Annotated in this window: 58 protein-coding genes and 1 tRNA gene (2 of these 59 cut by a window edge); 36 read left to right on the top strand and 23 right to left on the bottom strand. The window is 44.5% G+C overall.

Features of this window, described 5'->3' with window-relative positions; all coding sequences use genetic code 11:
- Nucleotides 1-272: the beginning of a redox-sensing transcriptional repressor Rex gene (locus B3K42_RS02365; RefSeq protein ID WP_292596555.1), read on the bottom strand. Its footprint begins 382 nt before the window's first position; the window shows 272 of its 654 coding nt (coding positions 1-272); the start codon lies at nucleotides 270-272; the stop codon falls past the left edge of the window.
- A 149-nt stretch (nucleotides 273-421) separates the two neighbouring features.
- Here B3K42_RS02365 and B3K42_RS02360 point away from each other — a divergent pair, with 149 nt between their 5' ends.
- The 25 genes from B3K42_RS02360 (at nucleotide 422) to B3K42_RS02240 (ending at nucleotide 25,460) form a co-directional block, all read left to right on the top strand.
- Entirely contained in the window at nucleotides 422-757 is a 336-nt protein-coding gene (locus B3K42_RS02360; protein ID WP_292596553.1) for a hypothetical protein, read from the top strand.
- Complete coding sequence (locus B3K42_RS02355; protein WP_292596573.1) at nucleotides 757-1,293, top strand: DUF4416 family protein; 537 nt, start codon at nucleotides 757-759, stop codon at nucleotides 1,291-1,293. The genes B3K42_RS02360 and B3K42_RS02355 overlap by 1 nt, the downstream gene beginning before the upstream one ends.
- Entirely contained in the window at nucleotides 1,290-2,591 is a 1,302-nt protein-coding gene (gene rimO / locus B3K42_RS02350) for a 30S ribosomal protein S12 methylthiotransferase RimO (RefSeq protein WP_292596552.1), read from the top strand. The genes B3K42_RS02355 and rimO overlap by 4 nt, the downstream gene beginning before the upstream one ends.
- A complete protein-coding gene (gene pgsA / locus B3K42_RS02345; RefSeq protein WP_292596551.1) occupies nucleotides 2,578-3,117 on the top strand; it encodes a CDP-diacylglycerol--glycerol-3-phosphate 3-phosphatidyltransferase in 540 nt (179 codons plus the stop codon). The genes rimO and pgsA overlap by 14 nt, the downstream gene beginning before the upstream one ends.
- A 1-nt stretch (nucleotide 3,118) precedes the next feature.
- The gene (gene thpR, locus B3K42_RS02340; RefSeq protein WP_292596549.1) at nucleotides 3,119-3,691 is read left to right on the top strand and encodes an RNA 2',3'-cyclic phosphodiesterase; all 573 of its coding nucleotides are present in this window, start codon (nucleotides 3,119-3,121) and stop codon (nucleotides 3,689-3,691) included.
- Nucleotides 3,675-4,724, top strand: coding sequence for a recombinase RecA (recA, locus tag B3K42_RS02335; protein WP_292596572.1), 1,050 nt, complete (start codon nucleotides 3,675-3,677; stop codon nucleotides 4,722-4,724). Before thpR ends, recA begins: the two co-directional genes overlap by 17 nt.
- Nucleotides 4,724-5,161, top strand: coding sequence for a regulatory protein RecX (locus B3K42_RS02330; RefSeq protein WP_292596547.1), 438 nt, complete (start codon nucleotides 4,724-4,726; stop codon nucleotides 5,159-5,161). Before recA ends, B3K42_RS02330 begins: the two co-directional genes overlap by 1 nt.
- 54 nt (nucleotides 5,162-5,215) lie before the next feature.
- Nucleotides 5,216-6,751 carry a ribonuclease Y gene (gene rny / locus B3K42_RS02325; protein ID WP_414674488.1) on the top strand — a complete coding sequence of 512 codons (1,536 nt, stop codon included), beginning with the start codon at nucleotides 5,216-5,218 and terminating at the stop codon, nucleotides 6,749-6,751.
- A 44-nt stretch (nucleotides 6,752-6,795) separates the two neighbouring features.
- A tRNA-Thr gene (locus tag B3K42_RS02320) sits at nucleotides 6,796-6,871 on the top strand.
- Nucleotides 6,872-6,913: 42 nt separating this feature from the next.
- On the top strand, nucleotides 6,914-8,305 hold the full coding sequence (tilS, locus tag B3K42_RS02315; protein ID WP_110989862.1) for a tRNA lysidine(34) synthetase TilS: 1,392 nt from the start codon (nucleotides 6,914-6,916) through the stop codon (nucleotides 8,303-8,305).
- Between the two features lie 4 nt (nucleotides 8,306-8,309).
- On the top strand, nucleotides 8,310-10,211 hold the full coding sequence (ftsH, locus tag B3K42_RS02310) for an ATP-dependent zinc metalloprotease FtsH (protein WP_110989863.1): 1,902 nt from the start codon (nucleotides 8,310-8,312) through the stop codon (nucleotides 10,209-10,211).
- Between the two features lie 13 nt (nucleotides 10,212-10,224).
- The gene (locus tag B3K42_RS02305; protein ID WP_110989864.1) at nucleotides 10,225-10,632 is read left to right on the top strand and encodes a thioesterase family protein; all 408 of its coding nucleotides are present in this window, start codon (nucleotides 10,225-10,227) and stop codon (nucleotides 10,630-10,632) included.
- A complete protein-coding gene (locus tag B3K42_RS02300) occupies nucleotides 10,625-12,100 on the top strand; it encodes a B12-binding domain-containing radical SAM protein (protein ID WP_110989865.1) in 1,476 nt (491 codons plus the stop codon). Before B3K42_RS02305 ends, B3K42_RS02300 begins: the two co-directional genes overlap by 8 nt.
- Entirely contained in the window at nucleotides 12,072-12,791 is a 720-nt protein-coding gene (locus B3K42_RS02295; RefSeq protein WP_110989866.1) for a response regulator transcription factor, read from the top strand. Before B3K42_RS02300 ends, B3K42_RS02295 begins: the two co-directional genes overlap by 29 nt.
- A 4-nt stretch (nucleotides 12,792-12,795) precedes the next feature.
- Complete coding sequence (locus B3K42_RS02290; RefSeq protein ID WP_110989867.1) at nucleotides 12,796-14,046, top strand: sensor histidine kinase; 1,251 nt, start codon at nucleotides 12,796-12,798, stop codon at nucleotides 14,044-14,046.
- A complete protein-coding gene (locus B3K42_RS02285; RefSeq protein ID WP_110989868.1) occupies nucleotides 14,043-15,344 on the top strand; it encodes a thymidine phosphorylase in 1,302 nt (433 codons plus the stop codon). Before B3K42_RS02290 ends, B3K42_RS02285 begins: the two co-directional genes overlap by 4 nt.
- A gap of 12 nt (nucleotides 15,345-15,356) precedes the next feature.
- Nucleotides 15,357-17,030, top strand: coding sequence for a phosphodiester glycosidase family protein (locus B3K42_RS02280; RefSeq protein ID WP_110989869.1), 1,674 nt, complete (start codon nucleotides 15,357-15,359; stop codon nucleotides 17,028-17,030).
- 28 nt (nucleotides 17,031-17,058) lie between these two features.
- On the top strand, nucleotides 17,059-19,131 hold the full coding sequence (gene fusA, locus B3K42_RS02275) for an elongation factor G (RefSeq protein WP_110989870.1): 2,073 nt from the start codon (nucleotides 17,059-17,061) through the stop codon (nucleotides 19,129-19,131).
- A gap of 104 nt (nucleotides 19,132-19,235) precedes the next feature.
- Nucleotides 19,236-19,514, top strand: coding sequence for a DUF503 domain-containing protein (locus B3K42_RS02270; protein WP_110989871.1), 279 nt, complete (start codon nucleotides 19,236-19,238; stop codon nucleotides 19,512-19,514).
- Between the two features lie 16 nt (nucleotides 19,515-19,530).
- The gene (locus tag B3K42_RS02265; RefSeq protein ID WP_110989872.1) at nucleotides 19,531-20,754 is read left to right on the top strand and encodes a hypothetical protein; all 1,224 of its coding nucleotides are present in this window, start codon (nucleotides 19,531-19,533) and stop codon (nucleotides 20,752-20,754) included.
- Complete coding sequence (gene yqeK / locus B3K42_RS02260; protein WP_110989873.1) at nucleotides 20,726-21,319, top strand: bis(5'-nucleosyl)-tetraphosphatase (symmetrical) YqeK; 594 nt, start codon at nucleotides 20,726-20,728, stop codon at nucleotides 21,317-21,319. The genes B3K42_RS02265 and yqeK overlap by 29 nt, the downstream gene beginning before the upstream one ends.
- Complete coding sequence (locus B3K42_RS02255; protein ID WP_258367122.1) at nucleotides 21,306-22,016, top strand: hypothetical protein; 711 nt, start codon at nucleotides 21,306-21,308, stop codon at nucleotides 22,014-22,016. The genes yqeK and B3K42_RS02255 overlap by 14 nt, the downstream gene beginning before the upstream one ends.
- Nucleotides 22,016-23,218 (top strand): LCP family protein, encoded by a 1,203-nt coding sequence (locus B3K42_RS02250; RefSeq protein WP_110989875.1) that lies wholly within the window; start codon nucleotides 22,016-22,018, stop codon nucleotides 23,216-23,218. Before B3K42_RS02255 ends, B3K42_RS02250 begins: the two co-directional genes overlap by 1 nt.
- A 4-nt stretch (nucleotides 23,219-23,222) precedes the next feature.
- Entirely contained in the window at nucleotides 23,223-24,170 is a 948-nt protein-coding gene (locus B3K42_RS02245) for a GAF domain-containing protein (protein WP_110989876.1), read from the top strand.
- 126 nt (nucleotides 24,171-24,296) lie between these two features.
- Nucleotides 24,297-25,460 (top strand): type III PLP-dependent enzyme, encoded by a 1,164-nt coding sequence (locus B3K42_RS02240; RefSeq protein ID WP_110989877.1) that lies wholly within the window; start codon nucleotides 24,297-24,299, stop codon nucleotides 25,458-25,460.
- 29 nt (nucleotides 25,461-25,489) lie between these two features.
- On the opposite strand, the gene B3K42_RS02235 is transcribed toward B3K42_RS02240, so the two are convergent.
- From B3K42_RS02235 to B3K42_RS02185, 11 genes are read right to left on the bottom strand one after another with little or no spacing between them, the layout of a single operon-like run.
- A complete protein-coding gene (locus tag B3K42_RS02235; protein WP_110989878.1) occupies nucleotides 25,490-26,338 on the bottom strand; it encodes a rhomboid family intramembrane serine protease in 849 nt (282 codons plus the stop codon).
- A gap of 14 nt (nucleotides 26,339-26,352) precedes the next feature.
- Nucleotides 26,353-27,273 carry a hypothetical protein gene (locus B3K42_RS02230; RefSeq protein ID WP_110989879.1) on the bottom strand — a complete coding sequence of 307 codons (921 nt, stop codon included), beginning with the start codon at nucleotides 27,271-27,273 and terminating at the stop codon, nucleotides 26,353-26,355.
- Nucleotides 27,270-28,958, bottom strand: coding sequence for an Rqc2 family fibronectin-binding protein (locus B3K42_RS02225; RefSeq protein ID WP_110989880.1), 1,689 nt, complete (start codon nucleotides 28,956-28,958; stop codon nucleotides 27,270-27,272). The genes B3K42_RS02230 and B3K42_RS02225 overlap by 4 nt, the downstream gene beginning before the upstream one ends.
- Complete coding sequence (ispE, locus tag B3K42_RS02220; RefSeq protein WP_110989881.1) at nucleotides 28,940-29,809, bottom strand: 4-(cytidine 5'-diphospho)-2-C-methyl-D-erythritol kinase; 870 nt, start codon at nucleotides 29,807-29,809, stop codon at nucleotides 28,940-28,942. The genes B3K42_RS02225 and ispE overlap by 19 nt, the downstream gene beginning before the upstream one ends.
- Entirely contained in the window at nucleotides 29,776-30,348 is a 573-nt protein-coding gene (locus B3K42_RS02215; protein ID WP_110989882.1) for an NUDIX domain-containing protein, read from the bottom strand. Before B3K42_RS02215 ends, ispE begins: the two co-directional genes overlap by 34 nt.
- A gap of 15 nt (nucleotides 30,349-30,363) precedes the next feature.
- A complete protein-coding gene (locus B3K42_RS02210; protein ID WP_110989883.1) occupies nucleotides 30,364-31,434 on the bottom strand; it encodes a hypothetical protein in 1,071 nt (356 codons plus the stop codon).
- The gene (locus B3K42_RS02205) at nucleotides 31,431-34,031 is read right to left on the bottom strand and encodes a CBS domain-containing protein (RefSeq protein WP_258367124.1); all 2,601 of its coding nucleotides are present in this window, start codon (nucleotides 34,029-34,031) and stop codon (nucleotides 31,431-31,433) included. Before B3K42_RS02205 ends, B3K42_RS02210 begins: the two co-directional genes overlap by 4 nt.
- On the bottom strand, nucleotides 33,988-35,346 hold the full coding sequence (locus B3K42_RS02200; RefSeq protein WP_110989884.1) for a sigma-54-dependent transcriptional regulator: 1,359 nt from the start codon (nucleotides 35,344-35,346) through the stop codon (nucleotides 33,988-33,990). Before B3K42_RS02200 ends, B3K42_RS02205 begins: the two co-directional genes overlap by 44 nt.
- Nucleotides 35,336-36,568: a sensor histidine kinase gene (locus tag B3K42_RS02195; protein ID WP_292596529.1), complete on the bottom strand. Its 1,233-nt coding sequence runs from the start codon at nucleotides 36,566-36,568 to the stop codon at nucleotides 35,336-35,338. The genes B3K42_RS02200 and B3K42_RS02195 overlap by 11 nt, the downstream gene beginning before the upstream one ends.
- A gap of 49 nt (nucleotides 36,569-36,617) precedes the next feature.
- Complete coding sequence (locus tag B3K42_RS02190) at nucleotides 36,618-37,400, bottom strand: SAM hydrolase/SAM-dependent halogenase family protein (RefSeq protein ID WP_110989886.1); 783 nt, start codon at nucleotides 37,398-37,400, stop codon at nucleotides 36,618-36,620.
- Nucleotides 37,381-37,803 (bottom strand): GIY-YIG nuclease family protein, encoded by a 423-nt coding sequence (locus B3K42_RS02185; protein WP_258367125.1) that lies wholly within the window; start codon nucleotides 37,801-37,803, stop codon nucleotides 37,381-37,383. The genes B3K42_RS02190 and B3K42_RS02185 overlap by 20 nt, the downstream gene beginning before the upstream one ends.
- Before the next feature lie 92 nt (nucleotides 37,804-37,895).
- Here B3K42_RS02185 and B3K42_RS02180 point away from each other — a divergent pair, with 92 nt between their 5' ends.
- The 4 genes from B3K42_RS02180 to B3K42_RS02165 all read left to right on the top strand — a co-directional run bounded on the left by B3K42_RS02180 (nucleotide 37,896) and on the right by B3K42_RS02165 (nucleotide 41,108).
- Nucleotides 37,896-38,957 carry an alanine/ornithine racemase family PLP-dependent enzyme gene (locus tag B3K42_RS02180; protein WP_110989888.1) on the top strand — a complete coding sequence of 354 codons (1,062 nt, stop codon included), beginning with the start codon at nucleotides 37,896-37,898 and terminating at the stop codon, nucleotides 38,955-38,957.
- Nucleotides 38,954-39,769, top strand: coding sequence for a GNAT family N-acetyltransferase (locus B3K42_RS02175; protein ID WP_110989889.1), 816 nt, complete (start codon nucleotides 38,954-38,956; stop codon nucleotides 39,767-39,769). The genes B3K42_RS02180 and B3K42_RS02175 overlap by 4 nt, the downstream gene beginning before the upstream one ends.
- Before the next feature lie 337 nt (nucleotides 39,770-40,106).
- A complete protein-coding gene (locus tag B3K42_RS02170; protein ID WP_181419028.1) occupies nucleotides 40,107-40,277 on the top strand; it encodes a hypothetical protein in 171 nt (56 codons plus the stop codon).
- 618 nt (nucleotides 40,278-40,895) lie between these two features.
- Nucleotides 40,896-41,108, top strand: a complete 213-nt coding sequence (locus B3K42_RS02165; RefSeq protein ID WP_146227023.1) for a hypothetical protein — start codon at nucleotides 40,896-40,898, stop codon at nucleotides 41,106-41,108.
- Nucleotides 41,109-41,176: 68 nt separating this feature from the next.
- Here B3K42_RS02165 and B3K42_RS02160 read toward each other — a convergent pair whose 3' ends face one another.
- Genes B3K42_RS02160 through B3K42_RS02150 form a run of 3 tightly spaced genes read right to left on the bottom strand, consistent with a single transcriptional unit; the run spans nucleotide 41,177 to nucleotide 44,201 of the window.
- On the bottom strand, nucleotides 41,177-41,989 hold the full coding sequence (locus B3K42_RS02160) for a carbohydrate ABC transporter permease (RefSeq protein ID WP_110989893.1): 813 nt from the start codon (nucleotides 41,987-41,989) through the stop codon (nucleotides 41,177-41,179).
- Complete coding sequence (locus tag B3K42_RS02155; RefSeq protein WP_110989894.1) at nucleotides 41,986-42,915, bottom strand: carbohydrate ABC transporter permease; 930 nt, start codon at nucleotides 42,913-42,915, stop codon at nucleotides 41,986-41,988. Before B3K42_RS02155 ends, B3K42_RS02160 begins: the two co-directional genes overlap by 4 nt.
- Nucleotides 42,916-42,968: 53 nt before the next feature.
- Nucleotides 42,969-44,201, bottom strand: coding sequence for an ABC transporter substrate-binding protein (locus B3K42_RS02150; protein WP_110989895.1), 1,233 nt, complete (start codon nucleotides 44,199-44,201; stop codon nucleotides 42,969-42,971).
- Between the two features lie 293 nt (nucleotides 44,202-44,494).
- Here B3K42_RS02150 and aglA point away from each other — a divergent pair, with 293 nt between their 5' ends.
- The 3 genes from aglA to B3K42_RS02135 all read left to right on the top strand — a co-directional run bounded on the left by aglA (nucleotide 44,495) and on the right by B3K42_RS02135 (nucleotide 47,027).
- Nucleotides 44,495-45,913, top strand: a complete 1,419-nt coding sequence (gene aglA, locus B3K42_RS02145) for an alpha-glucosidase AglA (RefSeq protein ID WP_292596524.1) — start codon at nucleotides 44,495-44,497, stop codon at nucleotides 45,911-45,913.
- Nucleotides 45,914-46,067: 154 nt separating this feature from the next.
- A complete protein-coding gene (locus B3K42_RS02140; RefSeq protein ID WP_181419030.1) occupies nucleotides 46,068-46,622 on the top strand; it encodes a DNA-3-methyladenine glycosylase I in 555 nt (184 codons plus the stop codon).
- A 132-nt stretch (nucleotides 46,623-46,754) separates the two neighbouring features.
- Entirely contained in the window at nucleotides 46,755-47,027 is a 273-nt protein-coding gene (locus B3K42_RS02135; RefSeq protein WP_220026555.1) for a DUF5700 domain-containing putative Zn-dependent protease, read from the top strand.
- Between the two features lie 5 nt (nucleotides 47,028-47,032).
- On the opposite strand, the gene B3K42_RS02130 is transcribed toward B3K42_RS02135, so the two are convergent.
- The gene (locus B3K42_RS02130) at nucleotides 47,033-48,220 is read right to left on the bottom strand and encodes an anaerobic nitric oxide reductase flavorubredoxin (RefSeq protein WP_110989899.1); all 1,188 of its coding nucleotides are present in this window, start codon (nucleotides 48,218-48,220) and stop codon (nucleotides 47,033-47,035) included.
- 428 nt (nucleotides 48,221-48,648) lie between these two features.
- On the opposite strand from B3K42_RS02130, the gene B3K42_RS02125 reads away from it, so the two are divergent.
- Nucleotides 48,649-49,302, top strand: a complete 654-nt coding sequence (locus tag B3K42_RS02125) for an HAD family hydrolase (RefSeq protein ID WP_110989903.1) — start codon at nucleotides 48,649-48,651, stop codon at nucleotides 49,300-49,302.
- Here the strand turns inward: B3K42_RS02125 and B3K42_RS02120 are convergent.
- The 7 genes from B3K42_RS02120 to B3K42_RS02090 form a co-directional block, all read right to left on the bottom strand.
- Nucleotides 49,283-49,927 (bottom strand): deoxynucleoside kinase, encoded by a 645-nt coding sequence (locus tag B3K42_RS02120; protein WP_110989900.1) that lies wholly within the window; start codon nucleotides 49,925-49,927, stop codon nucleotides 49,283-49,285. The genes B3K42_RS02125 and B3K42_RS02120 overlap by 20 nt on opposite strands.
- Nucleotides 49,924-50,541 carry a deoxynucleoside kinase gene (locus tag B3K42_RS02115; protein ID WP_110989901.1) on the bottom strand — a complete coding sequence of 206 codons (618 nt, stop codon included), beginning with the start codon at nucleotides 50,539-50,541 and terminating at the stop codon, nucleotides 49,924-49,926. Before B3K42_RS02115 ends, B3K42_RS02120 begins: the two co-directional genes overlap by 4 nt.
- Before the next feature lie 112 nt (nucleotides 50,542-50,653).
- Entirely contained in the window at nucleotides 50,654-51,139 is a 486-nt protein-coding gene (locus B3K42_RS02110) for a molybdopterin-binding protein (protein WP_110989902.1), read from the bottom strand.
- Between the two features lie 15 nt (nucleotides 51,140-51,154).
- The gene (pulA, locus tag B3K42_RS02105; protein WP_349680943.1) at nucleotides 51,155-53,638 is read right to left on the bottom strand and encodes a type I pullulanase; all 2,484 of its coding nucleotides are present in this window, start codon (nucleotides 53,636-53,638) and stop codon (nucleotides 51,155-51,157) included.
- Nucleotides 53,639-53,720: 82 nt separating this feature from the next.
- The gene (locus B3K42_RS02100) at nucleotides 53,721-53,918 is read right to left on the bottom strand and encodes a hypothetical protein (RefSeq protein ID WP_292596516.1); all 198 of its coding nucleotides are present in this window, start codon (nucleotides 53,916-53,918) and stop codon (nucleotides 53,721-53,723) included.
- Between the two features lie 2 nt (nucleotides 53,919-53,920).
- Complete coding sequence (locus B3K42_RS02095) at nucleotides 53,921-54,463, bottom strand: hypothetical protein (protein ID WP_110991313.1); 543 nt, start codon at nucleotides 54,461-54,463, stop codon at nucleotides 53,921-53,923.
- Nucleotides 54,447-54,680 carry a hypothetical protein gene (locus B3K42_RS02090; protein ID WP_110991312.1) on the bottom strand — a complete coding sequence of 78 codons (234 nt, stop codon included), beginning with the start codon at nucleotides 54,678-54,680 and terminating at the stop codon, nucleotides 54,447-54,449. Before B3K42_RS02090 ends, B3K42_RS02095 begins: the two co-directional genes overlap by 17 nt.
- 613 nt (nucleotides 54,681-55,293) lie before the next feature.
- On the opposite strand from B3K42_RS02090, the gene rpmB reads away from it, so the two are divergent.
- The 3 genes in view from rpmB to B3K42_RS02075 are tightly spaced (at most 43 nt apart) and all read left to right on the top strand, a layout consistent with a single transcriptional unit that may run on beyond the window.
- Nucleotides 55,294-55,485 carry a 50S ribosomal protein L28 gene (gene rpmB / locus B3K42_RS02085; RefSeq protein ID WP_110989904.1) on the top strand — a complete coding sequence of 64 codons (192 nt, stop codon included), beginning with the start codon at nucleotides 55,294-55,296 and terminating at the stop codon, nucleotides 55,483-55,485.
- Nucleotides 55,486-55,528: 43 nt separating this feature from the next.
- Nucleotides 55,529-56,638, top strand: coding sequence for an alanine racemase (alr, locus tag B3K42_RS02080; RefSeq protein WP_292596512.1), 1,110 nt, complete (start codon nucleotides 55,529-55,531; stop codon nucleotides 56,636-56,638).
- A protein-coding gene (locus B3K42_RS02075) for a 3'-5' exoribonuclease YhaM family protein (RefSeq protein ID WP_110989906.1) crosses the window boundary here: on the top strand, nucleotides 56,638-57,671 show its 5' portion. It continues 19 nt past the right edge of the window; 1,034 of the gene's 1,053 nt are visible here — the first part of the coding sequence; its start codon is at nucleotides 56,638-56,640; its stop codon lies off the right edge, out of view. Before alr ends, B3K42_RS02075 begins: the two co-directional genes overlap by 1 nt.

The raw sequence follows: 57,671 nt of genomic DNA, 5'->3' as shown, positions 1-57,671 counted from the left end.
ATTCCAACGATGCAAGTATTCCATTTCTTCCTGATTCCAAGTATCTCGCTTATACTGTCAAGCAGAAGCTCGGTGCCATAACCTACGCCTCTCTTTCCGAATTCTCCGAAATATGACAGGTCTTTCCTGACCTGGCTGGCTTTGATTCCAAGTCTTTCCGCAAGGTCCTTTGAAGAGACGTTAGGCACACCAGAGATCACCAAATTCTCCAGACATCTGTGGTATACGGCAAGCCTTTTGATAGTAGGTTTGGGGATCCTCCTGCTGTCCATTGTTAATCAACCTCCCGGCCGGTTTCTTCCCGAAAATTATAACACGGGGAGGCATTAACTACCTTTGATCGAGTCACTCAAAAAATGTCATACATCAACGTGCTATAATTACTCTTGGAATGTTCATAATATAGACTGGAGCAGTTTTTATGGGAAAGAGAGTTGCATTGAATAGTCAATTTGCGTCGGTAATACTGCTGATTTTGTCTCTCTTCCTTTTCGTAGAAACTCTCTTTATTTGTAGGTATGTAAAAGAGGCGCAGTCTACCGAATTTGAAGTTGGTTTTTTTGATATCACTAGCCGATTGAGAGTGCTTTTTAATGATGAAGGATATGTGCTTCAACCCGGAGAAAACCTGGTACTGAAGATAAAACGAAACGATAGACTTTTCGTTGAACAAGAGCTGCCCGGAAGGTACTCAATAATGGGTGGCGGAAAGATTGTCAACGTGAGTATTCCACTGGCGGAAGTGAGTGTAAGGTGATGGGGAGTTATAGAAAGACAGAAATGGTGAATCTCGTTGTCTTTGTGTTCGGTTCATACATAGATTACAGGCTTCAGGAAATTCAGCCAGTTCTTGAGAGGAAGTTTGGACCGGCAGATTATATATCGAGGTCTCTGGACTTCGACAAGTACACATCTTACTATAACGATGAAATGGGATACAATCTCAAAGGCAAGCTGATCTCCTTCAAGAGGCTGGTTCATCCTCAGCAACTTTCATTGATAAAGAAGATTACCAATGGGATCGAAGAAGACTTCAGACTTGAAGGGAAGCGAAAAGTTAATCTTGATCCTGGTTATGTCCACCATGCGCAGTTCGTTCTTGCTTCCACAAAGCACTGGGCAAATCGAATCTATTTGTGGGACGGCATCTCTGCAGAAATTACTCTCATGTTTGTCAACGGTTCTTTCACACCGCTTCCATATACGTATCCTAACTACAGGGATAGAGAGTACATCGAAGAATTGATGAGAATAAGAGAGTTGTATCTCCTGAAGCGAAAGGAAAGACTATGAAATTTGGAGTCCTTTCACTTGGATGCTCTAAGAATATGGCCGATATGGATAATTTCATGGGCATTATGACAGGCAGGGGTCACGAGATAGTAAATGATGCCTTGATTGCTGACTTACTTGTCATCGATACTTGCGGATTTGTCGACGATGCGAAAAGGGAAAGCCTCGAAGAGATCTTCAAATCCCTTTCTTTCAAAGCAAAGAATCCGGGTCTCAAAATACTTGCTGTGGGTTGTCTTGTTCAAAGGTATTTTGAAGAGTTGAAGTCTGAGATCATTGAGATCGACGGTTTGATAGGGGTTACAAGCCCAATGACTCTTGCGGATTTGATTGAGAGGGGAGAGTTCTTCTATCTCAGAGAACCCGAGGTAGTCTATGATTATTCCAACAGAGTGGCAGGGAAGTATTCTGCATACGTGAAGATAGGAGACGGGTGCAATCGAGATTGCGCCTTCTGTTCAATCCCCAATTTCAAAGGCAAGTCGGTGAGTCGTGCTTCGGAAAGTGTGGTCAAGGAGACGCTTTCTCTTGTGAAAAAGGGTGTTAAGGAGGTAGTCTTGGTATCTCAAGACTCCACACAATACGGCAGAGATTTGAATGAGGGAATTGATCTTAAAGGACTTCTGAGGAAACTGAATGATCTCGAAGGTGATTTCTGGATACGCCTTCTGTACCTTCATCCCGATCATGTTGATGACGCTTTGGTGGATACTATCATCTCGTTGCCGAAAGTAGTAGATTACTTTGATGTACCTGTTCAGAGTGGTTCGGATAAAATACTAAAGAGAATGGGAAGATCTAAGAATTCTGTCGAGCTTCTTGAGATGCTTCTGGGTATACGGCAGAAGGCTCCTCACGCCACTTTGAGAACTACCGTCATGGTTGGATTTCCCGGTGAAAGCGAAGCCACTTTCGATGAGACTCTAGACTTTGTGAGAACCGTAGAATTCGATAGACTTGGAGGCTTTGTTTATTCCAGGGAAGAAGGAACAAAAGCGTTTGATCAGAAGCAGACGGTCGGAAAGGATTGTGCGAAACAAATGCTCGAAACATTACTGGAAGAACAGGATACCATTTCCGCTGAACGGCTTTCGCACTTCAAAGGAAAGGTAATGACTGTATTGCTTGAGGAAAGCGGTGCCAGCTATACTTTGGGAAGAGCTTACAATAGTGCTCCTGAAGTTGACGGAGTGGTCGTATTGAAGGGCCATAATGAGGAAGGAGTTTTCTTGAAGGCTAGAATTACGGAAACTTATGAACATGATATGGAAGGTGTTGTGCTAGATGAACTTGCCTAACACTCTAACGCTGTCCAGAATGGTTCTAACCTTGCCTGCTCTTGTACTCCTAATGACAGGGAACACAGTTGGTTACTATTTTTCATTTGTTGTCTTTTTGATTGCTTCTCTGACTGATTTTTTCGATGGTAGGATTGCCAGAAAACGTGGATTGGTTACTGATTTGGGAAAATTTCTCGACCAGATATCTGATAAGATTCTGGTCACTTCGATATTTCTGGGCTTCATGGCTCTTTCGAGAGTCAGTCTATGGTTCCTCTTTATACTTGTTACTAGAGATACGCTGGTTTCGGGAATCAGGATGGTCGCATCGAGCAAGGGAAAGGTGATCGCCGCCGACACTTTTGGAAAGATCAAGACGGTCTCTCAAATGACTCTTTTGATTTTGCTTTACTCCAGTTTGCTCTGGGGTATTCCTCCGAAAGGATTGATGTTGTGGCTAGAGATAGTAATTGCGGTAATCACGGCAATAAGCGGCGCCAACTACCTGCATAAGAATCTTGATATTTTCTGGGAGGGGAAGTGAAGTGCGTTCGTTTATTGCAGTAGATACAGGGGAGAAAGTTCCGGCGATGATAGATGGTATTTCGGAAAGGCTTAGGAGGATGGGATTTAAAGCTTCTTGGGTGCCGGGCACAAACGCACATCTAACACTAGCCTTTCTTGACAATATTGAACCGGAGAGGCTTTCTTTGATAGCATCAATGCTATCGCGCAGGTTAAGGGGTTTCCCTTCGTTTACTCTTGAAACTGGAAGGATAGGTTATTTCAAACATAAGGAGTTGCCAAAGGTGATCTGGGTGGCAATAGAGCGGAATCAGAGTCTCTTGAACCTTCAAAGAGAAACTAAAGTTGTTTTGGAGGCGATGAACCTACCGGTTGACGGCAATTTCAGACCGCATTTGACCGTTGGAAGAATGAAGTTCAGCCCGCCTATGTGGCGCAAATTTCTAAGCACTATTGAAGATGAGCGAATGATCTTTCCCGTAGGAGAGGTAACGGTATTCGAATCTATTCTCTCCAGGGAAGGAGCAAAGTACAGGAAGGTCTTCACATGCAGCTTTGAAGGAGGACTGATTGAACATGCTGTCGAAGGATAAGAAGAACGCACTTGAAAGAGCGATAAAAGATATCGAAAAGCAGTTTGGAAAGGGTTCGGTTATGTTGATGGGAGAAAAGGAAGACCGGAAAAACATTGAGGTAATCTCGACTGGGTCACTTGCAGTTGACATCGCACTCACGGTGGGAGGATATCCTAGAGGCAGAGTTGTAGAGGTCTACGGAGCGGAATCAAGCGGAAAAACAACAATAGCCTTACATGCCATTGCAGAAGTTCAGAAACGTGGCGGAATAGCTGCATTCATTGATGCAGAACATGCCCTTGATATTCATTACGCTCAGAATCTTGGCGTGGACGTTGACAATCTTCTGATTTCTCAACCCGACTACGGGGAACAGGCCCTTGATATTGTAGATGGTCTCATAAGATCAAATGCCGTAGACCTCATTGTAGTAGATTCGGTTGCCGCGCTGGTGCCTCGAACTGAAATAGAGGGTGCTATGGGTGAGTTGCAAGTAGGTTTGCAAGCTCGTTTGATGTCGCAGGCATTGAGGAAGATTTCGGGAAATGTGAGCAAGTCAAAATGCATAGTGATATTCATCAATCAAACGAGAATGAAAATCGGGGTAGTTTATGGTAACCCAGAAACTACTACCGGAGGTGTCGCCCTTAAGTTTTATGCTTCGGTCAGGCTAGAAGTCAGAAGAGGCAGTGCGATAAGAGAAGGAAATACAGTTTTGGGGAATGAAACAACCATTAAAGTTGTCAAGAACAAAGTTGCTCCCCCTTTCCGCGAAGCGAAGGTAGACATAATCTACGGACAGGGGATAGAACATGCGAATGAGCTTTTCAATCTTGCGGTCTCAGAAAACATGATAGAAAGAAAGGGTGCATGGTACGCATACATTACTGCCGATGGTAATGAAGTGAGCCTTGGCCAGGGAAAGGCCAACGGAGTGGAGTTCATGAAGGAGAATCCCGAGTTAATGCTGGAAATGGAAAACAGACTGAGAACGAAATTCAATCTGCCGCTCCTGGAAGTGAAGAAAGAGGAGAAGGACGAGGATAGCTGATGCTTTCCGATCCGTTGAAAGATGCTCTGAGATATTTGAGATACAGGTTGAGATCAAGAAAGGAAATCCAGGTTCATCTCCTCAAGAAGGGGTATTCTGAAAAAGAGATCGAAGAGGTCATTGAAAAATTGGAAGAGCAGAACATCCTTAACGACAGGGTCTTTGCCAGATTTTATATCAGTGATGGGTTGAGTGTTTACTATAAGGGACCTTTCAGACTGAAACAAGAACTTCTGAAGCTTGGAGTTTCGGAAGAGCTTATTGATGATTCGATGGAAAAAGAATTAGAAAATTGTGACTTGAAAGAGGTTGCAAAAAAGGCGGCAGGTAACACAGAACATGCTGATCCTGATAAGATTAGAAGAAAACTCTACAGAAAGGGTTTTTCGTCTTCGATAATCGACGAAATTATCGATGAGATCAAACAGAAATCATGAAGGGAGGGAGCTGGTTTCCTCGAAGGTTAGTTAAAGGACCAGCGACGAGAAACTATGATGCTATTGATTGGTATAATAGCCGGCCTGGCGGCAGGGATAGCGCTGGCTTATTTTATACTTACCCCCTTGGCCATAAAGAAGGCAAAGGAGGACCTGGAGCTTCAGCTAAAATCTGCAAAGCAAGATTCTGAATCGATCATCAAAAGGGCCCAGGAAGAGGCCGATCATATGAAGAAGAAGGCTCTAATCGAAGGCCGTGAAGAGCTTCACAGACTTCGCGAAGAGCAGGAGAAAGATTTCAAGAGAGATCGTGAAGAATTGAAGCAGTGGGAAGATAGGATTTCCAGAAGAGAAGACAACATCGACAAAAAGGAAGAAGCTATCGAGAAGACGCGTCAGCTACTCGATTCAGAAAGAGTTCGCGTTGAAGAAATGAAGGAAGAGGCGGAGAAAAAGCTATTCAGCCTGGCCAATCTTTCTATGGAAGAAGCCAGGGAGATTGTCCTGAATAGAGCTGAAGAGATCTATGAGCACGATCTTGCTCAGAGATTGAAGGAAATGAAGGATCATTTCGATGAAGAAGGAAATCGATATGCAAAATGGGTCATCGTGAACTCTGTGCAGCGTTACGCGGCAGACTATACAGGCGATGTGACTGTAAGCGCAGTAAGTCTTCCTTCCGATGAAATGAAGGGAAGAATTATCGGAAGAGAGGGAAGAAACATCAGGGCCTTCGAAAAGCTTACTGGTTCTGATCTTGTGATCGATGATACACCAGAGGTAGTCGTTGTATCTTGTTTCAATCCTCTTAGGAGAGCGATAGCGAAAATGACTCTAGATAAACTCGTTGAAGACGGAAGAATCCATCCGGCAAGAATCGAAGAGATGTACGAGAAGTCGAAGAAAGAAGTCTATAGCGAGATTAAGGAAGCAGGCCAGGAGGCCCTGATGAAAGTAGGGATTCCCTCTATGCATCCAGAGCTTGTCAAATTACTTGGGAGGCTGAAGTTCAGAACCAGTTACGGGCAGAACGTGTTGCAACACTCTGTTGAGGTGGCTCATCTGGCAGCTCTAATGGCTTCGGAACTGGGTTTGAATATTGACAAGGTGAAGAGGGGGGCGATTCTTCACGATATAGGTAAGGCGATCGACCACGAAGTTGAGGGATCACACGCAATTATTGGTGGTGAAATAGCAAAAAGATACGGCGAAAAGGCTCATGTAATTAATATGATACAGTACCATCATGGTGAAACCGAGGCGCTAACCCCTGAGGCTGTCCTCGTAGCTGCGGCGGACGCAGTCTCCGCTTCAAGGCCCGGAGCAAGAAGAGAATCTCTCGACATGTATATAAAGAGATTGGAAAACCTCGAAAACATTGCGACCGGATTCAAGCACATAGAAAAGGCCTACGCAATTCAAGCGGGGAGGGAGATTCGCGTGATTGTTGAACCTGAGAAGGTCGACGATCTTCTGGCTGAGAAGATGGCTGTCGATATTGCTAAGAAGATAGAAGAGGAACTTGAGTACCCTGGTGTCATCAAGGTAACTGTCATAAGAGAGAGAAGAAGCGTCTCTTATGCTTCCTGACGGATTGACATGTGAAAAGCAGTAATATAGAATTGAAGTCAGGTGCCAACGTAGCTCAACCGGTAGAGCGGCTCATTCGTAATGAGCAGGTTGGGGGTTCAAGTCCCTTCGTTGGCTCCAGATGCGCCCTTAGTGGGCGCATTATTATTGGTGGTGAAAGAAATGGATCAATTTGAGTTTGAAGTCCTAAATTTCATAGAGAAATGGCACTTAATCAAAAGGGATCAGAAGATACTGGTTGCTGTCTCGGGCGGGAAAGACTCGATGGCACTCCTAAATATCCTGATTAATCTGAAAACAGAGTTGGGGATAGAGCTTTTCGTAGCTAATCTAGATCATGGCCTTCGAAAAAAAGGTCCTGCTGAAGAGGCGAGGATGATTGAAGATTTTTGTCAAGAGAGATCTGTGCCTTTCTTCCACGAGAAACGTGATGTAAGGGATTTCATGAAGAAAAAACGCGGCCTATCTATTGAGTCGGCTGCGAGAGAGGTTAGATACGGTTTTTTAAGAGATGTGAAATCTGCGGTCGAAGCCGACCTGATAGCTATAGGTCATAATCGTGACGATCTAGTTGAGAATATTCTGCTGAGGTTAGCGAGGGGAACGGGTATGAAAGGCGTCATAGGACTGCGCCCATTCAGTGGTGATTTGATCAGACCTTTGCTGTTCAGCGACATGCAACGTATTATAGATTATGTTACAATTAACAGGGTAACATTCATGGAGGATCAAAGCAACTCTGAGGATGATTTTGAGCGCAATTACGTTCGTTTACGAGTCATCCCCGATTTGAAAAAGATGAATCCGGCCCTCAATGAAGCCATATGGCGGTTCTTTGAAAACATTTACGACGGATATGAACTCATCCATGCGAAGGTTGAAGTGATTCTCAACCAGTTTGAACTTGTAGACGATGTGCATTTCATAGAAAGTTCGAAGCTTATTAGCGTCGAAAAAGCCGTTGTTCTCGAGATGGCAAGAGAAATAGTTGCAGACTTGAGTTCCGACAGTTATCCGCCTTCTCGAGAACGTGTCATAGCTTTTTACAATCTTCTTATCTCTACCAAAGGAAGATGGACTATAGAGTTTAGGAAGGATGTGAAGGCTTCGAGAATTGGAAAGTATGTCTTCTTCCATGTGGGGGAACTGGTAATGCGTGGGTTGGAGGAAAAAGCCATTGAGTTTTTGCCTTTTGCCTGTTCGTATGAAAAATGGCAGATTACGCTGGAGCAACTTTCGAAGGAGCCGAGAGAGGAATTTAAGAAACTGGACGGAGCTTTTTACAGTGTATGTTCCGCTAACAGGGTCGTGTTACCGATGAGGTTGAGAACACTGAATGAGGGAGATACAGTCATTCCGTTCGGAATGAAGAGAAAGAAGAAAGCGGTTGATGTGCTTTCAGAGAAAGGTTTGAAGGGCTTCTCAAGTAAGATTCTGGTTCTTGAAAACGCTTCTGGAGAGATCCTTTGGATTCCAGGTGTTATCACGAGCGAGCTTTGTAGAGTTGGCCCCTCCAGTCTTGATATTGTGGCTTTTTGCCTTGAAAGGAGGTAGTTTTGTGGATCAGAAGCCCAGGATTGGAATGATCTTGTTTTACGTTGTTTTGGGCATTTTTCTGCTGATTGCTCTCAGGGGCCTATATCCTTCTGAGACAAGTGTTGTAGTTCCTTACACGAAGTTCCTAGATGACTTCAATAACATTATAGATATAGCTATTTATGACAACGGGAAGGTCATGTACATAACCGGAGATAATCCGAGAAGATCTCTTGAGACTTATGTCCCTTCTCAGACTCTTGTAACCCAGACGTTCCAGAATCACATAGACCGTCTAGCTGAAAGGGGAGTAAACATAACATTCGAACGAGGTAGTGACTCTCTCTTCTGGGTCAACCTGCTAGGTACTATAATTCCTTTGGGGATAATTATTTTCATCTGGTTCTTCCTTATGAGATCAATGTCAGGAAGAAACTCTCAGGCTTTCACCTTCACTAAGAGCCCTGCGAAGAAATACGTCGGCACAGACAAAAAAGTGACCTTCAAAGATGTCGCGGGAGTGGAAGAAGCACAGCAAGAACTGGCTGATATAGTGAGCTATCTGAAGGATCCGACTATTTTTGCAGATACAGGTGCAAGAATGCCGAAAGGACTGTTGCTTATCGGTCCTCCTGGAACTGGAAAGACGCTGCTTGCAAGGGCAGTTGCGGGCGAAGCAGGCGTTCCCTTTTTCTTCATAAGCGGTTCGGATTTTGTGGAGCTTTTTGTTGGAGTTGGAGCTGCAAGAGTTAGAGATCTGTTCACCCAGGCTAAGTCCGCGGCACCTGCTATTCTCTTTATCGATGAAATCGATGCCGTAGGAAGGCATAGAGGAGCCGGACTTGGTGGCGGCCACGACGAGAGGGAGCAAACACTGAATCAGATCCTTGTCGAAATGGACGGGTTTGATGCAAAGACTGATGTAATAGTAATCGCTGCAACAAATAGACCCGATATTCTTGACAAGGCTTTGTTAAGACCCGGAAGATTTGACAAGAAAATCTCCGTGGATCCGCCTGATTTGAAGGGAAGATCGGAGATTCTCAAAATTCACATGCGTGGAAAACCAATAGATCCCGAAGTAGATGTACAGCTTTTGGGCAGGAGGACGCCTGGATTTGTAGGAGCTGATCTTGAGAATCTGATTAACGAGGCAGCGATTCTATCGGCCAGAAAGAAGAAAAAGATGATAGGAATGACTGAACTCGAAGAAGCTATCGACAGAGTTCTCGCAGGTCCGGCGAAAAGGTCAAGAATAATAAGTGATAGAGAGAAAAAGATACTTGCCTATCATGAGCTTGGTCACGCTGTGGTTGGATTGATACTTCCAAAGGCATTTCCAGTCCACAAGGTGACGATTATTCCTCGTGGGACTTCAACGCTGGGCTTCACGGAGAGCCTTCCTTTGGAGGACAGGTACCTTATTACAAAGTCTGAACTCCTGGATAACATGGCTCAAGCACTGGGAGGCAGAGCCGCCGAGGATCTTGTATTTGGTGAAATAACGACTGGAGCTGCAAGTGATCTTGAAAGGGCAAGTGCCATGGCAAGAAGCATGGTCACCCAATTCGGAATGAGTGAGAGATTGGGACCAATTGCCTGGGGCAAGGAAGAAGAGGAGGTTTTTCTTGGAAGAGAACTAACCAGAATGAAGAATTACTCTGAGGAGATTGCCAGCGAAATCGATTCTGAGGTAAAGTCAATAGTTCTTACTTGTTATGAAAAGGCGAAGAGAGTTCTCTCCGATCACAGGAAAAAACTCGATGAAGCAGCTGATTTCCTTCTCCAGAAGGAGACTATCTCCGGTAGAGAACTTGCAGAGATTCTGGGGCTGAAAGCCGGCAACTATTATAAAGATGACCTTGAAGCGGTAGATATTGCACCTGGAGCAAATGCGGAAGAAACTGAGATCACCAAAAAATAGGGGTGGTTGCGGAATGCTAGATTTCGAGCAGTTGAAGTCTTTGATAGGCAAGGAACACACCGATACAGTGACTCTAACCGATGTATCGTTGAGATGGTCAGAGCGCTACGACTTCGAACTGCTGAACCTCCTCTCAACAAGCGGCCTTATGAAGATTGTTCATAATTGCGGTCACAAGATGATAGCCGACTTTGAATCAGAGTCACTTGTCTCGGTTGTATCTGAGAGTTTTATTAGGCATCATTCTCCTCTACTGATGGATGAGGAGCTGGTAATACATATAAAGATTGAATCCGTTTCTGACAATGCCGAGGTCCGATTTTCGGGGTCGGTAGACCAACTTGGTTCGGAAGCAGGTTTTTTTGAGTTCTCGCGGAAATTCATCTCTGCTGACTCTCTCAGGAGAGTGTTTGGTGCGTAGACCGAGAGACAAAAGAAGCTGGGACGAGTACGAATTAGTTTCTAATCTAAGATCTAAAGAACGATTTATTCAAGATATGGAGAGTTTCGGGGATGTGAGAGTAGCACTCATTTATCCAAACTCTTATGAAGTGGGAAGCGCAAGTTTGTCAACGCATGTGTTGTTAAAGAAGTTCAATGAAGTAGGCAGTGTGAGAGCGGAAAGATTTTTTTACAGTAGAGGTTTTTCAAAGTATTATTCTTTTGATTCACTTACGCCCCTCGATGAATTCAGGATATGGTCTTTTTCGGTGCATTATGAACTTGATTTGCTAAACGTCTTTGACATTCTTAATAGGTTCTCCATTCCCCTCAAGAAAGAGGAAAGGAACAGTTTTCACCCAGTCGTCGTTATTGGCGGAGCTATGACTTACTTCAGTAACGCCCTACTCGCCGAAGTTGGAGATGTTGTCCACAAAGGTGATTTGAGCGAAGAGTTCCTCAATTGTCTCTCTTCTGTTGACCATCGAATGAGCAGAGAAGAGACTGTCGCTACTTTGACTACAAAACGAGTGGAACCGGCCTTCTCCAATTCTCTTGGAGAAAGTGTCTTCATTAGTCCAAATTCTGTGTTTGGAGATCGTTACCTAATCGAAATCGGCAGAGGGTGCTACAGAAAGTGCAAGTTCTGTGTAGCAGGACACAGATTCGGTAGGCCAAGGTTTAGAGGATTGAAGGATACCATTGAGCTCATGGATTCCGTTTCTCCAATAACGAAGAGATTTGGCCTTGTGGCAGCGACGGTTACAGACTATCCGAATATTGAGGAAGTAGCCGAACACTGCATAGAAAAAGGTTATGAGCTGTCCGTTTCTTCACTCAGGCTGGATTCTCTTTCAAGCACTCTACTGAAGGCGCTTAGACTCTCTAAACAGAGCTCATTTACAATTGCCCCTGAAGGAGGTAGTCAGAGAATGAGGGATGCTTTTGCAAAGGGGATAAGCGACAGAGATATTCTGAAGGCACTTGAACTTGGAAGGGAGAACGGTTTCCGGAGGGTGAAGATGTACTACATTTTTGGTGCAGCATTTGAAGACCCTGAAGACAGGCGGGAGATAGTGAAAACAGCCAAAAAGGCTCTAGGCATGGGATATGCAAATGTTATTTTGAGTCTCAATCCTTTGATTCCGAAACCGGGAACTCCATTTGAAGGGATGCCAATGGAGCCAATAGGAAATCTTAGAAAGTATGAAAGGAAGATTAGATCGGAATTGGTATTAGAGGGAATAAAAATTGATTTCGAGAGCCTTAGAGAGTCGCAACTTCAATTTGCCCTCGCCAATATCGATAAAGAAAGATCTGGAGAATTACTTGGATACGTAGAACGTGGAGTTGATCCAACACCTATTCTGAACAAATATGCAGAGGAAGTGAATTCGAAACGGAAGGAGTGGAATAAGCATGGCAAAGAAGAGTATTCTGGTCGTTGACGATGAGCCTTCGATCGTGGAACTCCTTACTTTCAATCTTAAAAAGGAGGGCTACGATGTACTTAAAGCCTATGATGCCGAAGAAGCATTGAAGATCGCCGAAGATAACGAAACAGACATGTTTATCGTCGATATTATGCTTCCTGGAATGGATGGATTCGAACTCGTCAGAAATCTAAGAGCTACTGAAAAGTTCAGACAGACACCTGTAATATTTTTGAGTGCTAAGAGTGAAGAATTCGACAAGGTGTTGGGGCTTGAGCTTGGGGCAGATGATTACATCACTAAACCATTTAGTGTAAGAGAAGTGTTAGCCAGAATTAGAGCAGTCTTTAGAAGAATTCAGCAGAGCGCTCAGGCAAAAGAGGAAAGGCCAAAGAAGATACTTGCCAGGGATTTTGAGATCGATACCGAGAAGTATGAAGTGAGAGTCAGGAACAGAATGGTCAGTCTCACTCCCTTGGAATTCGAGCTTCTGAGGTTCTTAGCCGAAAACGAGGGAAAAGTATTCAGTCGGGATGTTCTTCTCGACAAGCTCTGGGGATACGATTACTACGGCGACACCAGGACTGTTGACGTACATATAAGAAGATTGAGAACGAAGATCGAAGAAGACGCTTCTAATCCGAAGTATATTATTACTGTTAGGGGCAAAGGTTACAAGTTTAGGGATCCCGGAAAGGAAGACTGATTCGTTGCTTTATGCTGTCCTCGCTACTGTTGCGGTGATAGCTTTTCTCTTTGCGATTCTGTTCAGACACGAAAGACAGAAAAATGAGAGATTAGAAGCCGCCAAAAGGCGCTTCGCGGACCTCGTTGAAGTTCCAAGAAGCGCCGAGTTTATCTTCATCTATAAGAAGGTTCAGCAGCTGGTCTCGAGAATCAAAGAGGACATGTCCTCTCTTAACGCCAGAATCGAGTATCTCGTCACGATTTTCGATAATCTGAGCGATGCTTTCTTGATAGTAGCAGAGGATGGAAAGATAGAATACGCAAATAAAGCCGCACAAGAGTTGTCAAGTAAGCAGATAGTTGGAAGAAAAATAAGCGAAGGGATAGACAACTACTACGTCGGTGATCTGTTTGAAGACTCGGTTAGAACTCAGGAAAGTCAGGAATCCGAGATAACTATCTACTATCCCAAGAGAACGATAAGAGAGTGCAAAATAATGAGAGTGCCTCTCAAGAACGACGTTAGATACCTCATACTTTTGCGAGACATAACTAAAGAAAAGGAAGTCGAGGCAATGAGAAGAGACTTTGTTGCCAACGTTTCTCACGAACTGAGGACACCACTGACATCAATTCATGGATATGCTGAAACACTTGCTGAAGATGATCTCGAAGACAAAGAGACGGTCTACAGGTTTCTCTCAATTATTGAAAACGAATCTGCCAGAATGACGAGATTGATCAACGACTTGCTTGATCTCGAGAAGCTTGAATCCGGTGAAGCCCCTTTCAGTAAGGAAGATGTCGAACTTGGAGAAGTCGTCAAATACGTTATGAGGATTGTTGAACCGCTCGCGAGCGAGAAAGATGTCTCTGTCAACGTTGACATGGAAGAGGGAATCTTTGTAGAGGGCGATTTTGACAGACTCGTACAGCTTCTTCTAAATCTGATTGACAACGCCGTTAAGTATACTTCTGCAAAGGAACACGGGCCGAGAGAAATCTGGCTGAGAGCTTATGCGCAGAACAACTATGCGATGATAGAAGTAGAAGACACTGGAGTCGGGATACCTGAAGATTCTTTGAAGCACATTTTCGAGCGCTTCTATAGAGTGGATAAGGCACGATCTAGAAAGATGGGTGGTACTGGCTTGGGACTGGCAATCACGCGGTTCATCGTCGAGAAGCATGGAGGCACAATTTCCATTGATAGTGAATATGGAACCGGAACAATTCTGAAAGTTAGGTTGCCACTTAAGAAGGTGTTTGAATGAGGACATATGACATAATCATGAAGAAGCGAAACGGTCTCCCGAACTCAAAGGAAGAGCTCTATTTCCTTATAAAAGGCTTTGTTAGGGGCGATGTGCCCGATTATCAGATGGCAGCATGGTTAATGGCAGTGTATTTCAACCACCTTAATTCAGAAGAGAGATTCTATTTGACAGATATAATGATTGATTCTGGAGAGAAGATTCGACTTTCATCAATTAATGGCACGAAAGTAGATAAACACTCTACTGGAGGTGTGGGAGACAAAGTCACGCTGGTTGTTGGACCCATTGTTGCAGCTGCAGGCCTAGTCTTCGCAAAATTATCTGGAAGGGGTCTGGGTCATACTGGGGGAACCATCGATAAACTTGAGTCGATTCCCGGGTTTGTGACCTCACTGAGTATTGAGGAGTTCATGCAACAGTCCGAGAGGATTGGAATAGCACTGGCCGGTCAGACTGCGCAGGTCGCGGTAGCGGATAAGAAACTGTACGCCTTGAGAGACGTAACTGCGACAGTTGATGAGATTTCACTTATCGCCTCAAGTATAATGAGCAAGAAACTCGCAGTTGATTCAGACGGAATACTACTCGATGTCAAGATTGGGACTGGCGCCTTCATGAAGGAACTTGAGGAAGCAAGAGAACTTGCAGTTGCTATGATCGATATTGGAAAGAGGAAGGGGAGGACGACAAAGGCTGTGATAAGCGACATGAATCAGCCTCTGGGAATTGCTGTCGGTAACGCTTTGGAAGTCGTTGAAGCCATAGAGACACTTAAGGGAACCGGTCCCGATGACTTCAGTTACCTTTGCAGAATTATTGCGAGTCAGATGTTAGTAATTGGGGGCGTAGCAAATGAAAAGGATGCCGAAGAGATTGTCGACAATCTAATAGTTTCTGGAGAAGCGATAAGCAAGTTCGATGAGTTTGTCAGTGCTCAAGGAGGGCCTGAAGGTTTTTCGGAGCAGTATGACACATATTTCGAAAGAGCCGCTTTTGTGAAGGAAGTCAGATCTAGTTCCAGTGGGTATGTGAGGTCTGTCGATGCTGAGTCAATAGGGCTTGTCTGTATGAGGCTGGGTGCAGGAAGAGAGAGAAAGGAAGATGTCGTGGATCCGGCCGTGGGGTTGGAGGTCTTGAAGAAGATTGGAGATAGAGTCCAAGAAGGTGAGCCTATCGCCATAATTCATGCTAATAATGAGAATAAGATTGAGAAGGAGATCGAAGCGATTAAAAAGAGCTTTGTGCTTTCAGAACAGAAGCCCGCACCTCCCCCGATAGTCTACGAAGTGCTTTAAGGAGTGCATTCCATGAGGCGAATTTTCGTTATTTGTTTCCTGTTTCTTTCGTTGGTTTCATCAGCAAAGAATCTGATTTATCTCGACGAAAGAGGACAGACGAGGGTATTTACTGATGCAGTAGTTACTGAGCGGTCTATGGATTTCGTAAAGCTGGAAATAATCGGAGAGCTAATAAGGGGTGTAGTTGTTTCTCAGTCTCTTCGTCAAGAAGAGACAATAATGATTCTTCCTTCAGGGATAATTGTTTCTCTCTCCCATGAGAATCAGAGGGCTACAGTTGAGTTCGGGAGCGAATTCGAAAACTCACTGATCATAAAAGACGACAAGGTCCACATCAACGCAGAATTGCTTGCAGCAATAACCGATAAGTCCTTTTTCAGCGAAAGCGAGGCGCTGATACTCTATGCTCAGCCTTTGACTATAAAGAGTATTGAGAATCGGCCGGATTCAATATCGGTAACACTAGACAGAGATGTACTTCCGGATTTCTTCACGATATGGTGGACCGGAAGCGGTTCGCTGGCCGTGACTTTAAGACCTGCGAGGATTGATCCATTTCTAGCATATGATGGGATGACTGTAACGACGGGAAGGGGTTTCGTGAAGATATCTGCTGAAAAGCCGTGGCCTGACGTCGAGTATGAGATAAAAGGCAGAACGTTGATTCTTAGGGGAAAGAGTGGAATGGGAAGGACTATACAGCAAGAAACCAGTTTTGATTTCGACCTAAACATATTCGAATCCTATGCAGGTGGTCAGAAGTTCACAATGTCCTTCCTCGAGATGAATAGTGCAAAATTCTCTTACGGAATTGAGCTTGCAAATGATGGAGTTTCAGGACTGGAAAAGGCAACTGACACTCTCAGAAAAAGCGGTGCGCAGATAATGATAAACGGAGGCTATTTCGATCAAAATCAGAATCTCCCTATCGGCCTTCTTGTGAGAGATGAAGAAGTCCTCGGACTCCCTACTCTTGACAGGCCCGCAGTCTACTTCACTGAAGATGGCAACGTCCATGTTTCCAGGATGGACATAATCTATATGGCAAGATTCGATGACCGTTTCGTTCAGATCACGGGAGTAAATTCTCCGTACAGAGGCGAAGCGGTTTTGTACACCGACGAATACCGTAACAGTATCCCCGAATTTGACGACTTCACTTACCTCGAAATAAAAGACGGTAAGATAATCAGCAAGGGTTATATCTCGAGAGTGGAGAAGGGTTCTGATGTGCTGGTTCTTTCGCCTTCATCGCTTCAGAAGATATCTGATTCAACCTCAGTGGGTGGATCAGTTGCGCTGGAACTTCTGAATTCCTATGGCGAGAAGATAACGGGAGCCGTCGAAGGTGGACCGATGATCATACATGACGGAAAACCGGTCACTGATTACGAGAGAAACTATTATTCTGCATCGCTCCTTGATGTCAGAGCTCCAAGAACACTTGTTGGTGTGAAAATGACAGAGGAAGTTGTTTTCATAGTGATCGATGGTTACCAGCAGACCAGCTATGGCTTAACTTTCAAAGAGATGATAGAATTTTTCAAAGACAAGGGATTCCGTTCCTTGATGTGTTTGGATGGTGGGAAGTCTTCTGTTATGTCTGTGAATGGTGAAATAATTAACTCACCTTCTTCAGGAGTGCCTTCTCTCCCCGTAATCATAACTGGGTCGCGTAAATAGACTGAAATAGATTTGGAGGTGGTCAGATATGGACAAGATTCCGATCGATGCCAAAAGAGACATTACACTCATTGGGCACCACGGGTCTGGTAAAACTCAAATTGTTGATGCGATGCTTTTCAACGCAAAGTTAATCGATCGAATAGGCATCCTGGCAACTGATTCTGAAGAAGTTGAAAAAGAGAAGAAAGCAAGCTTTTCCATGGGAGTCACAAGTTTACCCCATAACGACAGCAGAATCTATGTGATCGATACCCCTGGTATGTCGGATTTCTATGCTGAGACTGCAAACGGAATCTTTGCGTCAGAGAACATTGTTGCTGTCATAAACTCCACAGCCGGGCTAGAGATACAGACCGAGAGGTTTGGGACAATCGCAAAAGAGCTTGGAAAAGGAATAATCGCGTTCTTCAACATGATGGACAAGGAAAGATCCGGCTACGAAGAAACTCTTGCCGACATTGCAGACACTTTTGAAAGAACGCCTGTCCTTGTTCAGCTACCGATAGGACGGGAAAATGACTTCAGAGGTCTAGTAGATCTTGTGAAGATGAAGGCATTTGTTCTTGAAGACGGAGGAATATGCAGGGAAGAAGATATCCCCGCAGATCTGCAATCTTCTGCCGCAGAGGCAAGAACAAAGATGATTGAGGATATCGTACAGAATGACGAGGAACTGATGATGAAGTATCTCGAGGGAGAAGAACTCTCGATAGAAGAACTACTTTCAGCCTTCAGGAAGGCCTACCTGGCGAATGAAGTAATACCGGTCCTTCTAGGTTCGGCTGCCAAGAATATCGGGATACAGCAGCTTCTAGACTTCGTGATTGAAGTAGGCAAAAAACCTTCTGAGACTTCTCCGAAGCCAGCCAAACTTCTGTCTGGAGAAGAAATTGAAGTCAGACCCACCGAAGAGGAACCTCTTGTGGCTTACATCTTTAAGTCTGTCGTTGACCCATTCGTTGGGAAGCTGACTTTCATGAAGATACTCTCTGGAACTTTGAAGCAGGGGGATTCTTTCTATGTTGTCGATCAGGATTCCTCTGAAAAGGTTGGCCACGTTATGTTACCAGAGGGCACGAAGGAAATTGAGGTAGATGAAGCAACCATTGGAGATATAGTCAAGCTGAGCAAACTTAAAAAAAGCGCCGCAGGAAACACTGTGGCTCACAGGGATAGACAGCTGACGCTGGAGCTTCCTTTGATGCCTGAACCGATGATTTCAAAGTCGATTCAGCCGAAATCAAAGGGAGACATAGATAAGATAAGCGGAGGTCTAGCAAGACTGGCTGAATCCGACCCGACTTTTAAGTGGGAAAATGATCCTGAAACCAATGAAACGGTTATCAGCGGTCTTGGTTCTGTGCATCTTGAAATAATGATAGAGAGGCTTAAGAAACTATTCTCGGTAGATGTCGAAGTTGGAAAACCAAAGATTGCATACAGAGAGACTGTCAGGAAGGTTGTCGAAGCTGAATACAAGCACAAGAAACAGACCGGGGGACATGGCCAGTATGGACACGTTCAGATAAAGATTGAGCCAAATGAACGCGGCGGAGGCTTTGAGTTCATAGACAAAATCGTTGGGGGTGTCGTTCCAAAGAACTATATCCCAGCTGTCGAGAAGGGCGTTGTGGAAGCTATGAAGAAGGGTGTTCTCGCTTCCTACCCCGTTGTCGACGCAAAAGTAACCCTTTTCTACGGATCATACCACGACGTTGATTCTTCGGATATGTCATTTCAGATAGCTGCAAGACAGGCTTTCAAGAACGGAATGGCAGAAGCAAACCCGGTCATTCTTGAACCTTTGATGGACGTCGATGTCTTCGTTCCCGAAGAAGCAACAGGGGATATAATGGGCGAGATAACTTCTAGAAGGGGCAGACCGATGGGCATGGAGCCTCAAGGGAAGGGTACTTCAAAGGTAGTTGCCCAGGTTCCTCTCGCCGAAATGCTAGACTTTGCAAATAAGCTCAGCTCAATTACGAGCGGCCGTGGATACTTTACCATGAAATTCAATTCCTATCAGGAGACGCCGCCTGATGTACAGCAGAAGATCATTGTTGAAAGGCAGAGAGAACTGGAAGAGCAGCAGAAGTGAGATCTTGAACAGTAGTCAAGCGGGGGATTTTCCCCGCTTTTCTTTGAACAGTAGTTGAGCGATGAATGTCATAGATTTGAGACTTCAGAAACCTGGAGGAAGAAATGCATGTGGGCTATATGACTTATCTATTACGGCTATATGGGATCAGTTCTTTGAAGGAGAAGCGTGCGGTGATTAAACCTCTTATCAGCGATCTCAGAAAGAACTTCAACGCTTCCGTCGTCGAAACTGGGAAACATGATTCTAAGCAGGAGGCGGAAGTAACGGTAAGTATCGTTACAAAAGAGAGGGGTGAATTAGATTCACTCCTTCAGTCGGTTTGGCAGCGCATTATCTGGAATGGAATCGAGATCATCGGAGAGAATGGAGAGATTTGGTGAAAAGTGGAGGTGAAAAATGAGAAAGATAATCACTTTAACAATACTTGTTTTCTTGGGGGTTGTTTCGTTTTCTGAACATCTGTATATCTTCAACGGATTCTCGATTTTGACGGGGGAGCTGACATTCGAGGAAGGAGTAGCCGTCATGGAAGTGCCATTTGGGATCCAGGTTTCACCCGATACTCTTTCGGTGCTGGATGTGCCGAAAAGCACGCTCATCAACTTCATTCCCGGTGATAGTGTTCAGTCACTATATGAGAAGAACATCGGAAAGCAAATCAAGTATTTTTTTGACGATGGAAGAGTTGAAATGCTAGAGGTTGTCTCAGCGCTTCCTGTCTTCAGAAATTCTTACGGAGAGATTATTGTGAATCCAAAGGGTTCTCCCGTTTTTACCGGAGAATTCAATCCTAATGGTCGCTTTCTGTTAACCGCTCCCGAAAGTTTCAGCGGGCAGTCATCCTTTGCATACCAAATGAGAAACAACAGCTGGACGGTGAAGTACTCTCTATCACTTGAGAATTTCTTGATTACCGGTCTTATGGTTATCTACTTAGAGTTTGATACTGAAGGTAATGTAACGCTGGTTTCTTCTAATCCAAACTACGGCTACACGACGAGGGACATGGCATTTAAGTCGGCCAATGAATCTTACTCAGTGTCTCCTTCTACTTCCGATGCGGAAACGAGGCTCTACGAGATTTCCGTCCCTTTGAAACGTGGAACCAACCATATTGCCTTCCTGTCCGAGGTGTTCGCTGGTAAGAAGAGACTCGTCTTCAGAGCCAACAGAGGTGGAAGCGGCTTCTCCGGTGTCGATATAGACGTATCTTTGGATAAAGTCCCGATTGATCTCCCATCTGGAATCATAGAGATCTGGAATGATTCTGTATATATTGGATCTGCTGGAATAAGCAATATAGCTGCAGGGGAAAGCGTTACCCTGCAAAGCATCGCGAGATCGATCGAAATTACTGGCAGAAGGAGCTCTGTTACAACGAAGGTTGATTCAAATTACAGGTACTACAAGAACACTTATTGTTTGAGAAACCTTTCTGAGGAAGCAGTAGATGTGGAAATCGAGGACTATCTTGGTCAAAACGCTGATCAGCTTCTCACAAATTTCGAGGGAGAATTCGAGCACGTCAAGGAGTCAGGGATTTGGTCTGCCTCAATCTCAGTCAAACCAGGTGAGACAGCGGAGGTAGAGATTGAATATAGAGTACGATACGCTAACTGAAGTTGTTCGAGACGAAGCAAGAAAAATGTGCTCCGAAGAGAGACTGAAGCACGTTTTTGGAGTAGAAAGACTCGCAAGGAAGCTGAGCAGAATTCATGGTGTTGATTCTTCAAAGGCAGGTTTAGTTGCTGTTTCGCATGATATCTTTCGAGATCGTGATGAAGATGAGCTAATACGCTTGTCAATTTTCTTTGGAATAGAAACCACGGAGATCGAGAGAACTGCTCCGGTTCTTCTGCATGGCAAAATTGCTGCCTGTTACCTGAGAGAAGAGCACGGTATAGAAGAAGATATTTTCCAGGCTTTGTACTGGCATGTAAGTGGAATCCCGGGTATGACTCTTCTAGGAAAAATACTTATGATTTCGGATATTGGCGAGGAAGGTAGAGCCTTTCCAGAAGCCCTTCAGATTCGAAAAGCGGCTGAGCTGGATCTAGAAAAATCATTTGCTGACGTGATAAGATTGAAGATAGCATGGGCCGTTACTACGGGCAGTCTTTTGCTTCCCGAGACTGTATGGACGTGGAATGAATTGCTTGGAGGTGCCAATCATGTCTCTAATTAAACCAAAGAGACGACGTGGTCCAAAGTTGTTGTGGCTGATTCTTGTTATCATAGTAGTCGTTGCAGCTGGTGCAGGTTACGTATATTTCACAATCAACGGTGTGAAAAACAGTGATGAAATGAAGGCGGGAAATGTAGACTATCTCTTCTACTGGCAGGAGGGTGCCGATTCTCTTTACTACTACTTGAGAACTACTGCTGGAGGCAGAACTTCAGTGGTAACTTTCCCTGTCTATGCCACTATTGAGAATTCGCAAGAAGTTCTCGATCCCAAAACGGGAGCGTCAGCCATCGAGATAATTCATAGTTGGCTTGGCATTAAGGGCGATTTCTCGTATTTTGCCAGCCTATCTCCCGAGCTTATCGATACGCTTACCTCCAAACTCGGTGTTGATGCTTTGAATCCTGTTCAGCTCATAGATGGCATGGCACTGAGGGGCTTCAAAATATTAGATTACTGGAAGATAGCTGGCTATGCAGAGACCTTCAAGGAGTACGATGGTTCTTCTACTATGACTCCCAGGGCAATTGCTGTGCTTCTCGAGAGACTAGGAAACTCATCGAGAATGGCCTATCAACTGGAGACGTCGACTCAGTTTCCTTTGAAGATCTCTATAGGGGTTGGAGGAGAAAGCGTAAGCCGTCTCTATCTCAAACCTGATTCTCTGGATAGCGTCAAGAGAGCACTTTCAAACTGATGAAATCCGTTCACCTCTCTTTGGTTGTCCTGGTGATCTTTCAGGTTATTCTTTTCTTCTTCTTGATCTTTCTTATGTTCAAGGAAGCTTATGGTTCTATGTTGGGAAGGGATCTTGCGGGAGAGACTTTCCTGATAGTCGGGATTGATACCGGTGGAAGTTCGAAAGATGCTGTCGGTGGAAGAACTGATTACATTTCGGTTGCATACTTCGGATCTTCAGGTGTGCTATTGCTGAAAAGCATCCCAAGAGACACGATCATTACCTACAAGTCAGAAAGAAGAAAGATTAACTCTCTGTATAACTCTTTTGGAATGGAGGTACTCATTCAAGAAGTTGAGAAACTTGTAGAGAGAAAAATCACCGGTTCAGTTGTTATAGATTTCAACACAGTAACTGAAGCAACAAAGTTCTCCGGCCCCATTCGCGTGGAAGTTTCCTCTCTTATGCACCACGATGATTTTCAACAAGGACTTCACATTCACTTTGAACCCGGCATTCATTTTCTTGAAGGGGAGGATTTGCTCAAATTCCTTCGCTACAGGCAGGCGGATTCGGGAGACCTAGGTCGAATTGAAAGGCAGAAGCAAGTTGTCGAGCAATTTGTCCAAAACCTGATTAAGGCGGGACCATCGAAAATAATCGAGATGATAGACTTTGTGATTGAAAGAACTGATATCAGTATAGATAAAAAGTCTCTGACAGATTTGGCAGTTGGATTTTTCACCGGGCAAAGAGCTATAAGTTTCACACAAATAGACTACTATGTTGATGATGACGGCCGAATAATTCCTTCTGGACCGGGCGAGGATGAACCAGAACCTGTTAGGACTGGGGCCGCTTCTCCAAAGATCCTCGTAGTGAACAACATTCCCGACTTTAGCGTAAAATTCGGTGATTTTGCCGAGATAATAAAGGGTCAGTGGTCTTCGCTAGCTGGAGTAAAGGTTGAAGCAACGGGTCTCGTTCCTGATATCTCGGGGATTGAGAAGCGGGACACTTATCTCTTCATTAACTCGAGAGCATCTGAGATCAGAGAGCTTTTCTCGAAAGCCCATGCTTATCACAGACCTGTTGTCATGATTACTTCTAGCTTCGGAGGGCTTGAGTATTACTACTCGCTAATAGATTCCCTGTCGAAGAATAGATTCTATCAATCTAATTATGATGCATATGTATTGCTTGGTGTAGGAGGAAAGTAGCAAGATGAGGAGTATCTTCAGGGATTTTACACACGATTTCTTCGGTATTCTAAACTATCCGAAAGAGAAATGGAACGATTTCTGGGTGTTTTATAGAGAAAGACATCCAAGAGTTCTCGAAGAATACATGTTCAAAAACAACCTTGGCGAAACATTACTGGCTCAAGCATTGGATGGACTTGAAAGGAGAGAAGTAGACAGGCTTTCTCACTATTGGGAAATCAACGGTCCAATCGAAAAGACAAGGGTTCTCAAAGAACTGGGAAGGATGTCCTCACAACTTCACCTGGAAAGGGAAGACTTCGTGATCCACATACTGGGTGCTCTTGGAAGACAACAACATCTAATTATTCCAACGTCAAAGGGAAATGTAGTAATGATAGATCTTCTTTACTGCTGGAAAGAGAAAACTATAAGAGATTTCCTGAGTGTGGTTTTAAATGCTCTTGATGACTTTATCGAGTATTCAAGCATAAATGTTCGCCATTACATGCACGGTTCAGAAAAGGCAGAAAGGCTCGAGAGGATATTCGAGTGCATCGAGAAGAAGATACTTGGACATTCTCTGGAAGAAAAGCTAACGATTGTCTCGAAGCTGCTCCATAAATATGTCGATTATTATAACTGGACTGGATTCTATCTTGTTGAGAAAGACTCCCTGGTTCTTGGTCCTTATGTTGGCGAACCTACCGAACACGTTAAGATCGACTTCGGAAGTGGTATATGTGGCCAGGCGGCAGAGACTAAGAGGGTTTTCCTCGTTCCTGACGTCTCCAAAGAATCCAACTACCTGTCTTGCAGCGCGAGAACGAAATCAGAGATAGTTCTTCCCCTTTTTGCAGGAGAAACGGTAATAGGTGAACTGGATATTGACAGTCATTTTCAAAATAGTTTCGATGATCTCGATCGGGAATTTCTCGAAAAAACTTGCAGACTCCTCATCGAAAGCTGAAAGCGGCTAATATTGGGTGATATAGTTTTGTAACTTTATTAAACTATAAATGACATTTTGTCTTTGGCATTCCTTCATAGTATCGATGCTACAATAACTTGATTATTTTATAGGAGGGATGCCGTAGTGCACATTACCCCTGAGGTAAGAAAGGCCGCAAGAGAAGTGAAGACACCATTCTTGATAATGGATATGGATTACGTTAGAAGCAATTACTTCGACATTGTAAGCCATGTTAGGAATGTTCAGGTGTTTTACGCGGTTAAAGCGAACTCGCACCCCAGGATTATCGAGACTCTTCGGGACCTCGGCAGTAATTTCGACGTAGCTTCGCGCGGTGAGATTGAGAGACTCCTTTCGTTAGGAATTGGTCCAGAGAGAATGAGTTTTGGAAACACTATCAAGAAAGTTGAAGATATTGCATACGCTTATTCCGTTGGAATAGACTACTACGCTGTCGACTCGGAAATGGAAGTTGAGAAAATAGCCGCTCACGCTCCCGGAAGCAAAGTATACGGGAGAATTGCTACCAGCGGTGGCGATTGTGACTGGCCTCTCTCCAGAAAGTTTGGAACCGATGTAAATCATGTCATATCAATAATGGAATATGCAGATCAGCTTGGCCTTGACGCATACGGAGTAAGTTTCCATGTTGGTTCTCAGAATTACAACGTCAATAGCTGGGACGATGCGATAAGTGATGCCGCGGAGGTTTTCAAGATTCTGCGCTCCAGGGGTATCAACCTTAGGATGCTGAACCTTGGTGGAGGTATGCCGGTTAAACACGTCAGAGAAATCAAGTCTGTCAAGGCATATGGTGATACTATTAACAAAGCACTGGACAAGTATTTGTCTTCGGTTCCAAATCTGGAGCTTTTCATAGAGCCAGGAAGATCAATGGTTGGTAATTCAGCAATTCTCGTGAGCCAGGTAATTCTCAGAAGCAAGAAGGGCAACGAAAACTGGGTCTACATAGATGCAGGCGTCTTTCACGGCCTCACTGAGACAATCGAAGGGTTCAGATACGAGGTCCTTACCGAAGGAAAGGTAGATGACACAAAGATCTCTTTTCATCTTGCGGGGCCCACATGTGATTCTGTTGACACGATCTACCATGAAATTGACTTGCCGAAAAATTTAGGCTACGGAGATATCATGTATTTTATCAATGCGGGTGCTTATACGACCGAATACGCAACCAACTTCAACGGGATCGATGCTCCCAGAGTGCTCTTTGTAGAAGACTTCATAGATGCAAAAATGCCAGTTGACGGTGATTTCATAGAATAATTAGAGCCCCGAAAGGGGCTCTAATTGTATCATAAGAATTTTCTAAGCCTCTCAAATTCTTCCTGCGAAATCAGATCTCGTTTATATAGTTCCCATAGTACTTTCGAGGCTATCTCTTGATCTCTTAAGCTGCTCAGTTCGCTTCTGAGCTGAGCTACTCTTACTGTTCTTTCCTCCGATCTGTCGTCCTTTAGGGCGTTCAGTACAGGAATGTACTTCACCAGAATATCTCTAGAGGTTTCTTCAGGGCTCTTTTCCTTCACCTTAGTAAAGACTTTCCTGGAGCGAGCAACCCTGGCATAAGCAGGCTTTGCAAACCAACCGATGATTGCACCGGCCACAAGACCCCCAATGTGAGCTGCATTGCTTATTCCTGGAATGCTAAAACCGAGAAACAAGTTGATCAATATGATCGGAAGCAGAGAGTACCCAGTGATCGATCGTAGCGCCACAGGAGTATCATTCTTGAGTCCTAGGGTGAAAAGGATACCAACGAGTCCGAAGATAGCGCTGCTTGAGCCGATAGTGAATGCGTTAGAAAATGCTGCCGCACTGAGGCTTCCGCTAATTCCTGTGGCAAAGTAGAAGAAAAGATACCACTTCATACCGTACACTCCTTCGACCACATGACCTAGCTGGAAAAGAGCCCACATATTGAAAAGAATATGCATGAGATTCCCATGGAGAAAGAGGGCCGTAAGCGGCGTATATATCAAGCCGTTTGAAAGGGCGAACCTGCTCACGCCGCCGTAGACCGTTATCAGATCGCGATAACTTATGCCCTGTGGGCCTCTGAAAAGCCCCATGATCATAACAAAGAGATATACTATAACGTTTATGATTATCAAAGTTATGGTTGCACTTCTAAATCGGATCAATTTCCTTCCTCCTGCTAAACCAAAAGTCTTGTGAGTCTGTTGAACTCATTTTCCGTAAGTAGCTGTCTCGAAAGTAAATTATTGAGCAGAGATAAAGCCTGATCGGATTTCAGATCGCCAAGATCTCTGAATAGAGAAGCGATAATCTCCTTTCTTCGTTCACCCTCACTGGTAGAGGCAAGGCAGGAAGAGTATTTCTCGAGGATTTCTTCGCCAGCGGTTTTTGGCCTCTTTTCTTCTTCTAGCTGTTGTTCCTGCGTTGCCTTCTCCTTAAAGGAAACCTCTAGCTCGTCGAGCTTCTTCTCAATCTGACTGTGAAATCTTTGTATAGCGGCCAGCCTGTATCTCATGAACCAGCTGAACAGACCATACGTGATGAGCGTGAAAACGACCATCAAAACTATTGACAAAGGCTTGACAATCGGCGTAGGCATTTTCCTGTGTTTGCTCTCAAGTGACTGTATCTTCATCTCGTCGTTGTACAGCATTGTGATAAGCTTTCCATATAGAAGCAGAGAAGCGATTCCCGTCAAGAGAAAAAGCCAACTTGAAAGAACATATCCAGTGCCAAGCAGCGTCGTCAATTCTTCCATGCTGGGGGCGTTGAAGTCAATGTCTATGTTTTCAACAATTGCCTTGATAATATATAGACCTGAGAAGTTCATTGTCAAGTAACAGGCGGAATACAGAACTACCCAGAATCTAGAATTGCCTGCTATTCTATGTTCAATAACATGCTCTGGTTTCACGATTCCCTTCAGTTTCATGTTCTTAAGGTGTCTGTCGCGATTCCATGCAAGGATATACCATATATAGAGACTTATCGTCATTCCAATAACCGACATGGTCATTGAGACTTCTGCGCTTGAGAAGAAAATCGAAGCGTAAGTGAGGAAGCCTCCCAAGAAAAACATATATGGCGGAAGTATTATCAATTTCTTTCTACCATCTCTTTCGTAAGATCTACTGTGATTGTTTCCGGGCTTCTATATAGAACCATTCCTGGCTTTGCTCCTTTTGGTTTCCTGACGTTCTGAACTTCCGTATAGACAACATCTACCTTTCCTGATTGCCTGCCTTTAGAATACTTTGCAGCCAACAGAGAGCCAAAGTGGATGGCATCGGTAGAAATCTCCATACCTGCTCTTTTAAGTATAACATGTGCTCCTGGAATACCTCTGGCGTGAAACCAGATATCATTCCTGGAGGCGTTCTTCCTAATTTCATCATTTTCAACGTTATTTCTTCCAACGAGATATTTGAAACCGTCTCTTTCAAAGATCCTTGGGCCAGATCTCTTAAGTTTTTTCCTTCCATCTCTTGCATTCTTCGGTTTTCTGACTATACCGGCCTCTTCAAGTTCAGATGAGAATTCACGAATTTCGTCGATCGATTCGGCTTGAAGAAGCATTTCTTTAAGTTGCTCCAAGTATTCGCTCTCCTCATGAAGGACTCTCAGCCTTTTTTTAATATGAAGCTCCTTTCTATGAGATTTGTCGAAGTACTTGAAGAAGAGCTGCGCGTTTTCTGAGGGCGTAAGTCTCTTGTCGAGAGAAATCGTTGTTTTCTTACCGGTTTCCCAGTCTTCAAGCTCAACTCTTTCCTGTCTCTCTTTCAATCTGTATAAGTTTGCTACGAGAAGCTCTCCGTACCTTCTGTACACTTCGTAGTTTTCAAGTTCGGCCAGCTCCTTCTCCAGCTTTTCAATCAATTTGACAACCCGTTTAGAGGATTTCTCTATTTTCCTGACAATGGAAGTCTTTCGCCTGTCAATCTCATTTTCAATGCCGGCAGATTCGAGGGCGCGTTTTATCGCCTCGGATGCTCTAACTCTCTCGCAATGATTCTTGTGGTCGAGCGGGATGGGAGAGATCTCAGTACCATCTTCCCCCTCGAGTATAAAAAGGTGGTTGTCGCTGCTATTACTGGAAAGATTACTCAGGAATTCAGCTGCTTCCGTAAGTCTTTCCTCTTCTATCATAGCTGGAGGAATATCTTCGAGTTGAAGATAGCCGATGATATTCTCGGCCGTCGCTCTGGAAAAACCTGTAAATGACTTTCTGATAGCGGACGAGAGAATATCGGTTGATTCAAGTAGATAGGATGATATCTCTTCTCTAGACAGTCCTCTGAGAGATTTGCAGGGGGTATCAGGTGAGTAATACTTCAAGCCCCTGGCGATGGTTCTCTTAGAGGTCACCATCTCTCTAAAAGCCTGTACTATCATGTCTTGTTCATCCAGTACAATAATGTTCGAGCCCGGTCCGATGAACTCTGTGAGAAGCGAGTATTGCTTTTTCTCTCCAAAAGCGTCTCTTCCTTCGAAGTCAAGTCGAAGTATCCTGTCCATTCCCTTCTGCTCCACATTGATTAGGAAGAATCCGTTGAGATGTCTTCTCAAGAAGAGGCTGAACGGTGTTTCCAATGACGGAGAGTTCTGCTCTCTCTTTCCTTTTACGATGTATGGAGAAGATGGGTTAATCGAGACCTCAATACCGGTTTTCGACAACTTGAAGAAGAACTCCGTCCTACCTATTTGATATAGCTGTCTCAGCTGCATTCCCCTGCTATCTGAGATCTCTGCAGTGACTCTCTGAAGAGTCAACCCGTCGAATACCATATTTTATTCAGCTCCTCTGAACTAATGAACCTGTACTTTCCTATTCTGCCTTGAAAAAGTGAGAAGATTGTTGATCCTGATCCCGTCATCATAGTAACGACAGCATTTGATTTCTCCAACGAGGATCTCGAATGATGCTCTCTGATCTCCGCAAAGCGATTGAAGATCGGATTCTGAAATGAATTTAGAGAAAGATTCTTTATCCTAAGGGTATCATAAGCTTTCAGGGCTTCATAGTATTGCTCGGCCCTTCTCTCATCAGTGCAATGAAATAAATCCCCTTCATCTATTAGTCTGTATGCCAGTGCTGTCGAGACCTCCACATCCGGAAAGCTCAAATCAACGGAATAGCCCGTCACATCGCCGGGATAACTCAAAATCTCGCCTCTTCCCGAAGCTATGGCTGTCCCGCCTCTGAGAAAAAATGGAACATCACTTCCGACGGTTTTGGCTATCTCCATGGCTATCTTGTTTTCCATTCCAAGAATCCTTGCCAGATATTTCAGTAACGTCGCGGCGTCTGAACTACCACCGCCCAGTCCCCCGCCTGATGGAATTCGCTTATTTAGCTGAATTCCGATCTCGATTCTCTTCCCTGTTCGTTTCTCAATTTCCTCAAGCACTTTTCGCAATGTATTGTCCTGACTCCAGTCAAGCTGAATGTTGCACTTGAAGTAGGTTCTTTCGACTTCTCTTGTTAGGATCAACTCATCATAGAAGTCTATTGTCTGGAATAGGGTGCATATATTGTGGAATCCATCGAGTCGCCTTCCGCCAACTGCAAGGTAGAGATTTATCTTTGCAGGACACTTCAGTGTTACAGAAGATGATCCAGAACGATTTGAGACCATGTTTCCATACTCTCCCTGTATTCTGAAAGAACCTTTATTTCCGACATTGCTCCAGTGAATTTTTCCTTTTCATTGAAGCCGTTGAAATCCACTTCGGCTATATAGACTACACCAATGTGGACTCTGCTAACCGCAGTCTGTAGATCATTAAGGATTCCCAAATAATCCATTCTGTGGATTTTCACGGATACTTCTTCGCGGATTTCGCGCTGGAACCCTTTCTCAAAGGCCTCCCATGGAAGCGTTCCATCCTCGAAATTTATGTGTCCACCAACTCCTATCGAATACAGTTCATGAAGACGGGCTTCTCCTTGCTTTTTTGTCCTCTTCATGAGAAGATACTCGTCGCGATTCCTGAAGACCGCGTACGGTATGATTTGTCTCATCGATTCATCATTTTCGGCTTCAGAGCGACGTACAAATCTTCCGAATCTCTCGACTCGCTTCTTTATCTCATCTAAAGGAAGAGCCAGCAACCCGTTGCGGGTTGCCAGCTCTCCTAGACAGTCAACATCGACTACGAGAACTCTTTCTTCCAAAACTTTCTCCTTAAATCACCAGTTTTTGTCAGGGAAAAGAACCATCGTCGAACCCTTTAGAGCAACAATCGTCACTTGTTCACCGAAATCAGAAGTTGCACCGGTTCTTTCAACCGCGATTATACCAAAATAATAGTCTTCATCCCACAGGTGCTTGGTCGGTCCCACGATGCTTGATTCGTTGAATGTGAAGTCGACAAATGTTCCAACTGCTTCTCCTTCGAACTCATCAGAAGATGCGGTGTAGTAGTTGTTAATTCTTACCAAATGAGTTGCCAGATTGTCACTCCTTCGCGCCCTGAATAGCCAAAGGTCGTCTTTAGAGCGATCTATGTTCTCTACACTTACCTTCCAGCCTGTTGCTCGCCATTCGATAAAAGTTGTGGGCTGAACTCTGATTTTCCAGTCAGATGCTACCGGTTCGGTGTTAAGTATCGTTGTCATCTGACCAGAACTGTAGGTATTGCTGGGTAGTCTGGTCCAGGCTTGGAAGAAAACCTCTCCCCAATCGTATATTTCAGATTTTGAACCCGGAGCAACTCCAAACAGAAGCCTCTGAGCGAATGGATCAAATCCTACAGCAGATTCTAGAAATCCCTCCCTGTACCTGACAAAAGTGGGAAGCCTTGAGTTTGAGAAATTGTAGCTGCCGAACCAAGCGGAAGGCTGGGAGAAAGTGGTTCCAAACTCCTCAAAAACCTCCACAAGAACAGGCGTTTTTGGACCGTAGGATATGTATCTGGTTTGTTCCACATACCCATCTGCATAGTTTGCTCTCACCGTTATTCTAACTTGACCCGTCTCAGGAATAGTTGGAAGATAGACGATGGCGGTATTGTTTTCCTTCTGCTTCAGATTCTGAGAAGTAATATTCACCCAACCCTCCTGCTCCTTCTCGAGTTTCCATACATAGTTAGAAGTTGGTGTAAAGTTGAAGGGTTCTACGTTTACCATAATCGGTTTTCCAGGTTCTCTGTTGCTCTCTTGAACAAAGAAAAGCATAACAGGTATTCGAATACAAGAAGACAGCGACAGTATAACAGCTATGAGCAGACCCAATACCAAGAACAACTTTGCTCTTTTCATTTCGATCCCCTCCCTTTCAGGTATTCCCTGACAAATTCATCTTCCTTTTTTTCATCAAGACCGTCCAATCTAGCACAGAATAGTCCGTCAAGCACTTCCCTGATCTCCGGTCCTTCATTCATACCGAATTTCTCTTTTAGTACGTTCCCGTCGATGGTCAATTCTGTTCTGCTCGATTTTTTCAAATAGGATAAGAACAGGAGGTCATAATCATCATCAAGATGGCTGTCAACGAAGTTAAGGGTTTCCGGTTTCCTCGTTCTAAGTAACGAATGAAACTGAGAAGGCTTTCTTGGCTTCTCATTGACTATTCTACCAGCTGTACCTATCGCATCAGTAAGCCTATCGAGAAAGTTTCTCGTCAATCCGTAGCGCTCGATGCACCATTCTGTAGAATCTTCATCGCTATTTCTAAGCATTATCATCAGAAGAGAGTAGAACATTTTGTCCTGTCCAATGAGCGAAGAGTTTCTATCTCTTCTGCTGAAGTACCTGTCAAGCATAACATCGGTCTCTCTATCGAATTTCGACTGTGGGAATAGCTTCTCTGTTGCACCGAATCCCGATAACCGCCTCAAAGCCTTCAGCGGAAGAGGTTCGTCAAGAGTCTTGATGAGCTCATCTCTAAGCCGCTGGCCAGTAACCCTATCAAGATATCCTTCGGCAACGCACTGTTTCAACAGCTCGGCAGTTCTTACTTCAATCTCGAATCCAAAACGCTGCTCGAACCTGACAGCTCTTAGAATTCTAGTCGGATCTTCTATGAAGCTAAGGGGATGGAGAGCCCTAATTACTCCGTTTGAAAGGTCCTTCCTTGAGCCGAAAAAGTCAATCAGAATACCAAACTCCTCCTGATTAAGCTTTATCGCCATTGCGTTGATGGAAAAGTCCCTTCTGTAGAGATCCTTCTTGATTGTGCTCATCTCGATTTCAGGAAGCATTGCCGGTTTCTTGTAATACTCGGTCCTGGCAGTTGCCACGTCGATTCGCAGCCCGTCGTTGAAAAACATCGAGCTTGCCAGGAACTCTCTGTGTTCTACGATCTTAATACTGAAGTATTTCTTGAAAGTTTCGGCAAAGGCATTCGCGTTTCCCTCGACCACGATATCCAGATCTAGATTCTGTTTGTTAAGAAGTAAATCCCTTACAAAACCTCCAACGATATACGTCGGCATGTTGAGTTCTGAGCCGACAGCACCAAGAAATCTTAACATTGTTACTATTCGTTTCTCTGTGCGTTCCTCTATGAGATCTTCTACTGGGAACTTTGCGTAATTCTGTTCGCCATGGCTTTCTCCGGGATCGATTATTCTTCTTCTGCCAAAAGTACTCTTCAACAGATCGGTTCTCGTTACTATTCCACTTAGTATGCCGTTGTCAAGAATAAGAATCGCCGTTGTGTCGTTTTCCACCATCTTGTCGGTTACCAACTGAACGGAATCATCTGCTGAAGCTGTTACGAAGAACCTGTCAATAACTTCAACAATTCTTCTTTCAGAGAGCCCGTGACGCATGGCCTTCTCAATATCTCTGTATTTAGAAATGCCCACGATCTTTTCGCGGTCCACTACTGGAAGAGTGTGATGACCGGTTCGCTGCATGATCTTGAAGACGTCCTCGACTTTCATGTCGACGAGAACGGTTCTAACAGGCGAGGACATAATCTCCCTAACCTTTATCAGGCGATCGATATTGTCTTCAAAGTTTCTCATTATTCTTTCTTCAGCATCTTCAAGAGAACAGTCTTCGAAGAAACCGAGAGTGTAAGACCCTCCTCCATTCCTGAGAATGCCTTCGAGCTCAGCTGTGTCGAGATTCATGTAGCGCGATCTGAGAGTGAAGTAGACCCGGTTATTTGTTTCGAGAAGCACGACCAGATTCTCTACGCCAAGGAATGACCAGAGCTTCTCGACCACAAGACTGAATCCGGCAGGTAGCGAATCTCTCTTTGCAGTAGCCATATTGATTTCCACACCCCTTATCGATGTGCTCTTGAGGCCGAGTATAAGAGACTCAACAAGTCTTTGCTGAGCCGAACTCAACCTGTAACTGGAGTAAACTCCCAAGTCATCTGGCTGAGCCCCGATATCGATAAGCCAAGCTGCCGTTCTCAAATCTTGTGCTTTGGTGGAGGCATGTGTGAAGTTTCCCGTCTCCCTGTAGATGGCTGCTGCAAACAGAGTTGCCTCATTTCGGGAAATTTCCTTTTTCTTCTTCCGCAGTTGGTTGCACAACAGAGTAGTGCAGGCCCCCAATTCCTTGAAAATTCCTTGCTGTGATCCCGAAAGACTTGTCTTGTGATGATCGAAGAACCTGACTTGGGTGCTCTTGCCTATCATTCGCTGAAGAGCAGAGGGAATCCTCTTCACATCTGAAGTGTCGACAATGATTAGGGAAGAGAGACCGAAGATTTTCAGCTCATTCACATTGTAAAATGACAACAAAAGACTTTTGGATGAAAGGAAGCCCTTCAGTGTGGGAACAAGCTGTCCTCCAAAGACAATAACGTGATCTGGATAGAGCTTCTGAGCAGCTACTGCAGACGCAAATGCATCAAAATCGGGGTTCCGGTGTGTTGTTATTACTTTCAAAGACATTCCACCTCTTCAGCTTTTCGTAAAGCGTGCTCTTACTTATTCCAAGAATCTTTGCCACCTTTGTCTTGTTTCCTTTATGTCGATCGATCAACCACCTAACATAGCTCCTTTCGAGCTCATCAAGTGTGACTTCCTCGAATTTGAACTCTGTTTCTTCGGGTTGAACCCGCTCGGGGAGAATTGAATGTGAAAGATTGTCAAGCCTGCCGTTCATTGCAAGAATCGATAGGAGTTTGTTTCGAAGTTCACGGATATTTCCTGGCCAATCGTACTCCTTCATACTTTTTACAAAATTCTCCGGCACTTTGGGGACTTTCTTTAGTCCTAGTTCATCACACAGGTTTGGCAGAAAGTAGTCTATCAAGAGCGGAATGTCTTCTCTCCTCTCCCTGAGCGGTTCGATTTTTATTTTAACAACATTCAATCTATAGTACAGATCGCTTCTGAAATCCCCTTTTGCAACGGCCGATTCGAGGTCTCGGTTGGTAGCTGCGACAACCCGGAGATCGAGCTTACGGAAAGAATTACCGCCCAGCCTTTGGCTTGACGACGTTTCCAACACCCGGAGCAACTTAACCTGCATCGCGAGTGGCATCTCAGATATTTCATCAAGAAAGAGTGTTCCTCGGTGTGATTCTTCTATAAGACCAGGCTTCGAATTCAGTGCTCCAGTGAAGGCTCCTTTTTCATATCCAAAGAGTTCGCTTTCAAATAGGTTCTCCGGTATTGCACCGCAGTTTATCGGAACAAACTTTCTCCTTCCGCTTTGCTGGTGGATTGACCTTGCTACGACCTCTTTACCTGTACCGCTCTCCCCCTCAAGAAGGACCGTCACTTTTTTTTGTGCAATTATGGAGATTGTTTCCCTCAGTTGAAGGATGTTGTTGCTGTTGCCGACTATTTCAACAGACGGTTCGGCAATAATTCTTTCAGCGAGACTATCCCTCTCCCGAGAAACCTCTGAGAACTCTATTGCTCGCTTCACTTCAAGAAGTGCATGAGTTAGGTCGAAGGGCTTCTCCAGGAAATTGAACGCTCCCTTTCTAACCGCATCTATCGCGGTGTTTATATCCCCATGGGCAGAAACGACTATTACGGGCGTATTAGTCGAAGCTTCAGAGAGAATATCGAGTCCTGAACCATCGGGGAGTCTCACGTCCAGTATGAGGCAGTCAAAGAATTCTTCAGATATTTGTTTTTTTGCCTGAACAAGATTGTAAACCTGAACGACTTCGTACCCCTCTTCTTCCAGAGCGGAGCCTAGCAAGCCATTAAAGGCGAGATCATCGTCGACTAACAGAACCTTACTCTTCATCCCTTTGCCTCCTGAAGGTCAAAACAAACACGGTTCCCCTTCCGGGTGCGCTCCTCATCTTCAATCTTACATCGTTCTCTTCACAGAAATTGTAGACAAGGTAAAGTCCCAATCCCGATCCTTCGGACTTTGTCGAGAAGAAAGGTTTGAATACATTCTGCAAAGCTGCAGAATCGATGCCTTTTCCCGTATCGGCAATAATCAGTGTAACAACCTCTTTAGATGCTCTAACTTTCGAGATGATGGAACTCTCTCCTGGTATGCTTGCTTCAACCGCGTTCATGAGTAGATTCTTGAGAACATTCTCAAGCCTCCCTCGCTGAATGAGAACGATTCCTTTGTCAAGAGAAACAACTTTGAACTGTATCTTTTTTTCCGAGAAGATCGAAGACATAAAGGAAGCGACTTTCATCAGTTGTTCGGATAGATCTACTCTATCGAACTCTTCGCCATATCTGAAGATCTGCAGAATACCCCCAATCCTACTCTGGAATGAGTTGAGTTCTTTCGAAAGAGTCTCCATATACTCCGGCCTGTTTGTTCTCTTGTAAAGATCAAGTGCCAACTTAACGTTTGCCAGAGGCTGTTTTAGACCATGTGCGAGATCCGCAACTGTCTGGGCATCCACTGCGTACCTTCTAGTCTTTTCGAGAAGCTGTTTTGTTTTCCACTGGCTGGTCTTGTCTGTTAGAGTCAGCAGAAACCCGCTCTTCTTTTTGTGAGTCACCGATACGAGGTAACGTTTCCCCAGCTTCCTGCTGTAAACCTCGTACTGACCTTCTTGAAGTGGAAAGATAAGACCCGTTCTTCTTGTAAATCTGTCGATGCGGAGATACCTTCCTCCTTGACTGCCGTAGGAGAAACTCCTAATAAAAGCATCGTTAACGAGATCAAAGTTGCCTTTCTCATCAACCGAGACGATAGGAATGTCAAGAGTGTTTAGAAGTTCTGAGTAGTCCCTATATAGTTTTTCGTAATAGTTTCTCTCTTCTTCTATCTGGAGTGAGAGATTTCTGTAGAAGCCATATATCTCATTGAACTGTCCCTCGAGTTCGCCAATTGATTTCTTTTCGCCTGTACGGACAAGTCTTATGAGCCTTTCGAGTTGCCTGACTAATGTGAGATATACGGTAATAACTGACGCGACCGCCAGAAGAATCACAAGTGATATTCTTTCAAGACTGAAGCCGTAGAAGAGAGAGAATAAAACTCCCGCTCCCAAGACTACCCCACCAACTATGTAGTGGTAGCCAGGATTGAACAAGCCCTTGTTAGACTTTGACAAATGTAATGGGTTCCCCTTCTTCAAGAGAAAGGAACTTCCGGGCACTCCCTTTGTTTACAGTGATTTCGAGGAAACCACTTGAATCGAAATGGGCGAGCAGATTCCCCGAATTCACGTCATAGTATGTCTTTCCGAATGTTGCCTTGAAGGGTCTTCTCCCCTTCCCAATTTCAAGAACATCACCCTCCTCGAGGTCATTCCCCAGAGCTATAGGGACGTTCGTTTCAAGATTTCCAAAGTGATCATAAAATGCGACTTCGCCGACAATCGTGTTTCCTTCCCTGAGGGGCTTCTTGAATTTAAGATATTCGAAGTTCATCAGTCTTGAACCCAGCTTTTCCGGTTCCAGTCCGGCGGCTACATGAGCAGCTACGGGAGCGAAAATATCTCTTCCATGAAAGCTTCTGGAGTTCCCCCTGTGATACTCCTTGTTTTCGAGGTCCCGGATCTCGTGAACGCCGTATTCTTCGGCTGCAAAGGTGAACAGACCGTTATCAGGTCCCACAAGCCTCATCCCATTCTTGAGAACCATTAGTATCGGTTTTCTCGACGTTCCCACCCCGGGGTCTACTACGGCCAAAAAGACAACATCTTCAGGCATATCCTTGAGTGTCCTATGAATGATATAGGCGCCATGTCTTATGCTGAAGGGTTTGATTTCGTGACAAATATCAATTACTTCAACCTTCCTATTCAACTCCCTAATAACAGCCTTTGCTACCCCAACATAATAGCTGTCCGCACCCCAGTCAGTCAAAAAAGCTATCACACTTATCCCTCCATTTTAAGACGATAGAAGAAAAGATTCTCTCGATATTTCTCAATTCGAGTCTGTAAAGATTCGAGTCCGTCAAGCAGTCCGAAGCTCCAAATTTGGGGACTGCCTCACCATACTGAGAGACAAAATTCGAAAGCTCTTCCTCTCTTTGCTTTTCTGTCGGAAGAAGCAGAGCGGCCACAACCTCGGCTTTCTCCCTCAAGAAGTCAATATGCCAGTATTTTCTTTTTTCTTCGATTAGGTGCCTCTTCACTCTTTCAGCTAGAGAGCTCATTGCCGAACCGATGTACATGTAATAACCCGATTCAAGGGTCCAGTTCCTGCAACGGCAAGATATCTCAACCGCTTCTTCGAGAAAAAGAAGAACAACGTAATCACCTTTATTGTAATCCATAATGTAGATATTATACGACAGTTTCAGTGCCAGATGATTGACGGCTGGAACTGGGCGGTAAGCTTAATATATAATTTATTGAGGTGATCTAGATGGCTTACGTTGAAGTGAATAGGGATAGCATAGCGAAGAATTCAAGAAGGATCGTGGAACTTGCCAGAAGTAATGGGGTTAAGGTCGCTGCAGTAACCAAAGTTGTTTGCGGAGATCCTGAAATAGCGAAGTCTTTACTTGAAAACGGAATCAAAGAAATTGGCGAATCAAGACTGGAGAATGTCGCGAGGCTGAAAAGCGCGGGCATGAATCCGGATTTCATTTTGCTCAGACTTCCAGAGAAATCGCGATTTCGGCAAGTTGTGGAGCTTGTTGATTCAGTGCTTGTCGGAGATCTTGAGAGTCTTTCCAGACTAAAAGAGATTTCATCTGAAACTGAGAAACAGCTGAAGTTCATATTTATGGTGGATACTGGAGACCTCAGAGAGGGAGTCATGTTTTATGATGCGGAAGCTGTCCTCGAGAAAGCATTCGAAATCGTCGGAAGAGACCTTGATGGAATCGGCACCAATCTTGGATGTTTTGGAGGAGTAATTGCAACTCCTTCAAAATTCGAAATCCTTCTCAATCTGGGCGAATCTCTGAGGAGGAATACCGGTTACTCAGTTAGGAGATACTCTGCCGGGAACACCGCTTCTTTACCCCTACTTGAAGAGAAAAATCTTCCAAAAGGCATAAATCACTTTCGACTGGGAGAGTCGATAATGTGTGGAACAGATGTTACGAACAACCGGAGAGTTCCGGGAACCCTACAGAACACATTCACTCTCGTAGGAGAGATTATTGAACTTGCAGAGAAGCCCTCCCTACCAATTGGCGATATTGGTCATGACGCTTTTGGTAGGATTCCAAGGTTTGAGGATAAAGGGAAGAGAATGAAGGCGATACTTGATCTGGGCGAGCAAGACGTGGTTCCCTCCGGATTGACGCCTTTAGTGAGAGGATGTGAAATAATTCATGCTTCTAGCGATCACCTAATACTGGATGTAACCGATTCCGAGAAGTCCTTCGCAGTTGGTGACTCGATTCCCTTCACGATGTCTTACGGAGCACTGCTGAGGGTTATGACATCCCCCTATGTGAGAAAAGTGTACCTATGATAAAGCGTCTCGAGAAGGCCGATCAGTTTAGGGTGATGGAAATCGTTGAGACAATATGGGAAGGGGATGATTACATTCCGCGAGTCTTTGAGAAGTGGGTTCATGATCCTTCATGTTACTTTATGGGACTCTGGAAGGGAGGAAGACTGATTGGTATAGACAACCTTAGGCTCTTCAGTCGCAAAGTGGGTTGGATGGAAGGAATGAGAATCGATCCGGCGTTTCAGGGAAGAGGGTACGGGAAGGAGCTGGGTGGAGAGACGTTGAAGCTTGCTGAAAGGCTTGGGCTCGAAAAACTCTATTTTGCGACTTATTTCGACAACACCGCTTCGATAAAGATGAACGAAGCCTTCGGGTTCAAACGCATAGCCGTCTTCACAAATCTCGAGAGAGAGATTGGTGAATCGACTTCCTGTTCCATTAACCTACTGGAAAGCGACGAAATCCCGGAAATCGATGATCATATAAGCGAAGACTGGATGTTCATTCCGAAGGAAGTCTTGAACAAGAGAAGGTTTCTAAACAATCCAGTGAAGCTTTTGGACGGGGCAAACTGGGCGACTGTTTCTAAGAACTCCAAGTCTAAGCGCTGCCTTGACATCAACTACATTGAAGTGGTTGACAAAGATAGTCTTGAGTATTTCTTGAAGGAGCTTGTTTGTTATGCGCAGGCGAAGGGTTTTGTCCGTATTCATGCTATGGCTAGTGAACTATGCGATCTGGGCCCCTTTCTCTCAAATGGATTCAGGCCTTTCGAGAGAACAGAGGATGTTTTTCTCTATTACGCCGATGTTTCTAGCCTGAGAGTCTGACTTTGATGAACTATTCTTGGTCGGATACATTGATTAATGCTTCATGATGATTTGATGCAATGCTAGTCATTTGAAGATGAGCTGTTGCGTAAGTTAGTGCGGAGTGGGCGGCTGTTGATGAATTCGGTTTGCACGCCGTTTCGTGTCTTTCTCGCGACCGGCAATTTTCGTCAAAGGGCAGGATTCGACGTCTCTCCATAATCACCAGGAAAGTCCTTGTATACGGGATAAATAAGGTTTTACTCTAGTCAGAAATCTCTGTTATGATTCCTGTATTGGAGTTCAGATCTGGATTCCTATGACTTCCATAAAGAACTATCAGAAGGCGAGGCGGAAGATGAAAGTCAATAGTGACAAGAGAATCCGACTGATGGCTATCGCGCTTATGACAACAGAACTCAACAGTAGCGAAAAGCAAAGGTCGCACAGGCACGATCCTCTCTATCTTGTGGCAAGGACTTCATTCTGGGCAAAAGGCTCCGCTTCCATGAACTTGAGAAACTACTGAGGGATGGTATTCCTTCCTATTTTCTCTTTACATGTATTTTGAGCCACTCATGGTCGGATCTCGAGCCCGTTGTCTTCCAGCCATTCCTCGAGAGATATGAACCAGGCCTGTGCAAGAGCGGTGTGAACACAGAACTTAAGCAAGTCGTAAAAACGGGAATTCTGGAAGAATTCTGCGAAAACCAGGCTTCAAGATGAAAGGAAATTGAAGAAGACGCTATCGTTGCTTTTGCAGGGAACACCATTAAGAGAACAATCTCAGGTTTTTCGGGAAAACTTGAAACAAATCTAGTTTTCTCTCCAAATCCGCTTTTTCCCGAACTTGTCTCCCTTGGTGCAGCAGGATAAGACGACCTATACTGTATTGCGAGATATCCAGGTAGAGTAACTTCGAAGTGGCCTTACGAACCAGGGTTCACGGCTCTCGATGAAGAATTCTCCAGTTACTCTGAAAATTATGTGTCAAGAATAGTCGCTTTTCACGAGTTCTGCCGCCCACTTATAGACCGCTTTCTTTCGCAAATTGTAGAACTGGTGAAAAAGCTCAGTGATACGCCTTTTGCAGTTGGACTTTCGGACTCTTGCGGAGAGAAGTATCTATCCCGGGAGGATATGTTCAGTGAGTTTATCAGCTATGGAACGATATTTGCCTGTCTACAAGAAGAATTTGAAGGGGAAGTTGCTCAAAGCTTCCATAAAACCATGGAAGGCAGAACGGGCTTCTACAAGTGCTTTAGGAAGGCTACTTCACGCTTACCCCATGACTTCAAGGGAAGGAAGCAAAATAACATCAGAAGATCTGCTTGTTGAAATCTTCGATTCTCTTGGATGACTGACCGCAGTTTCCCGACGAAGTTCCGAGAGTCATCAGAGGTGAATAAAGACCATTTGACCTTTCCACTAACCCTTCACAGAGCCTGCGAGAAGTCCTCTCAGGAAATACTTTCCGAGCAGTATGTAAACGATCAGCGTTGGGAGAGCCGCAAGCAGTGCTCCTGCCATCTGGACGTTCCATTCTACGACCTGACTTCCGGCTAGGTTAACGAGTGCAACAGTAATCGGTTGTTTTGTGGGATCGCTGGTTACTGTTACTGCAAAAAGGAATTCATTCCAGATATTCGTGAACTGCCATATTACAACGACGACAAAACCGGGGAGAGATATCGGGAATAGAACTTTCAAATACGTCTTGAATATCCCTGCTCCATCAATGTTGGCCGCTTCTATGAGCTCTGTTGGCACTTCACTGTAGTAATTCCTGAAGATCAGAGTCGTTATAGGCAGTCCGTATACTACATGAACCAGCACAAGCCCCCAGATCGAACCATATAGACCGATGTCCTGCAGAAAACGTATCAGTGGGAAAAGGATGCTCTGGTAGGGAATAAACATCCCGAAGAGAACTAGAGCAAACAACAGGTCGGAACCTCTGAATTTCAGTTTTGATAGAACATAACCGTTAATCGATCCTATGATCGCAGAGAGGAGCGTTGCAGGGATCACTAGCAAGAATGAATTTCTCAAGTTCGGGGCAAGACGCGCAAAGGCCTTCGCAAACCCGTCAAACGAGAACGAGTTAGGAGGAAACCACATCCTCTCAAGTCCAACTTCTCTGAGCGGTTTTAGGCTGGTAGCCAGTAGAACGTAGATCGGCATCAGAAAGAACAATGCAAAAATCGTAAGAAGGATATAGATTAGAATTCTCTTGATCATATCCTCTTCTCCTTTCTGAAAGACGAAGCCAGGTAAGGAATGATGACAACAGCTACCATCAGAAGCATCACAATGGCTATTGCCGATCCGGTGGCGTATTTGTTTGCCCTGAAAGTAGTCTCAAACATGTAGATGGCAGGCACATCGGTAACATTATTCGGGCCACTGCCTGTCATAGCGTATACCAGGTCGAAGATTTTCAGTGAGATATGGCCGAGAATAATCATGGCACTTAACGTAATTGGCCGCAGAATTGGGAACTTGATTCTCCAGAAGATCTGCCATCCAGTCGCACCATCCACTTCGGCAGCTTCAACCAGATCTTGAGCTATCCCACGAAGTCCTGCAAGGTACATCGCCATTGTATAGCCGGACATTTGCCATATTGCAGCGATTATAACCGGAGTCAAAGCTACGTTGAAGTTAAGAAAGCTTTCAGTGCTTGTGAACCATTTCCATTGCAGGAAGTCCAGTCCTACTATATCGAACAGAAGATTCATACCCTGCGGACTCGCCGGAAGAATCCCAGGAGCAAATATCCATCTCCATACGGCTCCAGTTACAACGAAAGAAAGAGCCATAGGGAAGAGATATATGTTCCTGAATATGCTCGACCCTTTCATGTTACGGTCCACCAAAATGGCAAGTATTATACCTAGTATGAGGCAGCCCAGAATGAAAAAAAGAGTGAAGTAAAGGGTGTTCCACAGATCCGTCTGGAATCTGGGGTCTTCAAATAGCCTTAAATAATTCTTTAATCCGACGAACTCGAATTCTCCCTTGAGTAATCTTGAGAAACTATTCCAATTGGAAACTGATGTCCTGGCCGTCCAGCCGATGAAGAAGTAGACGAAAATCCCTATAGCTGTGAAAGTAGGCGAAAGAATCAGGAAAGAGATGATTCCTCGTTTTGTCTTTCTCTTGATCTAGAACACCCCCAAAGAACGGGGCCCGCTAATTGCAGGCCCCTATTGTCATATTAATCAATATAGTCTTCAGCGGCGCTCTCTATGGCTCTCATGAAAGCGGCCCTGTCTTTCGTGGTTATGAAGATATTGACAGCATCGTTCAGCTCAGTTACGAAGCCTTCTGGTGCTGCCGATCCGTGCGCGATAGAAGGGCACAGAGCGTTGGTAGAAAAGTCCTCCATCGACCATGTAAGATAAGGATCGTAGAGCGATTTGTCCGCATCCAATCTTGCCGGAATGGATCCCTTTATTGGGTTGAAGGCATCCTGACCTTCGACTGAGGCAACTATTTCGAGCCATTTAAGAGCATTTTCTCTGTTTGGTGCGTTCTTCGGCAGACCGAAGGTATCGGTAACTACCATGAAGGAACCTTCAGTACCTGGAACTGCCATCCAGCTGAACTCAACACCCGGTGTCCAGCCTAAAGTTTTCAGGTATCCTTCTGCCCAGTCTCCCATTACGTTGAAGGCCGCTTTGCCGTCGAAGACCATTCTGGTTGCGTCCTGCCAGGTGAGAGCTGCGTGGTCTTCGTTCACATACTCGATAAGTTCTTCGAAGATCACAATGGCTCTTTCGACACCGGTGTCAGAGAAATCGGTCGTCCCGTTCCAAAGTCCATTGTATTTTTCCGGGCCCAGAGCAGAGAGCAAAACAGTCTCAAACAGATGACCCGCTTCCCATTTGTCCTTGTCTCCAAGGGAGAGTGGAATATAACCTGCTTCCTTGATCTTTGCACATACTTCAAGGAATCCCGGCACATTGCTAGGTACTTCATCGATTCCAACCTTGTCGAGGATTTCGTTGTTAATGAAGACTACATTTCCCCTGTGTACGTTTACGGGAATCGAGTAGACTTCTCCTTCATAGCTACAGATTGTCATAATGTCTTCTGGGAATTTGTCGACAATTCCCCAGCTCTCCAGAATGTCGGTGAGTGGCTCCATCATACCGGTGATCACATACGTGTCGATGAGTTCCATACCCCCGTGAACTTGAAAAGAGTCAGGAGGATTCCCACCCAGCATTCTCGTTTTCAAGACAGCTTTTGCGTTTGTGCCGGCTCCACCAGCGACGGTTGCGTTAATTATCTCGACATCGGGATACTTGCTTCTAAAGACCTCGTAGATGGCAGCAAGTCCTTCCTCTTCTCCTCCGCCTGTCCACCAGCTGAAAATCTCCACACTTCCCGAGGCAAAGAGCAGACTAACGGATAAAAGAAGGACTGCAAAAAGACACTTTTTCATCAAAACACCCCCTGTTTGTTCGGCTTTTCGCCGTGCGATAGTCTTGCTTTTCCCCAGACCGAATGAGAACCCACTTAAGATTATACTACTGTTAACATTTCACTAAGCAACTCTTAGGAACAGAAGCCAGTGATTATTCGGGCAATAATGACCTCACTTCTTTACATCCTGCTCTTTGAGTTACTCCTTCGGGCTGAGGTCTAGTCTATCGGGCGATTTTTTCTCGGGCATAGATTTTCTTCGGAAGTGCGGGAGTGGTATCATTTACTTATAAACAACTAGGAGGGATTGGTTTGTCGGCAGTCAATATAAGCATAATCGGTGCGGGAAGTGCGGTGTTTTCTCTCAGGCTGGTCAGTGATCTCTGCAAGACGAGAGGCCTTCATGGTAGCAGGATAACATTGATGGACATTGATGAGGGAAGGCTTGCTGCCGTTCAGATCCTTGCATCAAAGTTTGCAGAAGAGATGGAGACAAGTCTCCAGTTTTCCAAGACTGTAGAGTTGGAAGAAGCAATAGAGGGAAGCGATTTTGTGATTAACTCAGCACTGGTTGGAGGACACGCTTTCCTCGAAAGAGTAAGGTCAATCGGCGAGAAGTACGGCTATTGCAGAGGGATAGACACCCAAGAGTTCAACATGGTCTCAGATTACTATACTCTGACTAACTGGAACCAACTCTCGTACTTCTTAAAAATCGCGGAAATGATGGAGAAGCATGCACCGAATGCATGGCTTCTTCAGGCAGCCAATCCGGTTTTCGAGGGTACAACTCTGATAAGAAGGCACTCGAGAATTAAAATGGTAGGATTCTGCCACGGCCATTACGATGTTCTGGAGGTTGCCGAGACGCTTGGAGTAAACAAAGCTGAACTTGACTGGCAGGTTGCAGGCGTAAACCACGGGATATGGCTAAACAGGTTTAGGAGAAACGGGGAGGACCTCTATCCTTTGTTTGAGGATTACGCGTCAAGTTATGAATGCAATAAGTTCAAGCCATCAAATCCCTTCAATGTCCAGATGTCCCCTGCGGCTCTAGATATGTATTCATTCTACGGTTTGGTTCCGATCGGAGATACCGTACGAAATAGCGGGTGGAAGTATCACTACGACCAGCAGACTCTTGAGAAGTGGTATGGTAGTCCTTGGGGTAGTCCGGATTCCGAACCTGGCTGGAAGTGGTACAGAGAGCAGCTAGGAGAGGTTACTGGTGCGACTCTTGCTCTTGCAAAGGCAATCGAGCAGTTTCCCGATGTGAGTCTGGAGAAGCTGATAACTGAGGGTTCGAAAGGTCTGTCCAGTGATTTCACGAGAGAGGCTGATCAACTTTACGACAAAGATTCGATGAGTGGTGAACAGCATATCCCCTTTATTGACGCAATTGCAAATGGGAATTCGGCAAGATTAGTTGTGAACACTCTGAATGAAGGTGTAATAGAGGACATTGATGACGATGTTGCAGTTGAAGTTCCTGCGATAGTAGACAAAGATGGAATTCACGTAGAGGAGATTGATCCGGTATTGCCCGATAGAGTCATTCAGTGGTACTTGAAGCCAAGAATACTCAGGATGGAGTGGGCTCTCGAAGCGTTTATGGAGAAGAATCCCGATCTTATCGTCGAGATTCTTCTGAAAGATCCTAGAACAAAATCTTTCGAGCAAGCAAGAGCGGTTGTTCAAGAGATATTCGATTCAGAAGGATATAGTAAATAGAAAGACGGGTCATTTTTCGGAACCGGGAAGGGTTCTCATGATCTGTTTTGTAGATCCCAATATCGGTCAACCGCTTTTTCATTGAAGGAGCGAAATGATTCTTGCGAATTGGAAAAGCTCGAGCTCTGTGGAGTGAAGAAATCTGACAGCTAATATACGTTGTCCCTGGGCTGAAGTGGATGATGCGTACATCAAATACCACGATACTGAATGGGGTGTTCCCGTTCGTGAAGACAAGAAGTGGTTTGAGTTTCTTGTTCTAGAAGGAGCTCAGGCCGGTCTCAGTTGGCGCACAGTGCTAAGAAAAAGAGAAAGTTACAGGGAGGCCTTTGAAGGTTTTGATCCTTGTATTGTTGCAAAGTTTGATGAGAATGAAATAGAGAAGCTAATGGCAGATTCCGGAATAATCAGAAACCGAAGAAAGATAGAATCGGCTATTAACAATGCAAAGAAATTCCTTCAAATTGAAGTGGAATTTGGCACATTCGATAGATTCATTTGGAGTTTTGTTGATTACAAGCAGGTAGTGAATGCCTGGACCAGTGTCTCAGAAATCCCTGCCGTTAGTAAAAAAGCTCATCAAATTTCGCGTGCTTTAAAAGAGAAGGGCTTTAGTTTCGTTGGGCCAACAATCGTCTATGCCCTAATGCAGGCAGCCGGCTTGGTGAACGATCATCTTGTATACTGCTTCAGGTATACAGAAGTCTAAACCCAGATTGAGAATTCTCATCTTCCTTCATCATTAGATGTTATAATATCACTTGCTTATGTAGATAGCTACGTGGGGTGATCAAAATGAGCTGGCTTCATACAGAAGAAATTTTTGCCCTAATAGACCTGCTTGATTCCAGAAATAGTTCGTACGAAGAGAAAGCGAGCAGAATCTTTGGTTCGCCGCTTGCGAAAATGTTTGGGTAGCATCGGAAATCTTGCTCCGGTAGGAATGAAAATGGCTACTGAAATAGAGAAAGAGCTGGGTAGGGAAAGACTTATTGCTACTGTGGGTGATACTGTTGCCTTCCTAAAAACCTACCAGGAGGTAGCATTGAAGAAATCCTACTACCTCCTGGAAGACGAGACCTTTCTTATATTGGAGAAACTTCTTGGAATTTAGTTTGCTCACAGCTTTGAAGCAAAAGCCTTTCCGAATTCTCTACAGTCGTTAAGGCTGAGGTCATCTGGAGACCAAAGTTTCTTCAAACCGGGTTGTATGATCTCAAATCCGGTTTCTTCCACCATTTTGCCGAGAACATCTATTGACTCGCCGCTCCAACCGTATGTACCGAATACAGCTGCTTTCTTGTTCTTAAAGGCGAGACCCTTCACTTCATGAAGCATACCTGACAACGGTGCGAGAATTCCCTTGTTCACGGTTGGAGAACCAAAAAGAACGGCCTTTGACTTAAATATCTCTGTCACAATGTCGTTCTTGTCTATCTTTCCCGCGTTGTAGAGTTTGACTGGCGTGCCGTTGCTCGCTCTGCCAATGCCTTCAGCAATAGCTTCGGCCATCTTTTTAGTGCCTTCCCACATTGTGTCGTAGACAATGGTTACTTGGTCTTCCTGGTAATTATTCGCCCATTTCATGTAATTCTCCACTATTTGGACTGGATCTTTTCTCCAGATCACTCCGTGGCTTGGACAGATCATGTTCAGTGGAAGATTGAAGGACAGGACTTCTTCTATCTTTCTTACAACGAGCCTACTGAAAGGAGTGAGAATATTAGCGTAATACTTGATCGCTTCTTGATAAAGTTCGGCCTGGTCTACAAGATCGTTATACAGGAGTTCAGTGGCATAGTGCTGCCCAAACGCGTCGTTGCTGGAAAGAATCGCATCACCATCCAGGTACTCAAACATCGAATCTGGCCAGTGAAGCATCGGTGCTTCCACGAAGGTAAGAGTCTTCTTGCCAAGACTCAAGGTGTCACCTGTTTTTACCGTGACAAAATTCCAATCTTCATGAAACTGTCCCTTCAGAGATTTTATTGCGTTTTCCGTACAGTAAATCGGGATGTTCGGAGTCTCTCTCATCAATGCCACAAGTCCACCGCTGTGATCAATCTCTCCATGATTCGCTATCACGTAGTCAATCTCTGCGAGATTTATAACTTTCTTTAGGTCCTCAACAAACTCCTCTGCAAAAGGGGCCCAGACTGTATCTATAAGGGCTGTCTTCTCGTCTTTTACTAGATAAGAGTTGTAACTCGACCCTCTGTGAGTCGAATAATCTTCTCCGTGAAACTTTCTTAGTTCCCAGTCAATCTTGCCGACCCAAGTTACACTATCGGTGATCTTCCTTCCCATATGAACACCTCCCATATTCACTATAACTCTACCAAAATTGGCCGATTTTATCCGTAACATTTGTTACATATTCCCTGAGGGAGCTACGTACCGAAGTCTTCGCTTGAAGCAACTCTGAGAGAAGAGATCTTGTGATGGTAACGATAGTCAAACCATAGATGATGCCAACACTTTTCAAAAATCAAGTCCTAGAAATCGGACCCTAATCTGAACGTTTGAATTTCAATCCAGCTATATAGTGACAGTCTGTTCTTCAGGCTTGCTTAATGCCAGTTGGTTGAATTGCTATAGACTAGAAGTATTTGATTGTGCGTGATATTCTTGAAATGAGAATTAAATTCAGGTTCATAAGTTCGGTTCATGCGATAGAAGAGAATCATCCTGGGAAGGATAAACGAGGACAATTCATTTATTATGGGAGTGTTTTGGTGAAGGAACGTATCACATATCTGTTTGATCTTGACGGTACGCTAAGCGCTGTTTCTGATGAGGATTTCGCAAGGCGTTATCTTCAACTTGTTTCCAGCTCAGCCGAAGGAAGAGTCGTCCCAGAAAAACTCATAACTTCTTTGGAGGTCGCGCTAAAAGCTCTTTTTGGTGATAGAGACAACTTCAAGAATAATTATGACCTTTTTATGGAGAGGTTTGTTGAATCGATGAATGACCATGATCGAAATTGGTTTGAACAGTTTTTCGATGAGTTCTACGACGGTGAATACAACAGATTGAAAGAGCTAGTAGTGCCTCGAGAGAATGTAGTAAAGGTGTTGAAGGATTTGAGAAAGGCTGGGAAAGGAATTATCATCGCGACAAATCCGATTTTTCCGGAAAAGGCTATCAACAAAAGACTTGAGTGGGTTGGAGTGGATAAGAAGTTCTTTGACTACGTGACGACCATGGAAAACTCCCACTACGTTAAGCCCGATGTAAGATACTATCGGGAGATTCTGGAGGTCAACGGTCTGGAGGCAAGAAACTGTGTCATGATCGGAAACGATATGAGCATGGACGGTGTTTGCTCAACTGCTGGAATCGAATACATCGATGTCTCTTCAATTCAGTCTATCTGGAAAACAACCTAGACTGTACTCCCGCCATTAGTTCTGCCGTGAATCTCGAGATCAGGTGAAGGACATCCGCCCTGTCCTGAGCGCTTTCTATGAAATCGTACCTGTTACCGTCAATAATTAGCTTTCTGCAAAATGTAACTCTCTCTATCCAGTCATCGTATAACTCGTTGAGTCTTTCAATATAATCTTCGCTTACATCGCTCTCAAAACCTCGACCTCTCTTCTTTATCCTTTTCATCAACACGTTCTTCGAGCATTTTATATAGACTATTCCTTCGGGAGTGGTTAGATGATCCGAAAGTGTCTCATAAGTGTCAAGATAGAGCCTCCAGTCTCTTTCGTTGATGTAGCCCATAAGTTGTAGGTTGCGGGCGAATATTTCCACATCTTCGTATATCGTTCTGTCCTGTAAAATCACCGCACCCTCTGTCACAACCCTCTTGAGGAAATCAAAGCGTTTGATAAGAAAGAACAGCTGCGAATGAAATGCCCAGCTTTTCATATCGGAGTAGAAGTCTTCAAGAAAAGGGTTTTCATCAACGGCTTCGTAGACCCCTCTGAACCCAAGTTCCTCCTCCAGCAAATTAGTAAGTGATGATTTTCCAGCTCCGATGTTCCCGCATATTCCCAATATCATAAGATCGCCTCGATTCTCTCAAAAACCCTCTTGAGGTCTTCGGGATTTCTAACAAAGTCGATGTTCGAAGTATCAATTTTCAGAACCTGGCTTTCGGCCACGTCCTTCATGTAATTCTCATAAGCATCACTTAGCATCGAGATATAAGTCCTGTCCATTCTTCTCTCGAACGGTCTATCTCTAAGAGCAATTCTATTCATTAGAGTATCAACGTCAGCGTATAGATAGACTATAAGGTCTGGATGAAGAACCTGCTCTTTCAGAGCATTAAAGATCTTCTCATACAGTCTGAGTTGTTCCCCCTTGAGGTTAAGAGACGCAAATAAATGATCCTTTATAAAAGCATAGTCAGAGACAACTCCCTGTCCCTGCGAAGCTGCCTTTTTGACGTTCGACTGCTGATCAAACCGACTTATCAAGAAAAAGAGCTGAGTTTGAAAAGCCCATCTTTCCATATCTTCATAGAAACGAACTAGAAATGGATTTTCTTCGACAACTTCCAACACAGTTGGCATAGTGTATTTTCGAGAGAGAGTCTGGACAAGGGTTGTCTTACCGACTCCTATTACTCCTTCCACAGAAACATACTTTCCGCTTAATTTAGAAAACATCATCTAGATTCACTGCTCCAATTCTGAAAGACATGATGGAAAATTCGCCTCCAAACAGTGCCAATTGTTTTCATAAAGAAGAAACTTACCGATCGCGTAAATATCGACAGTTTAATCAGCTATTTCTATTCTGAATTCTCTCCGATGCCCTGAGTCCGTCGAAAAAGGGTTTCAAATAGTTCAGAACGGGTTCTAGGTAATAATGAACAGTTTCGTGATAACCGGGAACAGATAGTACTATTGAATCCCCGATTGTTCCTGCTCCAACCCGGTATAGGCACAGAGAAGGGTCGGCGACTATAGCATTCCTGAGCATTGCCGTCTCAATTCCTGTTGCCCTTTTATCCACAAGAGACAAGACAACCTCGGGTCCTATGTCTTCCCTGTGAAGTCCCGTTCCTCCAAGAACGAGAACCATGTCATTTGAACAGGAATCGGCATATATTGCTTCTTTAAGATCGCTCATCACTGGGTCGACATCAGTAGAACCTGTGTACCTAAAACCATAATCTTCGAGAATCCTTTTAGAGATCTCTATTGATTCAGCGATTTCATCGAAAAAACCAGACTCAAGTATTCTTATTATCTTACAGCTGTACATACCACACCTCCGGGTTTACTTGAAGAAGACATAGGTGGATATCGGTTCAAGTGTCACTTTGCCTGAGAGTCTTTCAAGCGAGGCTTCCGAGACTCTAACTCCGTCTGATGCGAGATTCCAACTTTCATCCGGGAGGGTTATCTCAGCGGGTTCAAGATTGCCGTTGAAGATTACTAGTATTTCCTCCCACGAATCGCCGGCCGACTTTCCATTTATGATGAATGCAACTATGTTTCTTGGTGCGTCAAGGAATGTCAGGTTGCTGCGGATCTGCTCAGATGAAGTCATCCTGAAGGCTGGATGGTTTTTTCTCAGGGCTATTATATCCTTGTAATAGGTGAAAAGATCAATAAACTCGGCCTTCCTTGAATAATCCATTTTGTTTATCTCAACTCCGGCGTTATAGCTGTTTTCGTTCCCATACTTCGTACGCGCGAAATCCACTCCACCATGAAGGAAGGGAATCCCTTGTGAAAGAATTACTATTGCATTTGACAGCTTTTGCGCACTCAACAATAGATCTCTTGGAGCATCTGGCATTGCGGCACTATTCTTGTCCCACAAGGTCTGATTATCGTGGGCCGAAACGTAGTTGATAGTCTCTGCTGGATCATCAGCAAAGTCTTTTATGTCGTTGCTATATTCAATGCTCCCCACGATACCACGCATTATCCTCCGCTCTTTTGCCCTGCTTCCAAGGGCAAAGCCCTTTATCTTCTCATCGAAAACACTTCCTCGGATAGCGTCTCTCAGGTTATCGTTAAACACGCTTACCCCGGTTCCCTTCTGATCGCCCTTTCCAAAAGTTATTGTGGCTCCCCATCCGCCCCACGGCTCGCCGTAGAGGAGAATCGATTCATCGATGGCATGAAGCTCCCGGTCTATTGCAAGAATGGTCTCTCTGTCCATTAGGCCCATAAGGTCGAATCTGAACCCATCGATTCTATATTCATTGACCCACATCTTCAGAGTATCGAGAATGTGCTTCCTCATCATCGGTCTTTCGGTAGCTATCTCATTACCGACTCCTGTTCCGTTCAAATAAGCTCCAGTTCTATCTGTCCTGTAATAGTAAAAGGGAACCGTTTGATCAAAGGGTGAAGAAGAGCCAGTTGCTGCCGTGTGATTAAATACGGTATCGAGAATGACTCTGATCCCGTTTTCGTGGAATTTCTCTATCATGATCTTCGACTCGATTATTCTGCTAAGAGGATCGGAAGGATCGATACTGTAATGGCCCTCAGGAACCATGTACAGATAAGGATCATAGCCCCAACCGTACTGTCCGTCTTCTCCTTCGATGATGTAATGAATGTCGTTGAAGGGCATTATGTGTACATGTGTTACGCCAAGTTCAGTAATGTGATCCAATCCGACAGACACTCCCTCAGGGCCTGTTCTGCCCGTTTCTGCCAGTCCGAGATACTTGCCCTTATGCTCTACAGTTGTATCCAAATCGGAGGTCATGTCCCCAACATGAATCTCGTATATTATTGCGTTCTCAGGGTTCTCGAAGAGTGGGATTTTATGATCTTTCCAACCATCGAAAGCAGCCTTTTCAGGATCTATTACGACTGACCTCTCACTGTTTTTTGTTACCGCACGGGAGTAAATATCCACAGTATTTCTTTCCTTGCCATAAGAAAAAAACTTGTACCTGTAGGCTTTAAGATGCTGATCTCCTTCAACGACTGCTTCCCATACTCCGGCTTCTCCTCTAGTCATGGGAATTTCGACGTAACCATCGGAATAAAGGTCTTCAAACAGAAGCACCGATGCTGAAGAAGATACGGGCGACCAGACTCTGAAAACAGTCTCGCTCTTTGAGTAGATTGCTCCGAGCTGATTTCCGTAGAAGAATTGCGGGTCATCAAGCGCCTTCCTGACAATGATCTCACTTGAAAGGAAGCCTTCTATCTTCAGGGAAAGCTCTTCACTAACACATTCTGCAGAAAGAGGTTTCGCCAGCTTTATCTTAACGTAGTTAGTAACGGATACATCAGTTGGATCCGCCTTTTCGAAGGTTTCAATCTCAATGAGAGAACCGTTCACCAAGACTTTTGGAGTTACGGTCTTGGTGTCAACAGGAGCTGAAAGCGATGCAAATATCTCGCTCAGTGAATCCAGAAAAGCTATCTTGACTCTTGGAGTAAGATCTATCTTCTCTGGACTGATCAGAAACTCTTCTTCACCTTCGATTACCCAAATTTCGGCCACGCCTGATTCGGGAATGTCGACAAATCTATCGGTGGTAACATCTTTCTTTTCCCACTCTCTGAGTCTTACTATAAAGCCAACTCTAGAGTGTTTTTCGTCAAGTTTGACGGTTGCAGACACTCCAAAATCATCTGTTCCGTCGAAAGCATATGATTTTCCATCCATACTTTTCGGCTTATCCGGCCAAATCCAGAGATTCCAGCCATCATAGTTTTCGTCGTACCTGTGATAATGAACAATCAATACAGTTCCTGCATCATAATCTGCTGCGTTTTTTCCCATACTTTCTCCCGTAAAAGCAAAAATCGTTGTTCCGAAGATGATGAACAAGAAGAACAACACCTTTTTCATTATAATGCCTCCCTTAATAGAGTGGGGTTACAATGAAGCCACTTATCCTTCTTCCATATTCATATTCGAAAAGAGTCTCGTTTCCGTCTCGACCTCTGATCCTGAGATAACCGCCTCTGGGATCAAGGTAGCTTTCCCACAGATAATCGTAATCAAAAGAAACTTGACGGGAACGATCAAGTGTAACAAATATTTTGAGCTGTTCCTGCATTTCTAGAACACCTTCAGATGCAAAGAGAAAAAGGCCTTCATCCAGACTACTTTCCGCTCTGGAGACGATTGATAGAGTAGAACCGTCGAAACGCCCACCCTCTGAGGCAGTAAAACAATCATGGCGTACTCACCATTATCGAAAATATCTATTTCGGATATGACCAATTTCGCGTCAGGCATCGCATGACTCTGTAGCAATTGCTTTGTTTCTGCTTGCTGAACATCTTCCTGAATTGTCGCTTTAACTATGTCCAGCTCTTCATCCCAAACTCCGAGAGCTTTTTTGGAGGCGTACTCTTCCGAAATGGACAGATCGATTTCTCCTTCGCCGGCTGCTCGTCCGAGCCCGTTGGAAACAATGATCGACTGAATCAAATAGGATTCCCCTTCAGGTTGAATCCAGATGTAAGCAGCAGAACCTTTTGACGAAGAGGCTCTTTGAACCGTAGCTTGAAGTCCAATCGTGCTTCTCAAGAACGACAGAAGTCTTTTGCTGTAGAGCTTTGACGAGTCATATTGCGAAATGTCAAGCCCGGCAAGCACGAACGGTGCCTTCTCTCATAATTAAGAGATCGAAATTATTCTCTGTACCGACTATTAGTCCTGAAAACCCTGATAATGTGGCATCAAGTGAGACATAGTGGAGTTCGTCCATAATCAACGAATCTGCCAGAATGGTCAAAGGAGAAAGGCAGGCAACGAGAACGAGAAAGAATAGAGACATCAGAGACGCTGAACTCCATAATCTCTTTTCAACCAAATAACACACCTCCCATCACTGGTCAAAAAAAGTATATCATCACGGCCTTGTGAAAAATGAATCTTGAAACTTCCTTCAAAGAAGTAATGGTTCGACTCATTCCAGTTATGATTGAGAGCTTTTGTCTGCTGAAAAAAGCCGCGAGCGCCAGATGAAAGAGAAGATGAGTACGGGAATCGTCCAACCCAAATAATTAAAAGCAATGTCGATTGCGTCAAAATACCTGTATGGAGATAGAATCTGGAGAAACTCGAGGATAATCGGACCTATAATGAGAAATAAAAAAAGCGAAATTCTTATCAGCCCTTTCACTCCAATCTTTGAACAAAGAAGAAAAAGGAGTCCTCCGAAGAAGAAACCGATAAAATGGAGAAATTTGTCGCTTCCAGCTGCAAAGCTGGGCGCACCCGGTCTTAAATAAAAGAATACCGTTGCCACCATATACATGATTGACAGTACAATTACCAGAATTCTCTTCATAACCAAGATTATGCTTGCCCTGGACACGAAAGTCAATGAGATTCATTTTGGAATCAGAAAACTCTCGAGTTGAAAAGCTTGTCTTTCTTTACTATAATGAAGTGTATTGTAAATTGAGAGGAGGACACGACTCATGTCCAAGGTTTGCGAAATATGTGGCAAGGCACCAACTACAGGAAATATGGTCTCCCACTCAAATAAAAAAACCAAGCGCTGGTGGAAGCCGAATGTTCAAAAGGTACGCGTCATGATTGACGGCGAGGTGAAAAGAGTAAGAGTTTGTGTGAAGTGCCTCAAAGCTGGAAAAGTGACGAGAGCAATATAGGTGGAGCGCGCGAGGCGCGCTTTTTTCGCTAAGAAGGCATGTCATGAATAGTCGAAAGACCTTCGCTTTGATCGATCTGTCTGCTTACAAGCAGAATCTTCTTTATTTGTCAAGGAAGGCATTTCCGGCGAAGTTGATGGCTGTTGTGAAAGCTGACGCTTATGGTCACGGCGCAGTGGAGTTATCGAAGGCCGCTCGGGATATCGGCATTGAGCGGCTAGCCGTTGCTTTTCTTGAGGAAGGTATCAAGATTCGAGAAGGTGGGGTCAATCTGCCAATTCTTGTATTGAACTATGTGGACAGACACGAAATTCCCATTGCCAGGAAATTCGGCTTGACTTTAACTCTTTGCTCATTTGGTCAGCTTGAAGAAATCGTCGACCTCGAGGTGCCGCTTCCAGATTTTCATATTGTTGTGGACACAGGAATGAGGCGTCTCGGCATGGAGTGGGAGGACTCGTTGCGGTTATATGAGTCGGCCGTATCGAAAGGAATTAGAATCACCGGTGCATACACGCATTTCGCCACTGCAGATGAGAAAGAGAGTGAGTTTGTGTCTGAGCAGAAGGATTCTTTTGACAGATTTCTAGCTGGCTTAGGGGAAATACCATTCGGCAGCTTCGAAAGTCACATATCTAACAGCGCCGGAACTATTTTTCTCGATAACTCGAGATACGACTATGTGAGAGCGGGAATTGCCACTTATGGTCTGCAACCCTCGATTATTGTAGATAATAACCTCATGCCAGTACTTGAGTGGAAGACCTGCATCTCCTATTTGAAGAAGATACATGCTGGTTATTCGGTTAGTTATGGTAGGACCTTCGTTGCCAACCGCGATATGCTGGTGGCAACTATTCCGGTTGGTTATGCCGATGGTTACAGCAGACTGCTATCAAACAAGGGTTATGTTATCATTGCGGGCAAGAGGTGCAGGATTTTAGGTAGGGTTTGCATGGATCAATTTGTGGTCGATGTCGCTCACATAGAGAGAAAGATCTCCGTAGGAGATGAAGTGGTTATCATTGGTTCTCAGGAAGGGGAGAGGATCACGGCTGAGGAGATGGCAGATCTTTGTGGAACCATCAACTACGAGGTTGTCTGCTCGATCTCTTCAAGAGTTCCAAGGATCTATCGGAAAGGAGAAAAGTGATGAAACTCCGCGATATTATTGGGAATGAGATTTTGAATCAGATAAATGCTGATCAGGATAAGACCAACAAGGATGGATTTCCCTTTGTTTCAGATCTGCGTCCGGGAAGTTCCGTTCTATCTGTTTTCAAAGTGCATTCGAAGAGAATTCAGGAGGCTCGAGACGGGAAGAAATTCTTGCTCCTCACTCTCTCCGATAAGACAGGCGCTATCAGAGCTATAGATTGGTTCAATGCAGAACAAAACGACAGCGCTTTGGAACAGGGAACTGTTGTAAGAGTTTCGGCCCGTGTAGTTGTCTATGAAGACAGGCAGCAGCTTAACCTTGATTCGGAAGGGATTCAGGTTCTCGAGATTGGACATTACGATCCCGAAAGGTTTATGGCTGTAACAACAAAGGATATCCCTCAGATGTACGACGATCTTCTCAGTTTTATCAACAATATAAGCGACCAGCACATCAGGACGCTGCTTAAAGAGATTTTTGAGAACGACAAGAAGTTCATCGAGAAGTTCATAATCTCACCCGCTGCGTCGAAGGTTCATCATGCGTATAAGGGAGGCCTTCTGGAACACACAATGTCAGTTGCAGAACTGTGTGCCTTTTTCGCAATGAAGTACAATGAATCTGTAGACAAAGATCTCTTGATAGCCGGCGCCTTACTACATGATGTTGGCAAAGTCTACGAATATTCTGTCACTTCGTCAGGAATTGACAGGACCAATGACGGTGAACTGGTCGGGCATATCGTGATGGGCATAGAGATGATCGGCAGAGCTATTTCTAGGATTCAGGGCTTTCCGCGCTATCTTCAAACAGAGATCAAACATCTTCTTCTTTCTCATCATGGAGAGATGGAGTGGGGTTCTCCCGTTATTCCAAAAACGACAGAAGCAATTGTCCTTCACATGGCCGATGATCTGGATTCGAAGGTTGCTCAGTTTCGAGAGATAGAAGAGAGAGAATTTAATGGTTCTACATCTTCCTGGAGCAACTATGACCGGTTCCTAAATAGAAGAGTATTCATGAAGAA

The organism is Mesotoga sp. UBA6090, from assembly GCF_002435945.1.
In the GTDB taxonomy this organism is placed as follows: Bacteria; Thermotogota; Thermotogae; order Petrotogales; family Kosmotogaceae; genus Mesotoga.
Note: the sequence above shows the minus strand (reverse complement) of the source record. Positions and strands in the feature narration are given on the sequence as shown.

What these genes read in the sequence shown, in the direction of transcription:
- B3K42_RS02115 (WP_110989901.1), bottom strand. Translation starts at nt 50,541, where the DNA reads ATGATGTTTTCTAAATTAAGCGGAAAGTATGTTTCTGTGGAAGGAGTA.
- rpmB (WP_110989904.1), top strand. Translation starts at nt 55,294, where the DNA reads ATGTCCAAGGTTTGCGAAATATGTGGCAAGGCACCAACTACAGGAAAT.
- alr (WP_292596512.1), top strand. Translation starts at nt 55,529, where the DNA reads ATGAATAGTCGAAAGACCTTCGCTTTGATCGATCTGTCTGCTTACAAG.
- B3K42_RS02185 (WP_258367125.1), bottom strand. Translation starts at nt 37,803, where the DNA reads ATGGATTACAATAAAGGTGATTACGTTGTTCTTCTTTTTCTCGAAGAA.
- B3K42_RS02270 (WP_110989871.1), top strand. Translation starts at nt 19,236, where the DNA reads ATGCATGTGGGCTATATGACTTATCTATTACGGCTATATGGGATCAGT.
- pgsA (WP_292596551.1), top strand. Translation starts at nt 2,578, where the DNA reads ATGAACTTGCCTAACACTCTAACGCTGTCCAGAATGGTTCTAACCTTG.
- B3K42_RS02205 (WP_258367124.1), bottom strand. Translation starts at nt 34,031, where the DNA reads ATGTCTTTGAAAGTAATAACAACACACCGGAACCCCGATTTTGATGCA.
- B3K42_RS02150 (WP_110989895.1), bottom strand. Translation starts at nt 44,201, where the DNA reads ATGAAAAAGTGTCTTTTTGCAGTCCTTCTTTTATCCGTTAGTCTGCTC.
- fusA (WP_110989870.1), top strand. Translation starts at nt 17,059, where the DNA reads ATGGACAAGATTCCGATCGATGCCAAAAGAGACATTACACTCATTGGG.
- tilS (WP_110989862.1), top strand. Translation starts at nt 6,914, where the DNA reads ATGGATCAATTTGAGTTTGAAGTCCTAAATTTCATAGAGAAATGGCAC.
- B3K42_RS02265 (WP_110989872.1), top strand. Translation starts at nt 19,531, where the DNA reads ATGAGAAAGATAATCACTTTAACAATACTTGTTTTCTTGGGGGTTGTT.
- B3K42_RS02330 (WP_292596547.1), top strand. Translation starts at nt 4,724, where the DNA reads ATGCTTTCCGATCCGTTGAAAGATGCTCTGAGATATTTGAGATACAGG.
- B3K42_RS02130 (WP_110989899.1), bottom strand. Translation starts at nt 48,220, where the DNA reads ATGGGAAGGAAGATCACCGATAGTGTAACTTGGGTCGGCAAGATTGAC.
- B3K42_RS02210 (WP_110989883.1), bottom strand. Translation starts at nt 31,434, where the DNA reads ATGAAAAGAGCAAAGTTGTTCTTGGTATTGGGTCTGCTCATAGCTGTT.
- B3K42_RS02355 (WP_292596573.1), top strand. Translation starts at nt 757, where the DNA reads ATGGGGAGTTATAGAAAGACAGAAATGGTGAATCTCGTTGTCTTTGTG.
- B3K42_RS02305 (WP_110989864.1), top strand. Translation starts at nt 10,225, where the DNA reads ATGCTAGATTTCGAGCAGTTGAAGTCTTTGATAGGCAAGGAACACACC.
- B3K42_RS02120 (WP_110989900.1), bottom strand. Translation starts at nt 49,927, where the DNA reads ATGATATTGGGAATATGCGGGAACATCGGAGCTGGAAAATCATCACTT.
- B3K42_RS02100 (WP_292596516.1), bottom strand. Translation starts at nt 53,918, where the DNA reads ATGCAGGAACAGCTCAAAATATTTGTTACACTTGATCGTTCCCGTCAA.
- B3K42_RS02175 (WP_110989889.1), top strand. Translation starts at nt 38,954, where the DNA reads ATGATAAAGCGTCTCGAGAAGGCCGATCAGTTTAGGGTGATGGAAATC.
- B3K42_RS02225 (WP_110989880.1), bottom strand. Translation starts at nt 28,958, where the DNA reads ATGGTATTCGACGGGTTGACTCTTCAGAGAGTCACTGCAGAGATCTCA.
- rimO (WP_292596552.1), top strand. Translation starts at nt 1,290, where the DNA reads ATGAAATTTGGAGTCCTTTCACTTGGATGCTCTAAGAATATGGCCGAT.
- B3K42_RS02255 (WP_258367122.1), top strand. Translation starts at nt 21,306, where the DNA reads ATGTCTCTAATTAAACCAAAGAGACGACGTGGTCCAAAGTTGTTGTGG.
- rny (WP_414674488.1), top strand. Translation starts at nt 5,216, where the DNA reads ATGATGCTATTGATTGGTATAATAGCCGGCCTGGCGGCAGGGATAGCG.
- B3K42_RS02110 (WP_110989902.1), bottom strand. Translation starts at nt 51,139, where the DNA reads ATGTACAGCTGTAAGATAATAAGAATACTTGAGTCTGGTTTTTTCGAT.
- B3K42_RS02160 (WP_110989893.1), bottom strand. Translation starts at nt 41,989, where the DNA reads ATGATCAAGAGAATTCTAATCTATATCCTTCTTACGATTTTTGCATTG.
- B3K42_RS02245 (WP_110989876.1), top strand. Translation starts at nt 23,223, where the DNA reads ATGAGGAGTATCTTCAGGGATTTTACACACGATTTCTTCGGTATTCTA.
- recA (WP_292596572.1), top strand. Translation starts at nt 3,675, where the DNA reads ATGCTGTCGAAGGATAAGAAGAACGCACTTGAAAGAGCGATAAAAGAT.
- B3K42_RS02250 (WP_110989875.1), top strand. Translation starts at nt 22,016, where the DNA reads ATGAAATCCGTTCACCTCTCTTTGGTTGTCCTGGTGATCTTTCAGGTT.
- B3K42_RS02200 (WP_110989884.1), bottom strand. Translation starts at nt 35,346, where the DNA reads ATGAAGAGTAAGGTTCTGTTAGTCGACGATGATCTCGCCTTTAATGGC.
- B3K42_RS02280 (WP_110989869.1), top strand. Translation starts at nt 15,357, where the DNA reads ATGAGGCGAATTTTCGTTATTTGTTTCCTGTTTCTTTCGTTGGTTTCA.
- B3K42_RS02180 (WP_110989888.1), top strand. Translation starts at nt 37,896, where the DNA reads ATGGCTTACGTTGAAGTGAATAGGGATAGCATAGCGAAGAATTCAAGA.
- ispE (WP_110989881.1), bottom strand. Translation starts at nt 29,809, where the DNA reads ATGGTCTCAAATCGTTCTGGATCATCTTCTGTAACACTGAAGTGTCCT.
- B3K42_RS02360 (WP_292596553.1), top strand. Translation starts at nt 422, where the DNA reads ATGGGAAAGAGAGTTGCATTGAATAGTCAATTTGCGTCGGTAATACTG.
- pulA (WP_349680943.1), bottom strand. Translation starts at nt 53,638, where the DNA reads ATGGGAAAAAACGCAGCAGATTATGATGCAGGAACTGTATTGATTGTT.
- B3K42_RS02295 (WP_110989866.1), top strand. Translation starts at nt 12,072, where the DNA reads ATGGCAAAGAAGAGTATTCTGGTCGTTGACGATGAGCCTTCGATCGTG.
- B3K42_RS02285 (WP_110989868.1), top strand. Translation starts at nt 14,043, where the DNA reads ATGAGGACATATGACATAATCATGAAGAAGCGAAACGGTCTCCCGAAC.
- B3K42_RS02170 (WP_181419028.1), top strand. Translation starts at nt 40,107, where the DNA reads ATGAAAGTCAATAGTGACAAGAGAATCCGACTGATGGCTATCGCGCTT.